The 48,314-nt window shown below is 39.8% G+C and carries 54 protein-coding genes, 1 tRNA gene and 3 pseudogenes; 26 read left to right on the top strand and 32 right to left on the bottom strand.

Annotation, left to right across the window (positions count from 1 at the left end):
• Positions 1–731 precede the first annotated feature (731 nt).
• From rsmA to RMY27_RS27065, 6 genes and pseudogenes are all read left to right on the top strand, one after another.
• Positions 732–1,574, top strand: a complete 843-nt coding sequence (rsmA, locus tag RMY27_RS27085) for a 16S rRNA (adenine(1518)-N(6)/adenine(1519)-N(6))-dimethyltransferase RsmA (RefSeq protein ID WP_322667951.1) — start codon at positions 732–734, stop codon at positions 1,572–1,574.
• 73 nt (positions 1,575–1,647) lie between these two features.
• A complete protein-coding gene (gene ispE / locus RMY27_RS27080) occupies positions 1,648–2,601 on the top strand; it encodes a 4-(cytidine 5'-diphospho)-2-C-methyl-D-erythritol kinase (protein WP_322667950.1) in 954 nt (317 codons plus the stop codon).
• A gap of 197 nt (positions 2,602–2,798) precedes the next feature.
• Positions 2,799–3,128: a DUF3082 domain-containing protein gene (locus RMY27_RS27075; RefSeq protein WP_292739837.1), complete on the top strand. Its 330-nt coding sequence runs from the start codon at positions 2,799–2,801 to the stop codon at positions 3,126–3,128.
• 55 nt (positions 3,129–3,183) lie between these two features.
• Positions 3,184–3,280: pseudogene (locus RMY27_RS35625) on the top strand (indole-3-glycerol-phosphate synthase TrpC); the annotation flags it as partial.
• Between the two features lie 243 nt (positions 3,281–3,523).
• On the top strand, positions 3,524–4,135 hold the full coding sequence (locus tag RMY27_RS27070; protein WP_322667949.1) for a sporulation/spore germination protein: 612 nt from the start codon (positions 3,524–3,526) through the stop codon (positions 4,133–4,135).
• A gap of 170 nt (positions 4,136–4,305) precedes the next feature.
• Positions 4,306–4,377 (top strand) — tRNA-Gly (locus RMY27_RS27065).
• Positions 4,378–4,535: 158 nt separating this feature from the next.
• Here the strand turns inward: RMY27_RS27065 and RMY27_RS27060 are convergent.
• Positions 4,536–6,284 (bottom strand): hypothetical protein, encoded by a 1,749-nt coding sequence (locus RMY27_RS27060; protein WP_322667948.1) that lies wholly within the window; start codon positions 6,282–6,284, stop codon positions 4,536–4,538.
• 649 nt (positions 6,285–6,933) lie between these two features.
• Here RMY27_RS27060 and RMY27_RS27055 point away from each other — a divergent pair.
• Positions 6,934–8,157, top strand: coding sequence for a succinate--CoA ligase subunit beta (locus RMY27_RS27055; protein ID WP_322667947.1), 1,224 nt, complete (start codon positions 6,934–6,936; stop codon positions 8,155–8,157).
• 398 nt (positions 8,158–8,555) lie between these two features.
• A complete protein-coding gene (locus RMY27_RS27050; protein WP_322667946.1) occupies positions 8,556–9,437 on the top strand; it encodes a CoA-binding protein in 882 nt (293 codons plus the stop codon).
• A 353-nt stretch (positions 9,438–9,790) separates the two neighbouring features.
• Here RMY27_RS27050 and RMY27_RS27045 read toward each other — a convergent pair whose 3' ends face one another.
• The 4 genes from RMY27_RS27045 to cysK all read right to left on the bottom strand — a co-directional run bounded on the left by RMY27_RS27045 (position 9,791) and on the right by cysK (position 13,930).
• Positions 9,791–10,879 (bottom strand): HAMP domain-containing sensor histidine kinase, encoded by a 1,089-nt coding sequence (locus tag RMY27_RS27045; RefSeq protein WP_322667945.1) that lies wholly within the window; start codon positions 10,877–10,879, stop codon positions 9,791–9,793.
• 5 nt (positions 10,880–10,884) lie between these two features.
• Entirely contained in the window at positions 10,885–11,595 is a 711-nt protein-coding gene (locus RMY27_RS27040; RefSeq protein ID WP_322667944.1) for a response regulator transcription factor, read from the bottom strand.
• A gap of 99 nt (positions 11,596–11,694) precedes the next feature.
• Complete coding sequence (locus RMY27_RS27035; protein ID WP_322667943.1) at positions 11,695–12,390, bottom strand: NYN domain-containing protein; 696 nt, start codon at positions 12,388–12,390, stop codon at positions 11,695–11,697.
• A gap of 580 nt (positions 12,391–12,970) precedes the next feature.
• A complete protein-coding gene (gene cysK / locus RMY27_RS27030) occupies positions 12,971–13,930 on the bottom strand; it encodes a cysteine synthase A (protein ID WP_322667942.1) in 960 nt (319 codons plus the stop codon).
• Between the two features lie 1,018 nt (positions 13,931–14,948).
• On the opposite strand from cysK, the gene RMY27_RS27025 reads away from it, so the two are divergent.
• The 7 genes from RMY27_RS27025 (at position 14,949) to RMY27_RS26995 (ending at position 19,910) form a co-directional block, all read left to right on the top strand.
• On the top strand, positions 14,949–15,371 hold the full coding sequence (locus tag RMY27_RS27025) for a hypothetical protein (protein ID WP_322667941.1): 423 nt from the start codon (positions 14,949–14,951) through the stop codon (positions 15,369–15,371).
• Positions 15,372–15,406: 35 nt separating this feature from the next.
• Positions 15,407–15,694 (top strand): hypothetical protein, encoded by a 288-nt coding sequence (locus RMY27_RS27020; RefSeq protein ID WP_322667940.1) that lies wholly within the window; start codon positions 15,407–15,409, stop codon positions 15,692–15,694.
• A 2-nt stretch (positions 15,695–15,696) separates the two neighbouring features.
• Entirely contained in the window at positions 15,697–16,008 is a 312-nt protein-coding gene (locus RMY27_RS27015) for a hypothetical protein (protein ID WP_292753940.1), read from the top strand.
• A gap of 405 nt (positions 16,009–16,413) precedes the next feature.
• Complete coding sequence (locus RMY27_RS27010; RefSeq protein ID WP_069068421.1) at positions 16,414–16,776, top strand: hypothetical protein; 363 nt, start codon at positions 16,414–16,416, stop codon at positions 16,774–16,776.
• Between the two features lie 148 nt (positions 16,777–16,924).
• Positions 16,925–17,932 carry an LLM class flavin-dependent oxidoreductase gene (locus tag RMY27_RS27005; protein ID WP_322667939.1) on the top strand — a complete coding sequence of 336 codons (1,008 nt, stop codon included), beginning with the start codon at positions 16,925–16,927 and terminating at the stop codon, positions 17,930–17,932.
• A complete protein-coding gene (locus RMY27_RS27000; RefSeq protein ID WP_322667938.1) occupies positions 17,922–18,296 on the top strand; it encodes a hypothetical protein in 375 nt (124 codons plus the stop codon). The genes RMY27_RS27005 and RMY27_RS27000 overlap by 11 nt, the downstream gene beginning before the upstream one ends.
• A gap of 147 nt (positions 18,297–18,443) precedes the next feature.
• On the top strand, positions 18,444–19,910 hold the full coding sequence (locus tag RMY27_RS26995) for a Fic family protein (RefSeq protein WP_322667937.1): 1,467 nt from the start codon (positions 18,444–18,446) through the stop codon (positions 19,908–19,910).
• 59 nt (positions 19,911–19,969) lie between these two features.
• Here the strand turns inward: RMY27_RS26995 and hypB are convergent, their stop codons facing one another.
• The 11 genes from hypB to RMY27_RS26940 all read right to left on the bottom strand — a co-directional run bounded on the left by hypB (position 19,970) and on the right by RMY27_RS26940 (position 30,581).
• The gene (hypB, locus tag RMY27_RS26990; RefSeq protein ID WP_322667936.1) at positions 19,970–20,809 is read right to left on the bottom strand and encodes a hydrogenase nickel incorporation protein HypB; all 840 of its coding nucleotides are present in this window, start codon (positions 20,807–20,809) and stop codon (positions 19,970–19,972) included.
• Positions 20,800–21,141, bottom strand: coding sequence for a hydrogenase maturation nickel metallochaperone HypA (gene hypA, locus RMY27_RS26985; protein ID WP_322667935.1), 342 nt, complete (start codon positions 21,139–21,141; stop codon positions 20,800–20,802). Before hypA ends, hypB begins: the two co-directional genes overlap by 10 nt.
• A gap of 19 nt (positions 21,142–21,160) precedes the next feature.
• Positions 21,161–22,264, bottom strand: a complete 1,104-nt coding sequence (gene hypE / locus RMY27_RS26980; RefSeq protein ID WP_322667934.1) for a hydrogenase expression/formation protein HypE — start codon at positions 22,262–22,264, stop codon at positions 21,161–21,163.
• A gap of 58 nt (positions 22,265–22,322) precedes the next feature.
• The gene (gene hypD, locus RMY27_RS26975) at positions 22,323–23,486 is read right to left on the bottom strand and encodes a hydrogenase formation protein HypD (protein WP_322667933.1); all 1,164 of its coding nucleotides are present in this window, start codon (positions 23,484–23,486) and stop codon (positions 22,323–22,325) included.
• Between the two features lie 129 nt (positions 23,487–23,615).
• The gene (locus tag RMY27_RS26970; RefSeq protein WP_322667932.1) at positions 23,616–23,876 is read right to left on the bottom strand and encodes a HypC/HybG/HupF family hydrogenase formation chaperone; all 261 of its coding nucleotides are present in this window, start codon (positions 23,874–23,876) and stop codon (positions 23,616–23,618) included.
• 80 nt (positions 23,877–23,956) lie between these two features.
• Positions 23,957–26,305, bottom strand: coding sequence for a carbamoyltransferase HypF (hypF, locus tag RMY27_RS26965; protein ID WP_322667931.1), 2,349 nt, complete (start codon positions 26,303–26,305; stop codon positions 23,957–23,959).
• Complete coding sequence (locus RMY27_RS26960) at positions 26,295–27,512, bottom strand: hypothetical protein (protein ID WP_322667930.1); 1,218 nt, start codon at positions 27,510–27,512, stop codon at positions 26,295–26,297. Before RMY27_RS26960 ends, hypF begins: the two co-directional genes overlap by 11 nt.
• 630 nt (positions 27,513–28,142) lie before the next feature.
• Positions 28,143–28,988, bottom strand: a complete 846-nt coding sequence (locus RMY27_RS26955) for a NifU family protein (RefSeq protein ID WP_322667929.1) — start codon at positions 28,986–28,988, stop codon at positions 28,143–28,145.
• Between the two features lie 56 nt (positions 28,989–29,044).
• The gene (locus tag RMY27_RS26950) at positions 29,045–29,269 is read right to left on the bottom strand and encodes a hypothetical protein (protein ID WP_322667928.1); all 225 of its coding nucleotides are present in this window, start codon (positions 29,267–29,269) and stop codon (positions 29,045–29,047) included.
• Between the two features lie 8 nt (positions 29,270–29,277).
• Complete coding sequence (locus RMY27_RS26945) at positions 29,278–29,544, bottom strand: hypothetical protein (RefSeq protein ID WP_322667927.1); 267 nt, start codon at positions 29,542–29,544, stop codon at positions 29,278–29,280.
• Between the two features lie 62 nt (positions 29,545–29,606).
• Positions 29,607–30,581 carry a hypothetical protein gene (locus RMY27_RS26940; protein ID WP_322667952.1) on the bottom strand — a complete coding sequence of 325 codons (975 nt, stop codon included), beginning with the start codon at positions 30,579–30,581 and terminating at the stop codon, positions 29,607–29,609.
• A gap of 436 nt (positions 30,582–31,017) precedes the next feature.
• On the opposite strand from RMY27_RS26940, the gene RMY27_RS26935 reads away from it, so the two are divergent.
• The 5 genes from RMY27_RS26935 (at position 31,018) to RMY27_RS26915 (ending at position 35,497) form a co-directional block, all read left to right on the top strand.
• Positions 31,018–31,857 (top strand): Rpn family recombination-promoting nuclease/putative transposase, encoded by an 840-nt coding sequence (locus RMY27_RS26935; protein WP_322667926.1) that lies wholly within the window; start codon positions 31,018–31,020, stop codon positions 31,855–31,857.
• Between the two features lie 20 nt (positions 31,858–31,877).
• Positions 31,878–32,075 carry a hypothetical protein gene (locus tag RMY27_RS26930; protein ID WP_322667925.1) on the top strand — a complete coding sequence of 66 codons (198 nt, stop codon included), beginning with the start codon at positions 31,878–31,880 and terminating at the stop codon, positions 32,073–32,075.
• 113 nt (positions 32,076–32,188) lie between these two features.
• Entirely contained in the window at positions 32,189–32,398 is a 210-nt protein-coding gene (locus RMY27_RS26925; RefSeq protein ID WP_322667924.1) for a hypothetical protein, read from the top strand.
• 418 nt (positions 32,399–32,816) lie between these two features.
• Positions 32,817–33,779, top strand: coding sequence for a hydrogenase small subunit (locus RMY27_RS26920; protein WP_322667923.1), 963 nt, complete (start codon positions 32,817–32,819; stop codon positions 33,777–33,779).
• Positions 33,780–33,901: 122 nt separating this feature from the next.
• Entirely contained in the window at positions 33,902–35,497 is a 1,596-nt protein-coding gene (locus RMY27_RS26915) for a nickel-dependent hydrogenase large subunit (RefSeq protein WP_322667922.1), read from the top strand.
• A gap of 45 nt (positions 35,498–35,542) precedes the next feature.
• Here the strand turns inward: RMY27_RS26915 and RMY27_RS26910 are convergent, their stop codons facing one another.
• Positions 35,543–36,271, bottom strand: coding sequence for a hypothetical protein (locus RMY27_RS26910; protein WP_322667921.1), 729 nt, complete (start codon positions 36,269–36,271; stop codon positions 35,543–35,545).
• Positions 36,272–36,274: 3 nt separating this feature from the next.
• Here RMY27_RS26910 and RMY27_RS26905 point away from each other — a divergent pair, with 3 nt between their 5' ends.
• The gene (locus RMY27_RS26905) at positions 36,275–36,505 is read left to right on the top strand and encodes a hypothetical protein (protein ID WP_322667920.1); all 231 of its coding nucleotides are present in this window, start codon (positions 36,275–36,277) and stop codon (positions 36,503–36,505) included.
• 97 nt (positions 36,506–36,602) lie between these two features.
• On the opposite strand, the gene RMY27_RS26900 is transcribed toward RMY27_RS26905, so the two are convergent.
• The 3 genes from RMY27_RS26900 to RMY27_RS26890 all read right to left on the bottom strand — a co-directional run bounded on the left by RMY27_RS26900 (position 36,603) and on the right by RMY27_RS26890 (position 38,172).
• Positions 36,603–37,109 carry a GNAT family N-acetyltransferase gene (locus RMY27_RS26900; RefSeq protein WP_322667919.1) on the bottom strand — a complete coding sequence of 169 codons (507 nt, stop codon included), beginning with the start codon at positions 37,107–37,109 and terminating at the stop codon, positions 36,603–36,605.
• Between the two features lie 63 nt (positions 37,110–37,172).
• Complete coding sequence (locus RMY27_RS26895) at positions 37,173–37,382, bottom strand: type II toxin-antitoxin system HicB family antitoxin (protein ID WP_322667918.1); 210 nt, start codon at positions 37,380–37,382, stop codon at positions 37,173–37,175.
• 121 nt (positions 37,383–37,503) lie between these two features.
• Positions 37,504–38,172, bottom strand: a complete 669-nt coding sequence (locus RMY27_RS26890) for a DUF1294 domain-containing protein (RefSeq protein WP_322667917.1) — start codon at positions 38,170–38,172, stop codon at positions 37,504–37,506.
• Between the two features lie 264 nt (positions 38,173–38,436).
• On the opposite strand from RMY27_RS26890, the gene RMY27_RS26885 reads away from it, so the two are divergent.
• From RMY27_RS26885 to RMY27_RS26870, 4 genes are all read left to right on the top strand, one after another.
• A complete protein-coding gene (locus RMY27_RS26885) occupies positions 38,437–38,859 on the top strand; it encodes a hypothetical protein (protein WP_322667916.1) in 423 nt (140 codons plus the stop codon).
• Positions 38,860–39,086: 227 nt separating this feature from the next.
• Positions 39,087–39,311: a DUF433 domain-containing protein gene (locus RMY27_RS26880; protein ID WP_099103701.1), complete on the top strand. Its 225-nt coding sequence runs from the start codon at positions 39,087–39,089 to the stop codon at positions 39,309–39,311.
• A gap of 2 nt (positions 39,312–39,313) precedes the next feature.
• Positions 39,314–39,673, top strand: a complete 360-nt coding sequence (locus tag RMY27_RS26875) for a DUF5615 family PIN-like protein (RefSeq protein ID WP_322667915.1) — start codon at positions 39,314–39,316, stop codon at positions 39,671–39,673.
• Positions 39,674–39,699: 26 nt separating this feature from the next.
• Positions 39,700–40,173, top strand: coding sequence for a hydrogenase maturation protease (locus RMY27_RS26870; RefSeq protein ID WP_322667914.1), 474 nt, complete (start codon positions 39,700–39,702; stop codon positions 40,171–40,173).
• 19 nt (positions 40,174–40,192) lie between these two features.
• Here RMY27_RS26870 and RMY27_RS26865 read toward each other — a convergent pair whose 3' ends face one another.
• The 5 genes and pseudogenes from RMY27_RS26865 to RMY27_RS26845 all read right to left on the bottom strand — a co-directional run bounded on the left by RMY27_RS26865 (position 40,193) and on the right by RMY27_RS26845 (position 43,770).
• Positions 40,193–40,567, bottom strand: a complete 375-nt coding sequence (locus RMY27_RS26865) for a hypothetical protein (protein ID WP_322667913.1) — start codon at positions 40,565–40,567, stop codon at positions 40,193–40,195.
• Positions 40,568–40,585: 18 nt separating this feature from the next.
• Positions 40,586–41,867 (bottom strand): annotated as a pseudogene (locus RMY27_RS26860) (nitroreductase family protein).
• 96 nt (positions 41,868–41,963) lie between these two features.
• Positions 41,964–42,251: pseudogene (locus RMY27_RS26855) on the bottom strand (ankyrin repeat domain-containing protein); the annotation flags it as partial.
• 5 nt (positions 42,252–42,256) lie between these two features.
• A complete protein-coding gene (locus RMY27_RS26850) occupies positions 42,257–43,396 on the bottom strand; it encodes a homocitrate synthase (RefSeq protein ID WP_322667912.1) in 1,140 nt (379 codons plus the stop codon).
• A 221-nt stretch (positions 43,397–43,617) separates the two neighbouring features.
• The gene (locus RMY27_RS26845) at positions 43,618–43,770 is read right to left on the bottom strand and encodes a hypothetical protein (RefSeq protein WP_322667911.1); all 153 of its coding nucleotides are present in this window, start codon (positions 43,768–43,770) and stop codon (positions 43,618–43,620) included.
• Between the two features lie 165 nt (positions 43,771–43,935).
• Between RMY27_RS26845 and RMY27_RS26840 the strand changes: the two genes are divergently transcribed.
• Positions 43,936–44,145, top strand: coding sequence for a molybdopterin-binding protein (locus RMY27_RS26840; protein WP_322667910.1), 210 nt, complete (start codon positions 43,936–43,938; stop codon positions 44,143–44,145).
• Positions 44,146–44,528: 383 nt separating this feature from the next.
• Here the strand turns inward: RMY27_RS26840 and RMY27_RS26835 are convergent, their stop codons facing one another.
• The 7 genes from RMY27_RS26835 to nifX all read right to left on the bottom strand — a co-directional run bounded on the left by RMY27_RS26835 (position 44,529) and on the right by nifX (position 47,995).
• The gene (locus RMY27_RS26835; protein ID WP_322667909.1) at positions 44,529–44,828 is read right to left on the bottom strand and encodes a 2Fe-2S iron-sulfur cluster-binding protein; all 300 of its coding nucleotides are present in this window, start codon (positions 44,826–44,828) and stop codon (positions 44,529–44,531) included.
• A gap of 231 nt (positions 44,829–45,059) precedes the next feature.
• Positions 45,060–45,437, bottom strand: coding sequence for an iron-sulfur cluster assembly accessory protein (locus tag RMY27_RS26830; RefSeq protein WP_322667908.1), 378 nt, complete (start codon positions 45,435–45,437; stop codon positions 45,060–45,062).
• A 97-nt stretch (positions 45,438–45,534) separates the two neighbouring features.
• Positions 45,535–46,344 carry a HesA/MoeB/ThiF family protein gene (locus tag RMY27_RS26825; protein WP_118163715.1) on the bottom strand — a complete coding sequence of 270 codons (810 nt, stop codon included), beginning with the start codon at positions 46,342–46,344 and terminating at the stop codon, positions 45,535–45,537.
• 10 nt (positions 46,345–46,354) lie between these two features.
• Positions 46,355–46,672 (bottom strand): nitrogenase-stabilizing/protective protein NifW, encoded by a 318-nt coding sequence (gene nifW, locus RMY27_RS26820; protein ID WP_322667907.1) that lies wholly within the window; start codon positions 46,670–46,672, stop codon positions 46,355–46,357.
• Positions 46,669–46,884, bottom strand: a complete 216-nt coding sequence (locus tag RMY27_RS26815) for a CCE_0567 family metalloprotein (RefSeq protein WP_322667906.1) — start codon at positions 46,882–46,884, stop codon at positions 46,669–46,671. Before RMY27_RS26815 ends, nifW begins: the two co-directional genes overlap by 4 nt.
• Before the next feature lie 224 nt (positions 46,885–47,108).
• Positions 47,109–47,585 carry a NifX-associated nitrogen fixation protein gene (locus RMY27_RS26810; protein WP_179071802.1) on the bottom strand — a complete coding sequence of 159 codons (477 nt, stop codon included), beginning with the start codon at positions 47,583–47,585 and terminating at the stop codon, positions 47,109–47,111.
• On the bottom strand, positions 47,582–47,995 hold the full coding sequence (gene nifX, locus RMY27_RS26805; RefSeq protein WP_109012236.1) for a nitrogen fixation protein NifX: 414 nt from the start codon (positions 47,993–47,995) through the stop codon (positions 47,582–47,584). Before nifX ends, RMY27_RS26810 begins: the two co-directional genes overlap by 4 nt.
• Positions 47,996–48,314: the final 319 nt, after the last annotated feature.

Here is a 48,314-nt window from a genome sequence, read left to right as displayed (position 1 = left end):
TGTTAAGCATACCGCCAGCGTTCATCCTGAGCCAGGATCAAACTCTCCGTTTTGTTGTGTTTCGAGTTTGTGGCTCCGAAAAAAATATTTCCCGGAATCCTATCTATAATTTCGATTAACTTTTTGGGGAATCCCAAAAATAAAATCTTTTGACGAGGATTGGTTTTTTCTTAAGCTTTCAAAGTATTATGTTTTTCAGGTTCAGCGGTGGTTGGCTTCTTTTGCCTTTCCACTTAACTAGAGTAACTAGTCATCCCCTAGTTTGTCAAGGGGTAAATTTATTTTTTTTCTAAAAGGGCAAATCGCTTGACTGGACTTGCTTTCAGGTTAATGGGTTAAGCAACAAAAGGAAGACGAGAACGAAGCGGCTAAACCTGACTGTGTGAATAATGAATATTGCTTGTCTCTAAATGGGATCTGATGCAGGTTGAGTGATTATAGTTAATGATTATAGAAAAAGGCACGAGGTAGTCTTGCTAGAGCGATTTGTCCTGAATCCAAATGCTCGAACGAACGATATATATATAGTTGTTGTGGAGCTTGCGGTTTAAGACTCCATCCTACAGGTAACGTTTATTATATGGACATTAACCCGATCGCCATCACTACGTTCGTGGAGGGTTTGAAAGAGAAGATAGGCGTTACAGTGAGTCTAACACTGAAAAGGGGCTTCAAAATTTATAATGAATTTTTGAGAAAAAGCTAAAAAATAGACTAGGCAAGAAATACAGATGATCCGACCGCGTAAGGTCTTTGCTCAACATTGGCTCAAAAGTGAAAAGGCACTCGACGCAATTATTAAAGCAGCAGAGTGTACAGAAAGCGCTCGCTCCCACAAAGGCGATCGCGTTCTGGAAATTGGCCCTGGAACTGGCATTCTGACTCGTCGTTTATTACCCTTAGTGCAATCTTTAGTTGCAGTTGAAATAGACCGCGACTTATGCCAACTGTTATCAAAGCAGCTTGGTAAGACTGAAAATTTTTTACTTTTACAAGGCGATTTTCTGACTCTAGATTTACCATCTTATCTGGCAGCCTTTCCCAATTTCCTAAAACCGAATAAGGTAGTAGCCAATATTCCCTACAACATTACAGGACCAATCATTGAGAAACTACTGGGTACGATCGCCAACCCTAACCCCGAACCATTTGACTCAATAGTGTTGCTAGTACAAAAAGAAGTAGCAGAAAGGTTCTATGCTAAATCAGGCTCAAAAGCTTTTGGGGCATTGAGTGTACGGGTACAGTATTTGGCTGAGTGTGAGTTAATCTGCACAGTCCCAGCGGCCGCATTCCATCCACCGCCAAAAGTCGATTCAGCAGTGGTGCGATTGCGTCCCCGAAAAATAGAAATACCAGCACTTAATCCCCGACAATTAGAGAATTTTTTAAAGTTGGGATTTGGTGCCAAGCGCAAAATGTTACGAAATAATTTGCAATCTGTTATAGAACGCGATCGCTTGAGCCACTTACTGGAACAATTAAAAATAAATCCCCAAGCCAGAGCCGAAGACCTCAGCGTTCAGCAATGGGTAATTTTAGCAAATGAATTGGGAGTAGGGAGTAGGGAGTAGGGAACAAGGTAAGTTTTTTCCATTCCCCTTTCTTTATTCCCCATTCCCCATTTTCCATTCCCCACTCCATAAAATGCGTTCTTACAGTCTAATTGCCCCTGCTAAAATCAACTTATATCTGGAAATCATTGGCGATCGCCCTGATGGTTATCACGAGTTAGCCATGATACTTCAAAGTATCGGGCTTGCAGACCAAATTGATGTGCGTTCCATTAGCACTGATACCATTCGGGTTCATTGCAACCACCCACAAGTACCGACAGATAAAAGTAATCTGGCATACCGAGCAGCAGAATTAATGGTAAGGCAATTTCCCGAAGCCTTTGCTAAATATGGGGGTGTTGAGATTACCGTCAACAAGCAGATTCCTGTAGCTGCTGGATTGGCTGGAGGTTCGACGAATGCAGCAGCTGTGTTGGTGGGGATAGATTTACTGTGGAAGTTGGGGCTAACTCAGTCAGAATTAGAGGAGTTGGGAGGTACACTCGGTTCAGATGTCCCATTCTGTGTAGCGGGTGGAACTGCGATCGCAACAGGTAGGGGTGAGCAACTTTCTCCTCTGCCGAGTTTAGATAACATATATATAGTATTGGGGAAATACCGCAGTCTGGAAGTTTCCACCCCTTGGGCATACAAAACCTATCGACACCAGTTTGGTAATTCTTATATTAGAGATAGCGGCAACTTGGCAGCGCGTGCTAATGCAGTTCATTCAGGAGCAATAGTAAAATCTATTCTGGATAAAAATACGAGAGAAATTGCCCAAAAATTGCATAATGATTTAGAGCGCGTGGTATTGCCAGCCTATCCGCAAGTCTTGCGGTTGCGAGAAGTATTTGCTAATCAGGAAGGCGTTTTAGGAACAATGATGTCTGGTTCTGGTCCAACGGTATTTGCTCTTTTTGAGTCACAACAGCAGGCAGAACTAGTTTTGCGGCAAGTCAAGGAAGCAATTGTTGATGAAGACTTAGAATTGTTTGTGACTCGGACAATTACACATGGTATTCAGGTGGCATCGTCAATTTAAATAAATCTTTATCGTTAATGGAGTATGGGGAATAAGCTGATGAGCTTTAAAGTTGCATAGTTCAAATCACTAAAAAAATGCAAAGATGCAATTTTAATAACGATTAGCTGAAACTAAGAATTGTTCCTAACGCTCCAATCCAAAATCTAAAATCGTTCAACTGAGCGCTCACAACGAAGTCTAAAATCTAAAATATTATGAATGACCAAAATCTAACGCCGCAAACAGATGCTAAAGAATCGGTGACAGCTAGCCCGTTACGCTGTTTTACTGGGGCGGTGATTTCCGGAGGAATGGGATTTGCAGCGTATTCGCTGATGATTGCGATCGCGACAAATTTTGCTAGTAAACCGATCCATTCAATCAATCCATTGGTGGTGAAGATTTCTTCTGCTGTCCGCACTCTGGTTGTTGGTGTAGTTGCTTTAGGTAGCGGGATTTTTGGTATAGTGGCAATTGGTTTATTGGCTTTGGGAGTACAATTATTAGTACAGCAATTGACTAAGCAAAAAAGTAGTGAAAACTAGTAATTTGCTTTGGATCAGTAATCTAAAAGCACAAGTTTTTCTAAGGCAGGACAACTTACCCATACTGTACAAGGAGTTGATTTTACTCTTGCCAAATTTATTTAGCACAAGCCGCAGGCGTAGATGCAGTGCTACTGGTTGCAGCAATTCTCTGGTTTACTGTATCCCTACTTGTTTTAGTCAAGCTTTTTGGAATTGACGTAGACACAAAGCGGCTTGTCGTCATACATCGCTCCTTGAATAGAAGATGTTGTAGTTTTGGTAAATAGTATAAAATTTGACTTTAAAAGATTTCGGGTTGACACTTTATAGACTGGCTCAATATTCACGAATTTATACGGAATTGATACCAAAGACACTGAAATCGATAACAACATCATTTATAAGCAAAATTTATGAACACAATCAAGAGATATTTTTTACCCCCTATTTTTGTGACAATGGTTTTGAGCCTCGGTAGTTGTAGCTCTAACCCGACCGCAGGTAATATTGACAGTGCAACGTCATACCCTACCACAGCACCAGCACCAACCAATAGCCTACCTTCTCAGTCTCCCAGCCAAATTCCTAGCGTAGCTCAGTTGAGAGAAAAATCTCCTAATCAAGAATCTTCTAAGGAAAATACGCCTTCCTCACCAACTTCTAAGGTTGCTACTGCCAAAACAACTAGCGTAACACTATATACAAGTGATACTCAGTGTCAAAAATTAATTCCAGAAAAGGTTTCAGTACCAGCTGAAGAACCAGTGACAAATGTAGTGAGTAAAATCTTAGAAAAACGAGATACAAGCGACTTTAGTTTGTCTGGGTATCGTGTCAACATTAAAAATGGCATTGCTACAGTTGATTTACGCATATCTCCTGAGTCGAAGCGGCAAATAACTTCTCTTTCTAGTTGTGAACAGTTTGCTCTGTTTGGCAGTCTCCGCAAAACCCTAACGAGCAATTCTCAATGGAATATTAAAGAGGTTCGCTTCACGGAGCGAGGCGAGGACATTGTTCTTTAGTTAAATATAGTAGTAAGTGCCGTCATCAGCTAGCTAAAAAGATTTTCCAATCTGAACAGCCGTATACTCATACATCAGTATTTGCTAAAGTGGTGTATGTTCTAGGTAATTGAAAACAGCTACAAATAGTGGTATATTTTATTTTACTACTAAGTTTATGTTAGCAATCTGCGGGTGTAATTCAGTGGTAGAATGTCACCTTCCCATGGTGAACGTCGTGGGTTCGAGTCCCATCGCCCGCTTTGAAAAATGTTGTACATCCTTAAATAAGAAAAAACCTGACATAATCCTTACTATGTCAGGGTTTTACCTATTTGAAATGCTGTGACAATATTTTGTTAAATTGACAAATAATTAGTTAATGTACAATTCATCCTTTATACTTCACTGGGGATACTACTTACCCGCCTAAAGTCCGCGTATAAATTACCTGACCTTGGGAATCATAAAGAAAAAGGGATAGATTGGCATTTTCACCAATTACGGCTAAGGCTTCGCGTAAGATTTGCAAGTGATTGGTAACATCAACAGCAGTATCCGAATTCTTAGAATAAGGATTGGCCAAGTTATTTTGCCTTATTTGGTCATACTCAGGGGTTAGTCTGACAATAATTTCTGCATTGTCCGTGCTAAAGGTGCAAATCTGAATTCCATTAGTACAGGTCTTATCCAAGTCAGTGCGAGTTTGTTGCAAACTACTAACAACTTGTAGTTTTTCTTGTGCTTGTTTGAGTGCAACTGAATAGGGTTCAATGAGAGACTGAGCCTGAGTGTAGTACAAGCTATCTTGGGGAACTTTTTTAACCGTTTGCAAAGCCTGCTCCCAATATATCGCCGCTGCTTGCCATTGGTTTTGTTGTTCATAAACTTTGGCTTGCTTGGCAGTGCTAAAGGCCTGTTGGTAGGTTTTAACAGCTAATTGTTCTTTAGTAGCGCGATCGCGTACTAATACTAATTTAGGCTTATAGTCTACCAACAACTTTTGGGCTTCTTGGTATCCAACGCTATTTCGGGGAATAGTATTCAAGGTATTAATTACTACCAGCCAAGTAGACTGCGCCTTTTGCCAATCATTTAAGGATTTAGCAGTAGCTTCCCGTTTCTCGGCTGCAACGGCTACACCTTTTGCCGCTGTTAGTTTTTTCAGCCATTTTTCCTCAATAAATATCTGTTGATTTACAGCGTGCAAACGAACACGATAATTCAGTAATTTACCCTGCACCAGCCCATAGAGTTCACTACTCGAACTTATACTTTCTAGTGGCGCTATAGCCTGTCGCCATAAGTGTTGCCTGGTTTGTAATTCCTCTAAGCTAGATGCTGGAGTTTGAACTTTTTGTGTCGCCAAAGATGCCGTCTGCAAAGCTTTGACCACCTGATTGATTTTTTCTGCTCGTCCAGACAAACTTGCTTTTAGTTCCTGTGACAGCTGGTAACGAGGCGACCAACTAGGAATTACATTCAGGTCTGTGCTGGCTGCTGCAAGTTGCTGTTGTACAGCAACTAATTCTTTTTCAGACTTAGCGCGGCGCATCAGTTGCGGAGATTTTGTTTTTAATTGCTTGGCGTTTTGTATTTCTTGACACTCAGACATCACACAAGGGCGAGTCAATAAGTAAGCACCACCACCTAAAACGATAATTCCCATCAACACTGCACCCAGGAGGATAGGTTTGACCTGGAATCCTGGCTTTGAAGCCGACAAATTCGACACATCTGCAAACGGGTCAAAGAGTTCTTCTTCTTCACTCTCATTGATTGATAAAGAATATGTCAGAGATGATGAGGGGGATATTACTTCCTCATCTTCTTGTGCTTCCTCATCTCCCTCTGCTACCCATCCCTCCGTCGGCTTCAACGCCAAGAAACACTTAGTATAAGGAAGTTGTTCGCCAAAAACTCTGAGGAAACATTGCACCCGCTGCTCTTTATGGGGTGCTAAAGACTGAAGTACCTCCTCAATGACTGCAAAAATTAGGTGAGCGTCAACGATTACATCTGACGCGTGTTGCGTTAAAATCATTAGCTCGCCTTTATTGACGACGCACTTAACCTCGAAGACTTCAGCCGTTGAGACTTCTACAAGTAATTGTTCTTGCAAAGTTTTGGCTAAAAGCTGTAAATCTTCCTGCTGGACTGCTACTTTCATAGAGCTTTCCCGCTGAACTTCTATATTGTTTTGATTATCTTTAAGGGGATAAAATGAACTTTTTAGGTTTGTTGAATGCAAATGCACAATTTAGCCAACCACAGCCTGAGAATCTGAACGACCAACTTTCTAACACAAATTCTGACTTTTCACCAAAAATTAAAAAAGAAAATATTGTTCGTAACGATACATTTTTACATCGCTAGATGCAAAATTAAATAATCTGTCCTCGGATATAAATTACAAATAAAAAATGGGAATAATAGAAGGTTTGAGTATTTTCACTGCATTACTTTGCGATAATTAAATTCACAAAAGCTGCTGCTTTGCGAAATTCTACTTGCAAAGCAATTTTTGCCAAATTATCTAAAGGTTAAGAAAAAGATGCTATGTCAGAGGGCTTTGACAAAAAAGCTAGTTATCTTCTATGCTGGGAAACTTGCTGAGGAGATTAATTATGTGTTGTGGCTCTGCCACAAACAAGTTAACTATCAAAATTAATATGCTTCATTTGCTCAATTCGATAAAATTGATCCGTGAAAAATAATTTTTTATAGCTGCAAAAAGGTTAATTCTGCAATAAAGGTGCTGCAAAATATCAAGACAGGAATAACCAAAATCTTGGAAAGTGTCAATATAAGGTGTATCAATGGATTTATTAGAGTACCAAGTTAAAGAATGGTTTGCGAAGATAGGCATTCCGGTATTGCCTTCACAACGAATTGACCATCCTACAGATTTAAAACGGTTAAAAATTCGCTTTCCAATTGTACTGAAATCTCAAGTCCACGGAGCAGAACGGGCAAAAGCGGGTGGAGTCAGGTTTGCCCAAACGACTATCGATGCGATCGCAGCAGCTCAAAATATCTTTAGTTTACCAATATGGGGCGAATTGCCGGAAGTTGTACTGGCAGAATCTAGATACGACGCCAACCAAGAATTTTATCTAGCAGTAGTTTTAGATACAGCTGTCTGCCGACCGGTACTTTTAGGTTGCAAAGAAGCAGACATCGATTGGGAATCAGCCGGGGAAAGAATGCACTACGTTGTTGTGGAACAAGAATTTTCGCCATTTTATGCGCGACGATTGGCTTTGAAAATGGGTTTGCAAGGGACGCTGATGCAGTCAGTAAGCAGCGTTGTGGAGAAGATGTACCACTTATTTGTCCAAAAAGACCTGGATTTAGTCGAAATTAATCCCTTGGCAGTCAGTACTACTAGTCAAGTTATGGCTCTTAATGGTAAAGTCAGGGTCAACGAACGGTCGATCAAGCGTCATCCGGATCTTGCCGAGATGGCAGCAAAAATTATCAGTCGTCATACCACTACTGAAATTAATGGTATTTTGGGCGACTGGGATGGTGTGCAAATGCATGGAAAAATCGGTATTTTAGGCAATGGTACTGGTTCAGTGATGGCAACTTTAGATCTAGTTGCGAATGCTGGTGGCAATCCAGGTGTTTGTTTGAATTTACGTCATGCTTTCCTTACAGATACTACACCAACTACCTTCCGCGATCGCCTAGAAACAGGTTTGAAAATGCTAGAGGCTGATAAAAGCATTCAAGTAATACTAATTAACTTTCTGGGTAGCATTCCACAAACTGAGGAAGTGGCTGAAGTTATAGCTAGAGTAGTGCAGCAAGACGACAGCGAACTTCAATCACAGGTTGTACGTTCTAATGGTAGTAAACGGCGACAGCTTAATTTTCCATCCTTAGTTGTCCGTCTTGCGGGTTCCGAATTTAACACTGCGAGAAAATATTTGACGACACTAAAAACCCACACCGATGCGCTTGTTGTGGTAGAAAATTTAGATGAGGCAGTGGCAGCAGCAGTTCTCCTTGCTAAACCAACGGTTAATAAAAGATAGTGAATGTCATTTTGTTCCAATCGAAAAATCAAAAATTATTAGTTTTTACCGTCTGGTATAAATTGTTTAATTTAATGCTCAAATTAAGTACAGCTTTGCTTTCTGGAACTAAATTCTATAAGCTGTTCCACATTTTAATTGCATAAGCTGGGCGGGCAAGATGCCCACCCCACAAGAGTTATATTTAATTCGATTATGCAAATTAGATGTTTTTTAGCTTAATACATTCAAACTGGATATTCCTATCTAGAGGCGCGTTTTCTCACTTTTGAAGCACTCAGCTTCCAGACTAATTTTTGGAATTTCAGTAAAAATTGAATCAATACGACACTGTAAATGTGTCGTTTTTATGCCCAGTGTTTTAAGGCGCTGGGTTGCCAAATTTACGGTAATTTTTTATGAACCTAACGCCAGAAAGTAAAGTTTTAATTCAAGGCTTTTGTGAATTTATATCAAGCACTCATGTCGCTCAAATGAAAGCTTATGGCACGAATTTAGTAGCTGGTGTTAATCCTGGATGCGGCGGGCAGGAATTGCATGGACTGCCAGTATTTGATTTAGTAGAGGAAGTAACAGAACAATTTGGGGCTATTGACACGACGATTATTTGTGTAGATCCTTACGACGTGTTAGATGCGGCATTAGAAGCGATCGCATCTAATATTCGCCAGATCATTATTATTACTGCTGGTGTGCCGCCTTTGGATATGGTGCAGTTACTCCGCAAAGCCGAAGCTTGTGAAACTTTGGTAATCGGGCCAAATAGTCCGGGGATCATCGTACCGGGAAAAATTCTCTTAGGGACTCAACCCAGCGAATTTTATACCCCTGGAAGAGTGGGTATCGTTAGTCGTAGCAGCACCCTCACCTATGAAATCGCCTATGAACTAACAAAAGCAGGTTTAGGGCAGTCGATTAGTGTCAGTATTGGTAGTGATGCGATCGTTGGTTCCTCGTTTTTGCAATGGCTGCAAATTCTCGATGAAGATGAAACCACAGAAGCAATCGTTTTAGTCGGTCAACCTGGCGGTGGTAGTGAAGAAGCAGCCGCGCGTTATATTGCTGAGGCAATTGATAAACCAGTAATTGCCTACATTGCAGGAAGACTTGCACCACCAGGAAAAAGTTGGCGTCAAACCGGGACTTTAGCAACAGTTATCGGCCGCGATCCGAACTTTGGTACAGCCCAAAGTAAATTAGCTGCTTTAAAAGAAGCAGAAGTGACAGTAGCAGAACGCCCTTCTCAAATTCCAGAATTATTGCGAAAGGAAATTAACTAATTACTAATAATTCTCTACGAGACGCTGCGCCAACGACTACGCTCAGGACAAGCTCAGGACAAGTTTGTAATTCAATTTTTAACTACGAATTACGAATTATTTTGATTGGTCAATCTTGGGAACGATTTTGAGGGAACAAGTAGGCGATCGCAGCATAACCCGAAGCACTAAGTAAACTAACCAAAAAAGCAGCCAAAATAAAAGTAGACATAATGTTACACTCTATGCATTTCTAAAATCCTGGCATTCATCAACAAGCTAGAATTTTGGATACTTTCAAATTAGCAATTGGGTATGACACAGCCATGACTACCTTGTGTCAATCCCTCAGACTCAAAGTTTTTTAGCTCAACTCAAGCCAAAGGCAGAAAAAACCGAAACGTACTGCCAACTCCCAATTCGCTTTCTACTTGAATTTGACCGCCTTGTAATTCAATCAAACGACGGGAAATAGTTAAGCCAATACCAGTGCCTCCCGAATGGCGATCGCGCGATTGGTCAGTTCGCCAGAAACGCTCAAACACATGAGGCAAATTTTCTGGAGCGATACCAATGCCTGTATCACTAACCGCAATGCAGAGTTGAGATGCTTCAGTCTCAACAGCAATAGTAATTGAACCTTCGTTAGTATAACGAACTGCATTACCTAGCAGATTAACTAATACCTGTTCCGTGCGGTCAATATCTGCCAATACAGGAGGTAGCACAGATGGACATTGCAAGAGCATAACTGGCCCATCTTCCAATAGTTGGTCGGTAAATTTCTCCACTAATGACTCTAACAATGGACGCAAATTTACCCTTTGGATATTAATTGGTAGATAACCTGCTTCTGCCTTAGATAGTTCTTGTAAATCGTTCACCAACCGCTCTAAGCGCCTAGTTTCTTTAGCTAAACGCCGATAGATTTCAGGAGACGCTTCAATTTCCCCATCAGCCAGTTCTTCCAAATAACCGCGCACCACAGTTAATGGTGTACGTAGTTCATGGGTCATGTCTCCAATTACTTCTCGCCGCCGCGCTTCTACCCCTTCTAAACTAGCAGCCATTCGGTTGAAACTAGCACTAAGTCCACTGAGTTCTGGAATGTCAGACACAGGTAGTCGTGCATCCATTTGACCAGCAGCAAATTTTTGGGTGATTTGTTCCATCTCGGTCAATCGCTGCATAATCCGTCTGGACACCCAGTAACTCAATCCTCCGGCGGCGGTACTACCGACTAAGACTGACCAAATAGTGCTGCGCTGCCAAGCAAGTTCAAATCCTGTAACCAATTCAGCACGGACATCGATTAAGTTGAACCCCTGATTTTCTAATCCTTCCAAATGCAAGACAAATAAGCGGGGAGAAGAGATTTTACTGATGCTCACCAGACTAGCTACCCCCACGATCATTACTACTAAATGGGAGAAAAATAGGCGCCCTCTCAGCCCCATCTTCATAACATTTACGCTACCAGAGGATCTTCAAATTTATAGCCCACGCCAACAACAGTTTTTATAAAAGTTGGATTTGCCGGATCGGGTTCAATCTTTTTTCGCAACCGAGCTACATGAGTATCTACAACTCGTTCATCGCCAAAAAAATTATCTCCCCAAAGTTTATCAATTAGTTGAGTGCGGTTCCAAACTCGACCAGGGTTACTGACAAAAGTGGTTAGCAAGTTAAATTCTAGAGTAGTTAAGTCCAAAATTTCAACTTCTTGAAAATTCATCTGGCGACTGGCAGTGCGCTGGTCTACATCGACAATAAAGTGTTGGGTACGATTGACTTGATGTTGTCCCCCTTGGCGGAGGCTACGCCGTAATAGTGCCCGCACCCTAGCTACCAACTCTCTGGGGCTAAAGGGTTTGACCATATAATCATCAGCACCAGTAGATAAACCAATGACGCGATCGATTTCTTCACCCTTAGCTGTGAGCATTAAAATATAAGGATCTTTTGTACCTGGTTTCTGGCGAATTCGGGCACAAACTTCCAATCCATCCAAACCAGGAATCATTAAATCTAAAATGATTAAATCCGGTGGTTGCTCTTGAAACATCCGCAAAGCATTTAGTCCATCGCGGCTAGTGCGACAAAAAAATCCTTCCTTTTCTAAAGAGAGTTCGATTAAACGAGCAATTTCTGGTTCATCTTCAACTATTAAAATATCCATCTGAAATATAGGGTCGAGCAAAATTGGCAGAGCGGGGACACGGGAACACAGGGATATCTTGACACTGCGTCCCCATGTCTCCCACTCTCCGTCTCTTCATTAGAGGTTTGAATTTGACGACGTGCGATAACTATAGCCAAGATTAGAATCTTTTTGAATGTGTGTTTTAATACTATCTAGATCAATGAAGCAGTCAGCAACATCAATCAAACTTTCACTAGTCGTTGTTTGCAAACTGACTACTTCCACCCGAACCCCCATTCTGCTGACAGCGTTCACAGCATAAGCTAAATCTCCATCGCCACTGACTAAAACCGCTGTATCATAGTAGGGAGCTAAAGTTATCATATCTACAGCAATTTCTACGTTCAGATTTGATTTTTTGAAATTCTCTGTTGGTACAACGAGTTCCTTTGCCACTACGCGATAGCCATTGCGACGCATCCATAAGAGAAAACCCTGTTGCTTTTCATTACTGATATCAACCCCAGTATAGAAGAAAGCACGCAATAGTCTGGAACCGCTAGTTAAATGACAAAGCAATTTAACGTAGTCAATTTCTATGCCGAGTTGTAAGGCTGTATGGAACAGGCTTAAGCCATCAATAAAAATCGCAACTCGACCACGATTTAAGTTATTCAAAATCAAACTATCAGGTGCAGGATCTCGCATCTTGGTATCTTTACCTTTGACAGCAGCATCGCTCAAATTTTGCCCTTGCCAATGTGGTTTCGCTTTGAGTACTTTAGATTCCTTAAATTCATTTCTTTGTTTGCTAAAATTAGTTATAATCATTGATACCTCTGATTTTAAAGCTGTAAAGAATTTTGACTAAATTTTCTATAGTATAGTCTGTACTGATTTATAACCTAGCAGGTAATGGTCTTAAGTCACTATATGCAGATAAGGTTAACTGGTGCTAAACAAGATTTAAAATAGACAGCACAAGGTTTTCACTATTGTTATGGTTGATTGAACGAGATATTGCTTCTGTCCACAGATATGTTAATCTTTACCCACGGAGACAGCAAGAGTTTCGATAAAATAAATCTTTTTGTCAGGGTAAGGGCTGTTTTTGTGAGGTCTGTATTGCACTCAACCTAGAAGCACTATATCTATATTTGGGTAGGCACGAACTGTAAGACCTGTAATAGGGGCAACCCGACATAAGCAAATTCCGCACAATAATCCCACTGTTTTTAAGGGGAATGAGCGTAGCAATATTTACGCAGTTGTGGGAGTGCCGAAGAGTTAAAAGCACTAATAACGTAATATGGGATGCGATCGCACTTCCAAAAGTAAGTTGTATTAATTTATATAAGAGCCAAATGAGAAGGACAGAGATGATTTGTTGTTCTCTTGTCCCCCTATTTGCTTAACGCACGCCAGCAGTTTCTAAAGACAAATCTTGAAACATGGGTGTGCTGAGATAACGTTCGCCAAAGGAAGGCTGAATCATCACAATTAAACGTCCGGCATTTTCTGGACGTTTACCGACTTGAATTGCAGCGCACAAAGCTGCACCAGAGGATATTCCAGACAATAAGCCTTCTTCTTTTGCCAAACGGCGCCCATAAGCGATCGCTTGTTCATCGCTGACTCGAATTACTTCATCAACCAATTCTAAACGAAGGACATCTGGGATAAATCCGGCGCCAATACCTTGAATTTTATGTGGCCCGGCTTCACCCCCAGAGAGGACTGGGCTATTGCTAGGTTCAACTGCGATCGCTTTAAAAGTCGGCTTGCGCTGTTTGAGTACTTCTGCAATCCCAGTAATCGTTCCACCAGTACCTACCCCAGCAATGACGATATCTACTTCCCCGTCTGTATCTGTCCAAATTTCTTCAGCGGTGGTTTCTTGGTGAACTTTGGGGTTAGCAGGGTTGCGGAACTGTTGCAACATAAAAGCATTGGGAGTATTAGCCACAATTTCTTCGGCTTTGCGAATTGCTCCCCGCATTCCCTCAGTTCCTGGTGTCAACTCCAAAGATGCACCATAAGCCCTAAGCATAGCCCGTCGTTCTTGGCTCATAGTCTCTGGCATCGTTAAAATTAACCGATAGCCACGCGCAGCTGCTACCATTGCTAGAGCAATTCCTGTATTACCAGAAGTAGGCTCAACTAAAATGGTTTTTCCTGGATAAATTGAGCCAGTGGCTTCTGCTGAGAGTACCATACTTAACCCAATGCGGTCTTTCACCGAAGCCGCTGGATTCATGCCTTCTAATTTAACAACTATTCTTGCAACTACTCCCTCAGCTTGAGGAATTTTGTTCAGTTGAACTAAAGGAGTTCGTCCAATCAGTTCTGTTACGTCTTGAGCAATCCGCATTATTTAACCCCTAAAATCCTAAATATTAGTACAGAGTATTTACTTATAACAATAAGCTTTGATGTATTTATTTTGCCGTTTAATGCCAATAAATCCATATCCTATATATTTTAACTAAACCACAAAACATTAAAGTTTAGAAAGAACTTTTATTAGATGTCCCCATTGATTGCGACTTCAACAGACGGCTAGCTTACCACCCTTCTATTTTACCATTTGAGATTGCTGATTATTATCTCTTCAGTTAAGATTACTGTTTTATTTCTGTATATATGAATAACTTTTTTCATTGTTTTCCATTTATTTTGAAAATAAATTAGATTTTCAAAATAATTAATTGCTTTTCCTCACTTGTTAGTCTATCTTTATCACAAGATATTAATATTTTCTTCTGAGTGCAGATTTTATCAGTTCAAAATTGCATCTAAAACAGTCTTTAACCATTGCCTACATTGCTTTGAGATTGAGTGCAAAAACCCCAGAACCCCACCTCGAAAATACTAGAACCCCATCCAAAAAACACTAGCACCCATACCCCAATGAATTTTTATAAGACTTATCAGGTAGGGATTATAGGCTGTGAGTACTATTCTAATCAATTTAATAATCTTAACAGGGCTGGGGTAAACTGTTTGGTGGAGAGCGGCTGATATAAATCGTATAGGATTTACGCAGAGATTCCCCTCTACCCCCCAACATTCCTGAGCGAAAGCTTAGTGAACTAGGGGGGACTTCTTAATCTCCCTTTTGAGAGTAGGATGAAACCAGATTCCCGAATCAAGTGCGTTTTTTCTGACTGAATAATCCTATGTTTTGCAAAAAGGGTGGTAACTTTTTATTAGTCGGTAGTCAGTAGTGACGAGAAAAATAACTGGCAACTAATGATTGTAAAAATTACCGATTACACATATTTTAATATCAAAACTGTTTGAGAGGTAGAAATTATATAACTACTTTAGATAAACAGCAAAAGATATTTTCTTACTGGGTGCATACTACCTAGCAAGGGAGAGCCAAGATGAAAGCTAAACTTTTAAATATTTTTACAGTTTGCGTCGTTACTTTAGTAATGCTTTCACCAGGACTAGTAGTATTTGGCATAATTTGGGAGCGACATCTGGAATTAGTAAAATCTCAGAATTTAGCTTACGAAGTTAACAACACAACTACAGATACTCCCGCCTTGGCTCCCCAGACAGAGGGTACACATTCCCCTCAGACTAGCATTCAATCCTCCGATCGTAATGTGGTTCATCAAATGCTTGCTGTTGCTGAACAATATAAATTTGCCACTATCCTGCAATGGTTCTTCTTGTTAACCCCGATTTGTGTTGGGTTAGGGATTCTTTTTTACGACAGATATCTAGTTCATCGTGCTGCTGTTTTAAGAGAACAAGTTGAAATGTTGGAAAGACTGTGGCACCAAAGTATCGAACAGTAACTTATTCACAATTTACTAAAATCAAGAAAATTACCATGACAGACCAAGAACAACGCCAAAGCTTGTATTTTAATCTGATTGATGAGTTACTTAGATGTCCTAATGGTCAAGAACCAGAGATTTTGGAATCTAAGCCCGAATTGATTGATTCCGGTTTAGTAGAAACAATGTTACAAGTAGCTACTATGTTTGCCCATGAAGGCAATCAAGATGGTGCAAAATTTTTATTTTTTGTGGCGCGTGAACTAGCTAAAGAATTAGGTTTATACCCGGAAGTTCCCAATACTGAAGTTGCAAATCCTGAAGTTGCAAATAAGGAGTAAAAATGTTGTTGACTTCAACGGATGCGGGACAAATAGCTTTAGAACTGCTCATGGCAGACTGGAATATTTCAGAAGAGAACAGAGAGTGGTTCACAATCTTTAGCTCTCGCCTGATTGGCGAGAGTTGGTACACTGTGGAACTAGGTATAGAAGGATTCCCTGATAGGTGGTTTATTCAAGTATATGACACTGGAGCGTGCGATCCAAACTATACATTTATTTCACCAATCCGGGGTTCTGAAGGATTTACGGACTTTGTAAATGTACCGGATATCATAGCAGAAGTCTTAGTTTGTGAACGCAATGCTCGCTAATAACAATTAATAATTCAATAGTTAGAATTCAATGTTGAGAGATGCTAGTTAAACGCATTCTATTTGAATTCATAATTTTCAATATCAGAGCAAATATACCTGAAAATTAGAAATTGTTGCTACACAAACTTTCGTCCATCTGTGCTGATTCAATAAATTTGAAATTCATGCAGGTAGGTTTTGTCTGTATAGCTGCGTTCGCCTTTGGCGTGCCGGAGGCATCATTCGATTCGCACTTGGTATTACTTTGATATTTCCTAGAATATAAAGATGCTTTACGCAAATTTGAGGTGATGCCAAATGAGGCACACCTCTTTTTTTATGTAATATTTAAGCTTTTATTTAAGCTTAATCAGCTATTTTGTCATATTTAATTGATAAAATTATGTTATATTAAATAGCGTGATGGACGCTACAGAAATATCAGTTCCAATGATTGCTGAAGATATCTTAGCCAAAGAATTCACAAGAGTCGTCAACCATTACTACCCGCAAGTTGGAGAATTGCTGGATGGGTGTTATGTGAAAGTCATCACCTGTTTTTGGGGACGACCTGCTAGACGTTTGCAATATATAGGAATTTATTGCTCTGACGAAATGATTTCCTGTGTGCAAGCTCAAAAAGAAATACTCAGAGAAGTGGCAGACAACATGGGTTTAATCCAGGTTGTTTGTATGAATGCCAAGCGATTGTTGCGCGATCCGATGTCGAAGGTCAAAGAGAACAACCCACGCCTATGGTTGGAGTTGCAGTGGGTTGCAACTTAGTGATTCATCGCATTAATTGAGAGGGGTAAATGCTTTTGTAGAGAGGACTTTATTCCTCAAATATTTAAGCACTAAAGTGCTTACTACAAACCTATCGACCACTAGAATAATCAGCACCTACGGTGAATATAAAGTATCAACGCAAGTAATGAAAACTGGAATTTTCTGCAATTACGATAATTTTCACCAAGATGCTCGTCGTGCCATCTTTGAGCAAGTTGCACTGGTAAAACAGGCAGAAAGCTTAGGTTTTGAGGAAGCGTGGGTGAGTGAACACCATTTTAGTGAATCTAATCTCAGCCCGTCCATGTTAGTGTTAATGGCACACTTGGCGGGATTGACTTCAACTATCCAATTAGGCACTGCGGCGGTGTTGCTGCCATTCCATAACCCCATTAGGGTGGCGGAAGATATTGCCACTTTGGATAACCTGTGTAATGGACGATTATTATTTGGAGTTGCCAAAGGCGGCCCCTTTCCTCAACAAAACAAGCATTTTGCGACACTCCCAAGTGAATCCCGTCCCAAGATGCTAGAGGCGATCGCACTGATTCAAAAGCTCTTATATGAAACTGATGTATCATTTAATGGGCGATATTATCAATGCGATCGCTTAACGATTTACCCAAAACCATTGCAAAGTCAAATACCAGTGTATGTTGCCACTGGGGGTGATGACGGTATCGAGCTTGCTGCTAAACATTCCTTCAGCTTGATGGGTGGGCCGCCATTTTCTTTAGAAAGATTGAAGGATACTGTTACCAAATATCGAGCCTTAAATTCTAGTGGTGCGGAAAAATTAGTGCTGGCACGCTTCTTTTTTATTGGCAAAACATTTGACGAGGCGGTGAGTGAAGCGTTACCTTTCGTTCGCAAATTTAGCCAAAAAATGAAAGCTAATTCGGCTGAATTATTGCAGAATAATTCGAATCCCAACCAAAAACCATTCGACCGCACAAATATTTGTTTCGATGAAGATTATTTGATTGAGAACTCAATTATCGGTGATGTGGAGACTTGTCGAGACAAAATCAAGAAATTTCAGGACGAATTAAATTTAGGTACGCTAGCACTCAAACCCTCGTCTGCGGATTTGCAAAAAAACCTAGAGAGTTTGACGCGCTACAACCAAGAGGTGCGAAATTATGTCTTCTAAACTATACCTGCTTCCTCCCGATGATTTACCTCCCACTGAGGTAACGAAACAGGATGGAATGCTGCAAATGGAGCTAGAACAATCTACTGGCAGATGCTTTTATCTAGCTTGCGATCGCATTACGCGAGTACTGTTATCTAATTGTCAATGGTATCTGACAACAAATGCTACTATCCTCACATTAATTATTGACTGCCCTGACTTAGTATCTTACTGGCATATCGTCAGCAATATTCCCCAGTTGGGTAATAGGTTAGAGCGGTTTGCTAGCAATGGTAAAATCCGCGTTTATCCGCCATTCGGCAAAGGAACGCCGTTTGAAATCAGCGTAAATGAAATATCAGCTTATCGAGATTGGCTTTGAGGTAAATAGGCACACACTAGGAATCCTACAAAATATAGCTGATTCATCCTTACTACACCCTGTACTTCTAAAGTGCAGGGTGTTGCAATTTTAGAAGAGTTACAATATTGTCTGTCTTTTCTTTTTATTTCAGATAACTCAGAGTGTATGCGCTGGCAACCTATAGATAATTTACCGCAAGATTGGCAAAATTTGGCTAGTTCAGAGCTACCACCATTAGTTACTGTCTGGAATGAACAAGCTGACCGTCTTCGTAACTCTGGTGCATTCAAAGTTTTTATGGAAAAGATGCGCCGGGAAATAGCAATTGAAACCGGAATTATAGAGCGACTTTACACAATTCCTCAAGGTATTACCCGATTACTTATTGAGCAGGGTATCAATGAGGCACTAATTCCACATGGAGTTACAGACCGACCTATTAAGCAAGTTATAGCCTTGATTCAGGATCAAGAAATGGCTATTGAGGGATTATTTGATTTTGTAGGTGGTCAACGTTCTCTTACGCCGTTTTATGTAAAGGAACTGCATCAGCTGCTTACTAGAAATCAGACTAATACAGAAGCTTTAGTTCCATCTACAGGACAAATTATTAGTATTCCTCTAATCCGAGGTGATTGGAAGAAGCAGCCTAATAATCCATTGAGAGCAGATGGTTCCATTTATGAATACTGTCCACCGGAACAGGTAGCATCTGAAATGGATAATCTCATTCAATGGCATCATCAGCATCAAGAAAACCAAGTTGCACCAGAAGTAGAAGCTGCATGGCTGCACCATCGATTTACTCAAATTCATCCGTTTCAAGATGGAAATGGGCGAGTTGCTCGTTGTCTTGCTAGCCTGGTTTTTATTCAAGCTAGATGGTTCCCTCTTGTACTTACGCGTGATGATCGTTCAGCTTATATTACATCTTTAGAACAAGCGGATCAAGGTGAATTGTCTGGCTTGATTAATTTGTTTGCTAAAAGTCAGAAACAGTCATTTATTCGCAGTCTTGGTTTGTCAGAGCAAATCCTGTCAGAGACAAGGCAGACTCGTACTATTCTCGCATCTGTTACTGATAAACTTAAACAGCGTCAGTTAGCATCAATTCAAGAACGATGTAAAGAAGCTGAGAGATTTGCCGAAAATTTATTTAATATAGCATCCAATCGTTTGCAAAATATTTCTGAAGAAATCAAGCTATCTGTACAAAATTTAGTACGAGATGCTCAAGTTTTTACAGTATCAGCTTCAGCAGGGGATGAGCGTTCATATTATCATCGCTATCAAATTGTGGAGACAGCAAAACAGCAAGGTTACTTTGCTAATCTCCGAAGCTATCACAGTTGGGTACAATTGATTATTAGAGTAGAGACACCTACAGTTATTTTGCTTTCATTTCATGTTCTAGGGCAGGAGTATTTAGGCTTACTTGTATGTTCTGTATGTGCTTATCACAGGGATGATACAGAAGAAGGCGATCGCAATATTAGTGATATTCAACCTTTAACAGAATCACCATTCCAATTTTCTTATGCAGATGAAGAAGATAACTTGGTGAAGCGCTTCAATGAGTGGCTAGAAGAAGCTATTATTACAGGACTAGAATACTGGAATAGAAGTCTCTAATATCTTCTAATCTTTGCTGTTCCTTAAAAAGAATTAGATATTCGTCAAGCGGTAAGAGATTAATGTTGACAAGTTTTTAACTTTTCAATTAGCCACGCATACCAATTTTCTAACCCAGCACCAGTAGTTGCAGAAACCTGAAAAATCTGAATTTGGGGATTTATTTGTTTAGCATAAGCTATGCACTTTTGAACATCAAAATCTACATAAGGTAGTAAATCAATTTTGGTGAGAATCATGATATCACTAGCACGGAATATATGCGGGTATTTTAGTGGCTTATCTTCTCCCTCCGTGACTGAGAGAATTACGACTTTTGCCTGTTCTCCTAAATCAAATAAGGCAGGACAAACCAAATTTCCGACATTTTCAATCATCACAACTGAATTTAGTGGCGGATTCAGTTGTTGTAAACCCCTGTCTATCATTGATGCATCTAAATGACAGCCTGTTCCGGTATTGATTTGGATGACTTTAGAACCTGTTTCTTTAATTTTTTTGGCATCGTTAGCAGTTTCTTGGTCGCCTTCAATGACACTAATAGATAATTGATGTTTTAAATCATTGATAGTTCGCGTTAAAAGAGTTGTTTTTCCAGCACCGGGAGAACTCATTAAATTTAAAGCGAGAATATTACGACCTTTAAACCATCCCCGATTTTGGGCAGCTATTAGGTTATTTTTTGCTAATATATCCTGTTCTAAAGATATTGTTGTGTTGTGTATTTTGGCATGAATTTCAGGTGCTTCTATATGAGTGTCATGACTGTGGGAGTGAGCGATCGCAGTACCATCTGGTAAAGTATGAGTATGATGATGGTGGTGATGTTCAGCTTCACCTGTTTCTAGATTGGTAATTTTAGTTTTGCCATCATCAGAACAACCACAAGTTACACACATAATTCCTCTATTTCTATTTCTTTAATTTTAAGTTCTTCGCCAGTAATTAAATCTAATTCCACGCTACCACAGTTACAGATTCCGAACGGTTTATCCAAATTAACTTCTGCACCGCATTGGCGACATTTTGCTAAACCGGGAATTTCTAAAATTTCTAATGTCGCCCCTTCTAAAACTGTGCCTTGAGTGCAAATATCAAAACAAAATCGGATAGCATCAGGCATAATGGCTGAAAGTTTGCCAATTTCTAATAAAACTCGCTGCACTTTTGCGCCTTTGGCGTGTTCAGTCACAATTGCCACAATATTTTGGGTAATTCCAAATTCGTGCATATTATAAATTTATTAAAGATTAACAAATTCGTGGCAATTGGTCGCCTACTAACATATCAACAATCCTTTCAGCACCAAAAGCTGTTTTTAATAATACGATACCTGGAGGTGAAGTAATAACTTCGCCAATAATACAAGCATCTTTGCCTGCTGGGTGGGATTTCATAGCTGATAAAACATTTTCAGCATTCTTTTTTGGAACCACCACAACTAACTTACCTTCATTAGCTAAATACAATGGGTCTAAACCGAGAATTTCGCAAACTCCGTTGACTTCTTCACGCACTGGGATAGATTCTTCAAAAAGACGAATTCCCACATCCGAACTGAGGGCGAATTCATTTAGGACTGTAGCTAAACCACCGCGTGTAGCATCTCGCATAGCATGAATTTGGGGACATACACGGAGAATATTTTCTACTAATCTATGTAAGGGCTGACAATCACTTTCAATATTAGTTTCTAAAGCTAATTCCCCACGGGCAATTAAAATTGCTGTCCCATGATTGCCTATTTCACCATTAATTATTATTGCATCTCCAGGTTTAATGTTATGAGCAGAAATGTTAACTCCTCGCTGGATGACACCAATGCCAGCAGTATTAATAAAGAGTTTATCGACTGCACCACGATGTACAACTTTTGTGTCACCAGTGACAATTTGAATACTCGCTTTTTCTGCGGCTATTTTCATGCTGGCTACAACACGGCGCAAGGTTTCAACGGGTAATCCTTCTTCTAAAATTACGCTACAAGTTAGGTATAAAGGTTTAGCACCGCTGACAGCTAAATCATTAACTGTGCCGTTTATGGCTAATTCTCCTATATCACTACCGGGAAAAAATAAAGGGTCTACTACATAAGAATCTGTTGTAAATGCAAGTCTGTCTCCTTGTTGTAGGAGAGGGGCTAAGTTGAAGCTGGCTTGGTCTTCTAGTTGTGAGAGAATTGGGTTATCAAAATTGCTGATAAAGATATCGTCGATTAAATCACGCATGGCTTTACCACCGCTGCCATGTGCGAGAGTTATATGAGTGTCTTGCACTTTAGTTTGGCGACGGCGGACTTTTTCTATTTTCTGAAATAGGAGATTTTGTATTGGGTTTGTGGGGAAAATATTCATATTAAAATTTTTTTTAACGCAAAGGGACGCCGAGGAAAGCGCAGAGGGACGCTGAGTATTATTCTGAGGAGAAGCCGCAGGCGGGGAGAGGTTCTTGAGTTATTTTTGGTTTTTGGACAATTGTGGAGAGTCGCCCATATTTGTAATAGGCTGCACAAGCGCCTTCGGAAGATACCATGCAAGTACCGATTGGTGTTTCTGGTGTGCAAGCTGTACCGAAGACTTTACACTCCCAAGGTTTTAAGACTCCTTTGAGAATTTCTCCACATTTACAAGCTTTATGGTCGGCTACTTTGAGATTAGGAATGGTAAATTTAAGTTCGGCATCAAATTGGGCATATTCAGGTTGAATTTGTAATCCTGAATAGGGGATGTCACCTAAGCCACGCCAATCAAAACTATCTCGCACTGCGAAAACTTTGTTTATGGCTTGTAGTGCTACTGTGTTCCCAGTTTTTTCTACAATTCGGTTATATTGATTTTCAACTTCACAACGATTTTCTACTAGTTGTTGCAATAGCATCCAAATTGATTGGAGAATATCTAAGGGTTCAAATCCTGAAACGACTATCGGCTTATTATATTGTTGGGAAATAAATTGGTATGGGTCACTGCCAATTACCATGCTGACATGTCCAGGGCCAACAAATCCATCTAGTTGTAAGTCGGGATTATCTAATAGTGCTTTGAGGGCGGGAATCACGAGAACGTGATTGGAAAACATACTAAAGTTATGAATTTTTTCGGCTGCTGCTTGCAGAATGGTGAAGGCGGTGCTGGGGGCTGTGGTTTCAAAGCCTAATGCGAAGAAGACTACTTCTTTGTCGGGGTTATCTCTGGCAATTTGCAGGCTGTCTAGGGGAGAGTACACCATACGGATGTCTGCACCTTGTGCCCTGGCTTGCAGTAAAGTGGTTTTGGAACCGGGAACTCGCATGGCGTCGCCAAAGGTGGCAAAAATGACGTTATGATTTTGAGATATGGCGATCGCATCATCTAATCTCCCCTTTGGCATAACGCATACTGGGCAACCAGGCCCATGAATTAGTTCGATGGTTTGGGGTAAAATTTCTTCGATACCGTATTTAAATATGGAATGGGTATGTCCGCCGCATACTTCCATGATTTTGATGGGTTTTTCTAGCTGGCGACATAATTTGGCGATTTCGCGGAGTATGGCTTCAGCTTTTTCCGGTTCGCGGAATTCGTCAACATATTTCATAGGAAGTGAGGTGTAATGAGTTTTATGTATCTGTTAATTTCGCTTTTGTGGTAGAAAGTTTTTTAACGAACCGCGTTTGTGCAACGTCTTTTAGAGAAGCCTCATCTAGATTTAAACCTACTGCCTTCTTCACGTACTAATCCCTGCTTGTGCTGCTGCTAATTCTTGGAATAGTTGTAATGTCTCTGCCGCTTCTTGTTCGTTAATTCGATTCATAGCAAAGCCAACATGTACTAATACCCAATCCCCAATACAAGCTTCAGGGGAATGTTGTTCATCTACGATACAAGCAATATTTACCTCGCGCTTAACACCACCAATGTTAACTATGGCTAATTTATGGTTAACGTTGGTAATTTCTATAATTTGTCCGGGGATTCCTAAGCACATTTTTCTATTTTTTAGGATAAATTAACCGAAGAGGCGCGGAGAACACAGAAAAAATTATTTGTGAGAAAAATTTTCAAATCTCAATGCTCATGTATTAATTGAGCGGCTGCTATCACTGCTTGTCCTAAAGATAAGCCGCCGTCATTAGCTGGAACTAAGCTGTGAGTAAGTACTTTTATTCCCAATGTTTGTAATCTTTTGGTAACTTGTTCTAACAATATACAATTTTGAAATACTCCTCCTGTTAAAGCTACCTGATTAATCAGATTCTCTTGACTAAGATGCTTAACCATTTCCACAATTGCATTAGCTAAACCTTGGTGAAATTTGGCAGCTATAACTGCTTGGGGAATCTGCTGCTGTAAGTCATTTAGCAAGGCTTGCCACATTGGACGCGGGTCTATACAGTAAATACTATCTAAAAAGCCAAAATTAAAAGGGTAGATTAGCGTTTCTTTATCATTATTTAAGCTGCTAACATCTACTATAGCTTCCATTGCGATCGCAGCTTGTCCTTCATAGCTACATTCTTCTCTATAAATACCGATAGCCGCCGCCACTGCATCGAACAATCGCCCCACTGATGAAGTTGGAGGAGAGTTAATCCTTTTTTCTATAAGTTGATTTAGTAGCTTAAGTGGCTTGTTTCTGAAAAAATTAAATATTTCTAAGTCAGTATACTTTTGTTCGCAATCATTCCAAAGATTAGCAGCTAATAATTGAGCATAAGTATTACGCCAAGGCTGATAAATAGCTTGTTCCCCACCAATCATTGCTACTGGTTTCAATGTTGCTAATCGTTGAAATTTTCGGTAATTTGCTAAAATAAATTCTCCACCCCAAAGTGTGCCATCATTGCCGTAACCCAAACCATCTAAAGCAATACCTAATATTGGAGGTGAATCTAAAGGAATCCCATTTTCCGCCATGCAAGCGGCGATATGGGCGTGATGATGTTGAACTGGATAAAGTTTGATTTGATTTATGCCTGCAAGTTCTTTACCAAGTTTGCTTGAGAGATATTCAGGATGTTTATCAATGGCAATTATTTCTGGTTGATGCTCAAATAGATTTAAGTATAAATTTAAATTTTCTTGGTAAGCATTAAAAGCCGCAGCATTTTCTAAATCTCCTAGATGTTGAGAGAGAATTGCTTTTCCTTCACGCAATAAGCAAAAGGTATTTTTTAACTCACTGCCCATTGCTAAAATTTGCGGTACTTTCTGAAATCCCAGTGGTAAACTAATTGATGCTGGTGCATATCCTCTGGCACGGCGAATTGTTTGAACTTTATCACCAAGAACACGCACAACCGAATCATCTACCCGATTAATAATCTCTCGATTGTGAAAGAGAAAATAATCAGCAATTTTCCCTAATTTTTCCCTTGCTTCTTCATTATTAAGACATTGTGGTTCATCAGTCAGATTGCCACTTGTTAAAACAATTGGGCGATTCATCCGCCGCATAATTAAATGATGCAACGGCGTATAAGGTAGCATAAAACCAAGGGTATTTTGCCCTGATGCTACTGACGATGCTAATTGTTTTGTACCTGAAGCTTGTAATAAAACAATTGGTGCAGCAGAACTTGTTAATAATTCTTTTTCTTTGGCGTTGACAATACAATATTGTTTAATTATTTCAACATCCCGCGCCATTAAAGCAAAGGGTTTATAATAGCGCTTTTTTCGCTGACGCAGTTTTTGTACAATGCTTTCCTGTGTTGCATCGCAAGCTAGATGAATACCACCTAACCCCTTAATTGCCACAATCTCACCTTTTTGTAACAAGGTACAAACAGCATCGACATCATCCAACATCGAAAACATGGAAGCAGTAACCGATTTCCCATCGGCGCGTTCTAACCAAGCTGCGGGGCCGCAAACATGACAAGCTATAGGTTGGGCGTGAAAACGGCGATTTTCGACATCATGATACTCCTTTCCACATTCCGAACACATGGCAAACGCAGACATACTGGTATTGCATCTGTCATAAGGAATCGCACGAATAATACTCAGGCGGGGGCCACAATGAGTACAGTTAGTAAAGGGGTAGCGATAAAAGCGGCTAAAGGGGTCGAATATTTCTTGTTGGCATTGCAAACAAGTGGCGGCATCAGGAGTAATTTCTGTTTTAATGGCATTATTGACACTACTAGAAATCACAAAATGATCAAATTTCAATTCACTTTCATAAAGAGTTCTAGTTAGTTGATTAATTCTTGCCAATGGTGGACATTCTGTTTGTAATCTGGCAACAAATTTTGTGATTGCTTCTTCACTACCAGATACCCTAATTAATACACCTTCGCCATCATTACAAACATCTCCACCCAAACCGCAGGCTTTCGCCAGACGATAGACAGTAGGTCGAAATCCTACTCCTTGAACAGTACCACGAACTCTAATTTCTTCAGTCGGCATAGTTAAAGTGCCACAGCAAAATTCGGTTATTTCCAGAATCAGCTATCACTGCTGTATTGCCACAAATTTTTATCCCGTAACACCAATTTAAGCTATCTCGTTTAGGTAGTCCGAAATTACGATTTTCACCTTTACTTTGAAAATTTATTTGTCCTCCTAACCCATCTGCCACCGCACCTTGCAGTGATAAAGTTGATTTTGACTTTCTCCAACCTAACAACCGGGAATTAGCAGTATCTGCAACTACTAACCAATCTCCAGCCACCCCCACACCATAAGGCATACTCAAACTACTAGCAGTAGGATAATAAACTCCTTGATTCATTTCCACAAAATCAAAGCTTTTTTGTCCTAAAACTACTGCACAAGGGACATTGTTTTCTGTTGGGATTCCCTGCCAAATCATCACTCGGTGATTACCTGCATCGCTGACAACCAAATTTTTTCCCCAAAGGGTGATATCGTGACACCAACGCATACTCGCTGCGGTTGCAGAAGCACCGCCGTTTTCATTGCGAGATATCATATCTGGTTGCCCCAAAACTAAATCAGCAGGTTGACCATTTTCTGTTGGTAATTGATGCCAAATTAATACCCTTCGATTACCAGTATCGGCAATAAATAGCTGCCCTTGATGATAAAAAACACCATAGGGCCAGTGCATTGTACTAGCAGATGCTGCTTGATTTCCTTGATTTGGTTCATTATCGGTAAAATTAACTTGCCCTAACACCAAATCTGCTGGAACATTATTATCTTCTGGTAAGTTCTTCCAAATCAAAACCCGATGATTCCAAGCATCTGCTACAGCTAACCCTTCGCCACAAGGACAAATCCCTGTTGGTACACTTAAGGTTGCCCTTCCCGGTTTAGTTTTAGCATTTTGTCCTTCATGATAAAAGTCAGGTTGTCCAATTACCCAATCAGCCGATTCACCATCTCTGGTGGGTAAATTCTGCCATCCTAATAATCGATGATGTCCTGTATCTGATACCCATAATGGGCCAGTTTCTGATAACAAACAAGCAGCACGAGGCCCAAACATTGTTGTGGCATTGGGTGCTACAGGTATAACTAATTGCTCTGGTTCAATAATGTTGCCTAAAATTACCTCCGCACCTTGAGATGATAGAGGTAAATATTGATGATTTTCTGTTGCTTCTAGCGGTAATTGTGATATGGAACTAATTATGTTTGGGATATCCATGAACCGCAGATAGAGGCTGATAATTATTTAAAAACATTAATGTTGATTAGCATGTAACAATAGTAACGGTTTTGCATTATGCTTTTTTCAAATTCAGTTAAAACCTCTAATCAACTTCTGTATTAATCAAGCTTAAAAAAATTAATATGGCTTTTAGTAAGTTTTGCTACATAGCGAATCTTTGGCATGAGTGCGCGATTTACTGAAATGAGAAAGCAAACTGGGGTTTGAGAAAGTAAAAGCTTATTTTACTTGCGGAAAACACTAAAATGAGTAAGTCAAATGACCTTTTACTTGCGGAAAACACCAAAATGAGTAAGCAAACTGGAGTTTGAATAAGTAAAAGCTACTTTTGCTTGCGGAAAACACTAAAATGAATAAGCAAACTGGGGTTTGAGTAAGTCAAATGACCTTTTGAGAAAGTAATATGCCTTTTTACTTTCTCAAAACACTAAAATCAATACCTGAATTACACAAATGAGAATGAATTTAGAGATATTGAGAAAGCATTCGGACATTTTGCTTGCACAAAACACTAAAACGAATGCGCGAACTACTGAAATGAAAAAGCAAATTAGCCGTGATTGACTAATTGCCAAGTGTATTTGCTGAAATATCATCTTCGCATGATCATTTTTGTAGTTTCACAAAAACCTTATCGTCTTTAACTTTGACTGGATATGACTGAAGCGAAACATCAGGAACGGTTAAACATTTACCTGTCTCCAATTTGTACTGGAATCCGTGGGCAGGACAGGTAATAACACCATTTTCAACTTTACCCTTTTCTAAGGGAGATCCTAGATGGGTACAAGCATTACGATAAGATTTAACTGTAACGCCTTGACGATGTAAAATTAGTGAAGTACCAGCAAGTTGTACTGCAATTACGCTAAACTCAGGAACTTCATCAATAGTTGCTACTTTGATCCAAGTACAAGTTATTTTTGAAGAGAATGGACTGATTAAACCAGAATTCGCATTTTTAACAGCAGCGCTATTATTGACTGCAACAACTTTAGTAATTTCAGGACAATGGTTTTTTATTGCCTGTTCTACTCCCTGAGATAAAGTCAAAGTAGAAGTCGGACAACTGCTGCAAGTTCCGATTAATCTAACTTCTACTGTATCTGGTGACTTAATTGCCACTAATTCTACATCCCCATTGTGGCTTTTTAAACCTGGGCGAACTTCTTCCAGGGCTGTTTCAATTCGCTGTGCTAGTGATGGTTTTGGTGGTTTTACTAACTCGTGATATAGTAGCACTGCATACACTAATTCATCTGCAACAGCATGACGCAAAGCTGGCATTGATTCTTGTTTTAGGCTTTTAATCAAATTAGTCAATGCAGCTTTATGCAAAGCTTCGATTGCTCTTTTTAGACCTACTGCTACACACCGTTGGCTTTCATCCCACTCGGATATAATTGCCTCAAAACGATTAATTTCCTGAACTAATTCTTCAAGATTTGTCATTTGTCATTGGTCATTTGTCATTTGTCTTTTGTCATTGGCTATTCATCAATGACCAATCACTTCATTTTGAAGTCCTTAAGGAGAAATGGCATAATCATGCCCGTCACTAAGCTAGATAAAATTATTGGGTAGTAGAAAGGAATTGGAGCTTGTGCAAGTAACACTAGCAGTAAGAAACCTATAGCAATACCAGTAGTAGTTTGCTTGGCAAAATACATTGGGTCGCGTATTAGCTTTCCTTTAAAAAATAACTTGGCAGAAAGCCACCCTATCTCTAACATGTTTTCTCCTAATAAGTTGTCAATAAACTTAAAGTAGCAAGCCCTAAAAGAATGGCAGGAATTACACCCGCCGGGGCCAATAATGCACCAAGCATTGCTGAAAATTGATAGCCTATATCTTTACCAGCTAACAGCATTCCACCAATTGCACCGCCGACCATAGACAAGATTAATGCTATGATTAGCCACGAAACTTCTGTTGCTATGTTCAATTCACCATCTGCTAAACTTGTGATAAAATTTATCACGTTTGAGTGGGTAAAAATATCTCTCATACTGTTTTGTCCTGATTGTTAGTAATTCGGGGAGTAGGGAGTGGGGAGAAAGAAAAACTAACCTATTTCCTATTCCCTATTTCTGCTTCTACATCTTGTAGCGCTTGGACTACTACCTCTGCTTGTGCAATTTGTTGGTATTCTGTAAATATTTCTAAAGCATCTTGGTAGTAGATACGCGCTTGCAAAAGATTTTGAGGATTACCAGCTTCTGGTTTTTCAGGGTCGTCTGGTAAGTTGAATAGGGCGTTGGCTTTGTTGGAAATTGTGTTAGCGTACTCTAAAGGTGTATCTTTGGCATTACGCACTTTTAACGCTTCGTCATAAGCTGCGATCGCTCTTAAATTATTCTCTACAGGATGGGAACTCACTAAATATTGCAAAGCGTTACCTAAATTGTTTTGCAGCATTGCATATTCTTTAGGATGATCAATCAGATTAATATGCTTTAGTGCTACCTCAAATGACTGCACAGCTAACCCTTGACGCAAGTATTCCCGTTCCGATGCTAGGGGCATAGAAAGGTAAGCGATCGCAATATTGTTATATAAAATCGCATATTCTTGGGGGTAATCTTCCCAAGTAAACACCCGCAACGCCTCATGATAAGCCTGGATGCTGTCAGTTATCCGCGCCAAATTGAATGGTACTAGTGACTGCAACACCAGCCCAAAATTCATCTGCGTCTCTGCTACTTCCTCTGGTGAAGCTAATTCCTGTAAAATTGGCAGTGCTTCTTCATAACCTGCTTTCGCTTGCATCAGCAGTTGGTAATCAGCGTCCGGTATTGCCTGTAATGTCCCCGCCATGCCCACTTTGGCCCTAGCTTTCAGTAGGGGATACTCCTCACCACACATCTCGTAGGCCCGGTAATATAAGCCAACTGCATTCCGCAAGTCTTGGGCAGCTTTGGGCTTTTTTTGAAAACCCTGTGCGATCTCAATCAGCATTTGGATTTTTTCCTCTGCTGAAGCTGACTCCGATGCAACAGCTGCTACCGCAGCCTTCACCGCTGAATCTGTAATGCTGGGGGTCATAACTCTGCCGTACTCTAGCCAATTGGGAATTGAGTCCAACACCCATAAATGATCCAGACACGCATTTGTATCTGATCACGGGCAATACTGATTTACGCAGGCTTCGAGTCCTTTAGGCGGAATTCCCCTTTTTTGTCTGAAACTAAGATTAGGGACTAAGGAAATAGTTGACCCCATGCCTAATCAATTTTTTTACTATAAAACACCCTATTTCTAAAATTCTAGGGGGAAATTGCTAATATTAATGTCAGCTTTAAACACCTAATATTTTTAAAATACTTTTTGTATCATCATCTGACACAAAGAAAATATTTTTTATTGAATTGTTGACATATATATATCTAGTATCTTCCCAACCAATTTTTGTATACTCCAAAGAGTCTCTACGGGATCGTCAAAGTGTAAAATATTTTCATCAACTGTAAAACAAGCTACCTTGAAAACAGACAGTATCTTCTATCGCATCTTCCAAAGTATCCCCAGCACTTTTTTTGAACTGATTAACCAACCGCCCCAGCTAGCTAGTGCTTACCAATTTTCTTCAGTCGAAGTCAAACAACTAGCCTTTAGAATCGATGGCGTCTTTCTGCCAAATGCAGCAGAACTACCCATCTATTTTGCCGAAGTGCAATTTCAACCAGACAAAAAGTTCTACTCACGTTTATTTACCGAAATTTTTAACTATCTTGACAAAACTGAATTAACCAACAATTGGCGTGGTGTTGTCATCTTCCCCAACCGCAACGTTGATACTGGAGATACGGAAAGATATACAGAATTACTCAACTCACAACGCGTAACTCGCGTCTATCTTGACGAATTAAGCTCAATTGAGGCATCATCAATCGGCATAGAGACAGTTAAACTCATCATCGAACCCGAATCAACTGCGACAACAAGAGCTATCGAAATAGTCAACAGTGCTAGAGAGCAAATTCCAGATGTCGCTACTATTAGGGAAATTATACAATTAATAGAGACGATATTAATCTACAAGTTGCCGCGATTGAGCCAGGAGGAGATCGGAAAAATGTTTGGATCAAATGAATTAAAGCAAACTAGATTTTACCAAGATGTTTTTGCAGAAGGTGAGCAAAAGGGGAAACAAGAAGGTAGGCAGGAAGGCAGGCAGGAAGGCAGACAAGAAGGTAGACAAGAAGGTAAGTTAGAAACGATACCTCATTTATTAGCGTTGGGTTTAAGTATTGAGCAGATAGCTCAAGCGTTAGGTTTGGATGAACAACTTGTTAGGCAAGCTGCACAATCAAAACCCTAAAACAGGAAGAGATTAAAACAATGTTTGGAGCAAATGAGTTAAAGCAAACTAAATTTTACCAAGATGTTTTTGCAGAAGGCAAACAAGAAGGTAGACAAGAAGCTAAGTTAGAAGCAATACCTCATTTATTAGCGTTGGGTTTAAGTATTGAGCAGATACCTCAAGGCTTAGGCTTGGACTACCAAATTATTAGGCAAGCTGCACAACCAAAATCTTAAAATAATAGGGTGCGCGAAGGCTTAACAGTACGTTTAATAGAGACGATATTAATCTAAAATTTGCCGCATTAATCTAAAATTTGCCGCGATTTAGCCAGGAGGAGATCGGAAAAATGTTTGAATTAAATGACTTGAGGCAAACTAGATTTTTCCAAGATGTTTTTGAAGAAGGTAAAAAAGAAGGTAAGCGAGAAGTTTTTGAAGAAGCTAAGTTAGAAGCGATACCACACTTGTTAACGTTTGGGTTGAGTATTGAGCAGATAGCTCAAGGCTTAGGCTTGGACGAACAACTTATTAGGCAAGCTGCACAACCAAAATCTTAAAAAAAACTGATATATAGCTGACGGGGTGCAAGACTTTGCACCCCAATATTTTGCTGATTTTGAATCGGTTATTAAATTAAAATCTGACTGCTGAAAATACTCATCCTTTCGCACGAATTAACAGCTAGCAGGAATGAATTCAGTACACTAGGTTATTTAACGCCAGTAAGTAAAAAATAATAATTTTGTTTTTACTGTCTTTTATTTATTACATCTGTTACGAGTATAACAAACAGAATAATTGAAAATAATCTTGTAAAACTGTTAGCTATTGTTAATGATTAATTCTTTTTTAATGAAAGTGAATTAAACCAAAAAATATCTTAAGATTGAAAAATAAATATTGATAAGCAGGTGAGACTTTACAAGCATTATCACCTACATCATGCATGGGAAACAATAGAAAAACGCATAGCCGATGACTAACGTACTATGGCTACAGGGTGGTGCTTGTTCAGGTAACACCATGTCATTTCTCAACGCCGAAGAACCGACAGTCTGCGATTTGATTGCTGATTTTGGCATCAAGTTACTTTGGCATCCATCTTTGGGATTGGAACTAGGCAATAACTTACAAACACTGCTACGGGATTGTATTTCTGGCACAATTCCTTTAGATATCCTGGTATTTGAAGGCAGCGTTGTTAACGCCCCCAACGGCACAGGTGAATGGAATCGGTTTGCCGATCGCGCCATGAAAGATTGGTTAGCAGACCTCGCCAAAGTTGCTCAATTTATCGTCGCCGTGGGAGACTGTGCTACATGGGGAGGAATTCCCGCCATGTCACCCAATCCCAGCGAGTCGGAAGGTTTGCAATTTCTCAAACGTCAAGAAGGCGGCTTTTTAGGTAAAGACTTTCTCTCACAAGCCGGATTACCTGTAATTAATATACCTGGATGTCCCGCCCATCCCGACTGGATTACGCAGATATTAGTTGCGATCGCTACTGGACGCATAGCAGACATTGTTTTTGATGAACTAAATCGTCCTCAAACCTTCTTCAACACTTATACCCAAACAGGTTGTACCCGTAACGTCCACTTTGCCTACAAAGCCTCGACTGCCGAATTTGGTCAGCGCAAAGGCTGCCTATTTTATGACTTGGGTTGTCGTGGGCCCATGACTCATTCTTCCTGCAACCGCATCTTATGGAACCGCGTCTCTTCCAAAACCCGCGCTGGAATGCCTTGTTTAGGTTGCACCGAACCAGAATTTCCTTTCTTTGACCTTAAACCAGGAACCGTATTCAAAACCCAAACAGTAATGGGAGTTCCCAAAGAATTACCGCCAGGAGTGAACAAAAAAGACTACGCCTTACTCACAATGGTTGCCAAAGACGCAGCACCACCTTGGGCAGAAGAAGACTTTTTTACAGTTTAGTCATTGGTCATCAGTCATTGGTCATTGGTCATTAGTCATTAGTTTTTCACAAATGACAAAGGACAAATGACAAAGGACAAAGAACAAATGACAAATAACAAATGACAAAGGACAAATGACAAATGACAATTCAATCATTAGACATTTCGCCTGTCGGTAGAGTTGAAGGCGATTTGGATGTTCGAGTTGATATTGAACATGGCAGAGTAGTCAACGCCTGGACACACGCGGAACTATTTCGCGGATTTGAAGTTATCCTACGCGGTAAAGATCCGCAAGCCGGATTAATTGTCACACCTCGCATTTGCGGTATTTGTGGCGGTTCTCACCTAACCTGTGCATCTTGGGCATTAGATACAGCTTGGGAAACAGAAGTTCCTCGCAATGCGATTTTGGCGAGAAATCTCGGTCAAATTGTCGAAACCATTCAAAGCATCCCCCGCTACTTTTATGGACTCTTTGCTATTGATTTAACCAATAAAAAATACCGCCATAGTCGCTTTTATGAAGAAGCTGTAAGACGCTTTGCTGCTTTCACAGGCAAATCTTATGAACTAGGCATAACAATTTCCGCTAAACCTGTAGAAATTTATGCACTCTTAGGCGGACAATGGCCTCATTCTAGCTATATGGTTCCTGGTGGTGTAATGTGCGCCCCTACCCTTACAGATATTACCCGTGCTTGGGCGCTTCTCGAATACTTCCGTACCAATTGGTTAGAACCAGTGTGGTTAGGTTGTTCTTTAGAACGCTACGAACAAATCCAAACTTATGATGACTTTAGAGACTGGTTAGATGAAAACCGCAATCATCGAGATTCCGACTTAGGTTTTTATTGGCGCATGGGTTTAGATATCGGTTTAGATAGATATGGCGCTGGTGTTGGTAAATATGTCACTTGGGGATATTTAGCCCATGAAGATAAATACCAAAAGCCGACTATTGAAGGGCGAAATGCGGCGATGATTATGAAAAGTGGAGTGTACGACAGCTTCGCAGACACTCACACCTTAATGGATCAGTCATTTACCCGCGAGAATACAACTCACTCTTGGTACGATGAAGGGACAGAAGATATTCATCCTAGCGATCGCACTACTAAACCCACTGCAATTAATACCAAAGACTTCGATAACGCCTACTCTTGGTCGAGTGCAGTCCTTCACAAAGACTTCGGACGTTTGGAAACTGGCCCCTTAGCGCGTCAATTAGTAGCTGGTGGCAAACATGGCGAATCTTGGCAACACTACGACCCCTTCATCCTCGATGTTTTCAAACGAATGGGTGGTGCTAGTATTCATGTGCGTCAATTAGCACGAGTTCACGAAATTGTCAAGTTATATCGGCAAGCTGAACACTGTTTGCGCGAATTCAAATTAAACGATCCCTGGTATATCAAACCCACAGAAAAAGATGGACGCGGTTGGGGTGCAACGGAAGCAGCACGCGGTTCTTTATCTCACTGGGTAGAAGTGGAGGGCGGTAAAATTAAGAATTACCAAGTTATTGCCCCAGGTACTTGGAATATTGGCCCTCGTGATGGTGAAGGAATCCGCGGGCCGATTGAAGAAGCTTTAATTGGCACACCCATTTACGATTCTAGCGATCCGGTGGAAGTTGGTCATGTGGCGCGATCGTTTGATTCATGCTTGGTGTGTACAGTTCACGCCCATGATGCTAAAACTGGTGAAGAACTAGCACGTTTTCGGACTGCTTAATGTTTATCGGGTGCATTAGTCGTACTAAAGGCTAGTCCATCCGCTCTAATCTTCTTGTAGAGCGAGAGTAACACTTATGCGATCTGTGCTATCGGAGTGATTATGATTCTTTGATAAATCAGCTTGTGTTCGCGATCCTTTTGCATACAAGTGGACTTGCTCTTGTGAGTGCATCTGATTGGAATCGTAGAAATAGCCCGTAGAAGTTTCTTGCTCTCGTTCAACTTTCCAAACGTGTGTATTGGTTATGTAATCTGGTTTCTCTTTGAAAGGTGTAACGAAGGCAGGACAAAACCATTGCAGCCTATTATTAGGTTGAGCGCCAAAGTTTCCATTATCCAAAGCAATAATGTGAGCGCATTTATGCCCACCTTCGCCCGCTTCTTCAGAATCTTCATTGCCATACCAGTCGAGTGTAAACATATACTGTCCACCTTCCCAAGCTCCATCCTTCAGATGAACTCTAACTCTACTTTCAGCCAGTCGATCAAATTTGGTACAAGTGACTTCATAACTAAAGCAGTCCCAAAACTGCAAATAATCAACTGGCATTGAAGGTGCGTTTATCTTATGGCATAGAGCATTTATTGGTAAACGCCAGATCACAGCACCATTATCAGTCAGGACATGAAAACCAAGTGCCCTGCCAGAAATGGAGGCAACTCCAAAAACGCACACTTGAATGAACTCATTGTGATGTGCGGTGCCATCGTAGAGAAACTCTTTGCGAAGGTAGCAGTAAAACCGAGGAATATTAAGATTTAGAGTTGCCATAGATTGCAATTTTTCTCAGATGTTAACTTTGCAATTGTTCCCACCTTTGAATTCAGTCTAACGGTAAGCATTATTGGCAGCAGAAAAAAACGCAATGAACAAGAGTTGCCAAACTGTGCCGCAGTTACGCTCATCTTTGTTACTTTAGCAACTACATTTCCTCTTTCGGTAGCTACATTTGCTACTTCAGCGATCGCTGCTGCTTATTGCGTTTATCCCCAAACAACGGACTGATCTAGACAATCTAGATTGCTGTCGGCTGCAACGCTGTGTTATGCCGCACTGACTATGATAACTAGGCGATCGCCTTCAACAGTCACAATATCTTTACCTACGATTTCTCAATTCTGAAAAATACTAGGGGGTTGCCATTTACGATTTTTTCCTCCACCTTTGTCATACCTATTCTTTCTGTTACTTTTTGTGATTCCAGGTTTGGGCGATCGCAGCTTGCTAAAAGATACTGATAGTTAAGTTCATTAAAACAATACTCCAGTATCTTGGTTGCGGCTTCGGTAGCATAGCCTTTTTTGGTTGCTTCAGGCAGTAAAGCATAAACTAATTGGGGCTGTTCTTCATCAAAGAAATCCCATAAACCAACAAAGCCAATGGTTTCTTGCTCATTTTTAGTCTCAATAAACCATAAACCAAATTTTTTTTCTTCAAAACTATTCTGGCTCTGTATCACCATTTCTTCAACCTGTTGCAATGGAAAAATTTTGTCATCGCACAGATACTTTCTCACGTATGAGTCAATGAGAATAGTGTGTAGTGTGTTCAGCCCACTCTCCAAAATTGGTTTTAACAACAGCCTCTGAGTTTCAAGTATTAGAGTCATTAGTTAAGACCTCACTGCAACTCCAGCATTTTTGAGAATAGAAACATTACTCATAGTCCAAGTCTAGTAAACCACAATCTGTTGTGTACTTACAAACTCAGTCTCGAACACCAAATCCTCATCTTTTAGAAGCATCTTAATCACTTCACGCAAATTTTCCTGCAATTCATCTAAGGTTTCACATTGAGAATGCGCTCCAGAAAAGCCAGGGATATAGCCGACATAGAACTTAGTATCAGAATCTCTTTCAGCGATCGCAGTAAAAGTTTTCATATCATAATCATCGACAAGGCTTACTTTACAGCTTACTGGAGTAGACATCTAACTGAGCGACGCCGAATAGTCTGTCGTAGACATCGCCTTTGTATCATTATGACAATCAGACTAAACTTACTTATCCCCTAGAAACAATACCCAAAAACAGATTTATCAACGCTTTACCAAAAAATAGCCAATCCAACCAAAATACAATGTGAAGAGTTGCTATCAACCAAAATACAATTTGATAAGAAACTTTGCTGCTTTTGTGACGTAACTTCTGTTGGGCAAAAAATGCACCTAACCAACCACCCATAAATTCGCACAGATGTAAAGTCTTTTCTTGCCTTCTCCATCCTCCTTGTTGTGCACGAGATTTATCGTCGGCATATAGCAAAAAGGTAATTAAACTCATGACAGGATAAAGAATTAGCGGAATTGGGTTGCCAGTTGTTAGTGCAAGATGAATTGAACCTAGCCCAGGTAGTAAAGATAGAAGCAATGTCTGTAATGCTAATGATAAAGATTTGTCTACAGTTTTGGATATAGACTTCTTTGGTGCGGTAGAAGATAAGGATTTTGATTGAACTTCTTCGATATAAGCATTACAAGCGCGTACTTTGCCATCTTTACTAGCTGTTAACTGATAACAAATGAAATCATCAACTTGGGGACGACGGTTAACGTCTTTCAATGCCGTAATGTGTAAAAAAACTTTTTGACTACCATCATGTGGTTGTATGAAATCAAACCCACGATTGTCATTCCATCTAATTAATTGGCCTTTATGTAAAGCAGGTTTCATAAAAAAATTATATATTTATACCTGTCTTATAGTGTGCCCTTATCTACACAAATAGACAACACCAAAAATGTGATCGCCTCACCAACTCTTTTAACCGAGAAGTGAGGAGTGGGGAAAATGAGGGATAACTAACCTATGCCTAATGCCATATTCCCAATGTCTTATATTCAAAACTCGTAGCGTAACACACTAAAACTTATAGAAACAGTGGGTTAGGCTTGCGTTAATGCATTTGCATAAAACAGCAATTTACACGGTAAGCTTGTGTCTGATTTAGCGCTACATAATTATCTTCCTCGCGTTCCCGATGCAGCATTGCAAGAATACATAGAATGGTGTGTTTTAGAGCAAGCTCAAGCCGCAGAATGTAACTTTACTCCTGATAGAAGTAAGTTAGATAATTTGCCACCAGAAGACTACGTTCCTAAACTGGTCGAGCAGTTCATGAAAGTTAAACCAGACCCAATTAAAGCCGGTTTGGTAGCTGCGATCGCTGGTAAGGAAGCTGACAAACACGCTTTATCCGGTTTAGCGATCGCTGCTGATTTTGTATCTCTTTATGTCAAGTATTTAATTCCTAAAGAAGGAAGTACTAAAGAACAGGCTGAAGAGATATTAACTCAAGCATCACAACATCAGTATGAGAAACTGACTGAAGTTGCCAAGAAACATGGTGTAGAGTTATAGTTGACTGCTGATAATTTATTCTCAGAGGCTTTGTCTGTCCTATCAGTCAAAGCCTCATATTTTGCAGATTATGACAATAACTCGAAATAATCACAATAAACAGAAGCTTGATAATGAGTTATTTTTAACTATGACCTTAAGCTTTAAAGTATCTTTCACTGCATTTATAGATACAGTGTGACTTTTTATTTTATAATTTAGTAAACATATTATTAGTTTATAGTTAAATGGACAGAATTGTAGTTAACTCTCAGATTCATTTCGGTAAACCTTGCATCGCAGGAACACGCATCACTGTACAAAGCATTCTTGAACTGCTCAATGACGGACTTTCATTTGAAGAAATTATCCGAGACTACTATCCAGACCTACAAATTGAAGATATTCGTGCCTGCTTAGGATACGCGATTGCTTTAGTGGCGGCTGAAGACATTCGCTTAGTATCTATTTGAGCATGAGATTCTTACTGGATCAAGATGTGTATGCTGTGACAGCAAGGTTTCTAGTTGATACCGGACATGATGTAGTTCTTGTTGCTCAGATTGGTCTTTCGCAAGCAAGTGATGAAGAAATACTTAGAACAGCACAGGAACAGAATCGTATTCTCATTACGCGAGATAGAGACTACGGAAATCTTGTTTTTGTGAGAGCAATGGGATCTGGAGTAATCTATCTCCGAATCCTACCTACAACTGTGAATAAAGTTCATAACGAACTGGTACGAGTTATAGAAACTTACTCTGAAGTCGAATTAGTAGGGGCATTTGTAGTTGTACAACCAGATGGACACAGGTTTAGAAAAGTATCTTTGTAAAAGCTTAAACAATTAAATCTCATTCCATGCTAACTATTATTGGTTGCGGCAACCTCAATCGCAGTGACGACGCAGTAGGCGTAATTATCGCCCAACGCTTACAAAAATATCTAGCTGAAAACCCTCATCCTAAAGTGCAAGTTTATGACTGTGGCACCGCAGGGATGGAAGTAATGTTCCAAGCTAGAGGTAGTAAAGAATTAATAATTATTGATGCAAGTTCAACTGGTTCTGAACCGGGTGCTGTGTTTAAAGTTCCAGGAAAAGAACTGGAAGCAATGCCCGAACCAAGTTATAACTTGCACGATTTTCGTTGGGATAATGCTTTAGCCGCCGGACGGAAAATCTTTCAAAATGATTTTCCTGAAGATGTGACAGTTTATTTAATTGAAGCGGCAAATCTTGGTTTTGGACTAGAGTTAAGTCCTGTTGTCAAACATTCTGCTGATTTGGTTTTTGAAGAGGTAGCTGCACTTATCAGCCAGAATATCAACTTTTAATTAACAATCCAAAATCGAATCAAGCCCAATCCCGATAAACAGAGAGTTCGTCTACCCTCATTTCAAAAGGTACGCCTTGGCCCTCTGGCGGACAAACGCGGATTTTAGCACTGCTAACAATTCCATATAGTAATGTCCCCATTGGCACGATTTTTTGAAGAACACGCCAATTGGTAACTTGATCAGGACATTCAATGACCAATGTTAGAGCATTGGCATGGGTTGTGACATACCACCGACAATTAGATAGAAGATTTTGAATCGTGCGATCGCAAGCGTCATAAAAGTATCTGCTAATAGAATACTCTAGTTGTTGCCGCAGTATAATATCCGCAGATGTCGGTTGCATAGGATGTGAGTCATCACCATTTAAGTAATACATTTTTCTAGCCATCTTTCTTTAGCTTCCTGCTTATATTCCAATCATCATTCCATAAAGTACATCTTTATTTGTTTCTAATAATTCTTGGGTTTCGTCATCATAATAAGCACCAATCCCACTACATTGAATTCCCAAATAATTACTAGTTAAATAAAGTCTTTGTCCTAGAAAACCAGCTATTTGCATAGCAGTTTGATAGTTTAAATAATCTGACACAAAAAATAAAGTTACAGTGCTATCTCTAGCAATAGCTTGATTAATACATAAGTAACCTGTCTTTTCACTAAAGTTACCCGCTTTAATCAAATACGTACCTTTATATAACCCAGGTGTCATTCCCTCTACTCAATGCACCACTGAGTAAATTTCTATTTCCTCATAGTTTTCTGTCGGTATTGACTGCTGAAGTTGTTGCACTACATATAAATAATCTTCTTGAGAAATAGCCTCTTTCCGGAAACGTCTAATAGAACGTCTATTCCAAACAGTTTGAGAAAATTTATCCCGATCGAAATCAAATTGAGGATACTTTAATCTCTGCTGACGACTCTTTTGTAAAGCAGTTGCTTGATAGGCATCTTCAATAAATTGATTGAATTCAAAATAATCACTACCAGAGACAAAAGGAATTTTCAGCCTTAAGCTTCTGATTTTCTTGTCTTGTATTTCTCCTGACACCGCACAAGCAGTGATAAACTCTTTATTATCAAATCCCCAATCAGAATTGAGGGTAAGTTTATCAAAGTCAAAAATTAGTTGTATATCTCGGTTGTGGAGAAAAGCTGAAGCTGCGAGAGGCTTCGCCACGCCAGAGGCGAACGCACCTAAATGGTGTCCGCTATCTAAGAAGCAATATCTTATGCTTCCATTTTGATATTTCCAGCTAGACCTATAATAAACACAACTAATTAAAAAGATGAATCCGTTGATACATTTACCCTGTATAATATAACTCTCTAACCCATCATCAATTAATTCATAGATGAAAGTTAGACAATTATTCTCAACTGCTAGATGGTATATACCATTTACTATTCTCTCAATACCACGAACCTGTACGTAAACTTCTGTAGGATACAGAACGCCTGCTGATGGATTTACTCGCAGTTGATAAGGGCCATTTATATGCTTTTTCTAGTGTTATCGCACTAGTTAATGAGATAAAAGCATGAACAGGATTATTGAGATTTAATTTCACTCTCCAATAAAACTTAGGATAAACTTTAAATGAAGATGGCTGTGTTGAAGCATCTACATAATTTGGATCGAGTTGTACCGATAAGTAAGAATGCTTGGTAGCGTCATGATACAGCGGTTCTCAGTTGAGTGAGGTACAAGAACCCCACCCCCAACCCCATCCCCGCAAGCGAGGAGGGGAATATGATGTACCTCATGTGATTAGTAAACGCTATAAGCTTTGCCCGATATCTGGCTTGATGGCATTTTTAAGTATCCTCAAAACTTCTACGTTGCTAGAAAAATCTCTCGCTTTATAATTGTCTAAATTTTTTAAATATAAATTAAGATGATGTTCTAAAAGTAACTTGACGACTTCTGTTCTTCCGGCTGAAGCTGCGTACATTAAAACAGTTGTATCGTTATCATTTTGGTTGTTAATGTCAATGTTGTAATCTAACAGTAAATTAATTAAATCGTAGTGATCACCAAAACAAGCAAACCACAAAGTATTGTTGCGTAGATTTACTGGCAATGATAAGAATATAAAATCTTGTCTACATCTTCGATAGTAAGACTTTGTTTGTCAGCTAAAGTTTTCAGCAGGTTGGTAATATCTTTAAGCTGGGATAAATTAAATGAAAGTCCTAATTCATTAGCTCGGTGATTAACCGCCTGTTTTCCAGCTAATTTATGATTGATTAAAATTGAGCGCGTTACACCAAAACTCCGGGGATTAATAGCTTCATAAGTCTCAGAATTATTAAGCATAGCTTTAGTATGAATGCCAGCTTTATGACTAAAAGCACTTTCCCCAAAAACACAGTGGTTAAAAGGAATAGAAATTCCAACTTTTCTCGCAACTAATTGATGCAAGTAACCAAGTTGATCTAAGTGATATTTAGACTTAATCTGCTCTGGATTTGTAGCATATAACCTAGCGATGAATCCAGCTAGTGAGGTGATACCATTGCGTTCGCCAATGCCCAGAACACAAGTGTCAATATGAGTTGCTCCCGCTTCTAGTGCTGTATAACTGTTAGCATTTGCACATTCTGTATCATTATGACCGTGAAACTCAATATCTAAATTGGTGAATTGGCGTAAAGTCTTCACTAATTCAAATATTTGCATTGGGGTACTAATTCCTACCGTATCGGCAATTCCTATGCGTTTGACAATTCCTAATTTTTCAATCTCAGAATAAATTGTAATTAAATCTTCTATGGAAGTACGTGACGAATCTTCAGCCGAAAACCGTAACTCAATATCGGGAGCTTGTTGATGAATAAAAGTTAAAACTTCAGATGCTAAATCAATAATTTGATTAATATTTTTACCATGACTGAACTGACGCATCAAAGAAGAACTACCAATAGTTAAATTAATCCCGGCTACGCCTGTTGCTAAAGCAACTTTAGCATCTTCTAAGTGACAACGAATGTGAGTTAATATTTTGGATGGCAAGCCTAACCGAACCAAACTTTCACAGTCTCGTCTAGACTGAGGTGAAGCAATTGGTGACGTTAACTCTATATATTCCACTCCAAATGCAGCAAGAGCCTCAGCGATTTCGACTTTATCATCTGAAGAAAAATTAGCTTTGATGAATTGTTCACCTTCACGGAGAGTACTTTCTACAATTGCAAATTCAGATAGCGACATCGGCCAATCCTTATGCTAATTCTTATTAATGATATCTACTTATTAGTTTTTATATTAACAGATTTGCATAATTGAGAAATAATTGCTTTGTCTGAGTCTTGGGGACTAGTTACAGTATCAATTATAAAAGAGCGATCGCTTGTATCCATCGCTTCTAAAACCTGTTTCGTAGGAACCGAATCATAGTTCTGACTTTCTTCAACAAATATTTTTAGTTTGTCTCACAATTCTACACCTGTGACAACTTGTTTACCTACAAGTTCTAATATTTCTTGTTCTTCTTGAAGAGTAAAATAATCAGAAACCTCTGCTACGCCCAAACTAACATAGAATTGACTTTTTGTGGATTGATGTGTAGCGAAGCTTTGGAGCAAATTACCGTCCCATCAATTTGTGTAATGCTCGTCAAGTAGAGATACTACTTTAAAGTAAATGAGATTATTTCAAAATTATTAAGATATTTTAAAAAAAAGCTATTTTAAAACTAAAACTTGCTAATTTACTAAAGTATAAATAGTTCAACTTAGTAAATTAAAAACATGGAAATTAGCGCTCGTAATTCTCTGAAGGGTACTGTCAAAAAAGTTGTACATGGTTCAGTTAATACTGAGATAACTTTAGAACTAGCGCCAGGAGTAGAGCTAGTGTCAATCATCACAAAATCATCAGCAGAAAAGCTATCACTTGCAGAAGGTAAGCAAGCTTATGCTGTGATTAAATCATCAGATGTGATAGTTGCTGTTGATTAAAAAATAGAGTTGGCTTCCTTTGCAAGCCGCTCTACTTTTCATATAAAATTGCACTTATATAATTTAGCGACTAACTCCTAAAAATGGTTATAAAAAGTGTGCAGTAGTTTAATTAAGAGTAATTGCAGCAATCATATTAGATTTTCAAAGTTTGGAAATTATATATACCCAACTTATTTAAAAAATCGGGTATTTGATTTTTCAGAAATAATTAAGTAAAGCTATACATAAAGGTTAATTAATAGAATTATCAATAATAATACTAAAATTGGTAAGCATTTTAATTAGAAATTAGAAATTGTGAAAGGAAGAAGGAAGTATATTTTCATCCTTCATCCTTTATGTTTTATTTGGTCGCCAAAAGCAGCAACCAAAGTAATAGTTTAAACTAAATACGCTTCTTGATGTGTCTTAATTGTGCAATTAGAACGAGGATAAGTTACACAAAGTAGAGCGTATCCTTTAGAAACCTGATCGTCATCTAGAAAGTTTTGATCTTCTTGATTAACTTCACCTTCTACAACTTTACCAACACAGCTAGAGCAAGATCCTGCATGACAGGAAAAAGGCAATTCAATACCATTTTCTTCTGCTGCTTCTAAGATGGTGGTGTCTTCTTCAACTTCAATTGTGGTGTCGAGGTCTTCTTTTTTGTTGATTAATCTAACTTGGTAGGTAGCCATTTTCAGATTCTCCTCAAACGTTATACAGTTGGTCTAATTTCCGAGTTTTTTGAGCAACCTATCTTACTTTCTGCTTCCCTTCTTCTTACAGAGATGCTAATTTTAGTCAGCTTCTCTTTTATAGGTGTAAGGGATGCAAAGCGAACTAGAAGCTACCTCAAGAGCATTGAAACTCTGTGGAGTGTGTCTATGGGAAATCTCTACAATTGACTTAGCACTAACGAAATGATGTTAGCTTTGGCTGCAAGGTACACCAGTAGGCGTACCGTCGTCTGTTTTAAAAGACTTTCCGCAGCCACAGGTATCAGTTGCATTGGGGTTGATGAATTTAAAACCGCTTTCCATCACTCCCTCAACGAAGTCAACGATAACTCCGTCTAATAACGGCGCACTTTTGGCATCAACGTAAACTACCACTTTGCCTTGGTGACTTACTAAATCATCTGGTTGGGGCTTGCTGGTGATGTCTATTGCATATTCATAACCACTGCAACCACCATCTTTTACAGAGATGCGGACACCTTTAGTTGCGCCATCAGCATCGGGTGCGGAACCTTTGAGGAATGCCCGCAGATGAAATTCTGCTTTTTCTGATAAAATAACGGCCATTAAGTCTCCTGATTTGTAGCGATTAGTTATCTGATTTCAGGTGTAGGTTGTCATTTGTCAGTTGTCTTTTGTTATTTACTAATGACTAATGACAAAATTAAGTGTTTTGTGCAATACCTGTGGCTGTGGGTTCCATTGAATTGGATTGCGCGTGTCTCCAAGGCGCACTATTACCGCATACTGGACAAGAGCGATCGCGGTGAGAACGGCGTTTAGCAAATTCCATCCGATTTAAGTCGATTGTCAGCAATTGCGATAATAGAGGTTGACTAAACCCGGTGATCAGCTTGATAGCTTCCAACGCCGTTAAACAAGCGAGTGTCCCAGAAACAGCGCCTATAACTGAAAAGCCGCGCTGATCCCAATCAGGCTTTTCTGGAAACAGACAAGACAAGCAAGGAGTCACACCAGGAATAATCGTTGTCAGGTAAGCCTCCATCCCATTCATTGCGGCTTCCACCATTGGCTTACGCGATCGCACACAAGCCTCATTTAACAAATTGCGCTCTGTAAAGTTGTGGGCGCAATCAAGAGCCATATCGGCAGATTGCACTAACGAGTCTACATTTTCCGGGGTGATGTAATCATGAACAGCTTCCACTTGGACATCAGGATTAATCGCATCCAGAGTTTCTTTAGCTTTGAATACCCTTGGCTTACCTACCCAATCGTCAGTCATAAGAACCTGACGATTCATATCATCCAGCCGCAAGTCACCACCCCGGACTAGGATTAGCCGCCCAACGCCCGCTACTGCTAAGTAAAGCGCCGCCGTACCGCCTAATCCCCCCACACCTGTAACCAAAACTGTCGCTGACTTCAGGCGTTTCTGTGCTGTTTCGCCAAAGTTCGGAAGCATCATTTGGCGACGATAGCGTTCTAATTCGGTAGGCGTTAGGTTAACCAATTTATACCTCCTAATCAGAAGTGATTTCTGTCAGTGTGACTACATTTTTCGGCTTATCGTTAAACACTTTGAACAGCTTTTGTTCGTGAGCTGTCGATTCGATAAATACCTGATAGGCTTTTTGCAAAGCCAAAGAATATTGATTTAGTCTCTCTTCTTCGCTCAAGTCAGGAGAATTATCATCAATTTCCTGCATATATTGAGAAAACTTTTTCAGAATATGTAAACGATTTACATTCACAACTTCTAAATCGTAAGGCATATTAAAGAATTGAAAAAATTCTTCTGCGTCTACGAGCTTCTTGAATTCATCAATTGTTCCAGTCATTTCGCATTCTCCAATTGTTTCAGATGTTGCTTAAGTTCATCTAACTGGCGATAGATTTCATAAGTTGCGGCGGCAACATCCATAAGTTGGTTGTAATCTGTTGGCAGACCTTCAGCTAAATCATGCAGATCCATTTTCATTTGACCTGCTTTGCTGTTCAGCCGTCTGATTTGTCCTTGTAGTTCCTCAATACTCGTTTCTTCTGCTTGCACAATCAGCCACTCCTTTTTCAGTGCTGTTAGCGGTAGCGGGGCGTTTAGCCCGTGCTGAGTGCTGAGTTATGAGTTATAAGTTATGAGTTATGAATCCTGAATTAGAAGTTATGAGTTATGAGTTAGAAGTTATGAATTATATAATTTTCAATTTCTAATTCTTCACTATTTACTCTTAACTCTTAACTCTTAACTCAGCACTCAGCACTCAGCACTCAGCACTCTTAAAGTTTGCCAACTTCAGGAAAGCGCTTCGCCAAATCAAGACCTTTTTTGACGTAGTTTTCTCCCTCTTCTGCTAATTTCTCTAGCGAGTCAAAGCCAAACCGATGAGCATCTCGCAAGGTTTTCACAGTTAGTAAAAGACGACCAGAAAAAACTAGCGCCCAGCCAAATCCTTCATGGCTCAAATCAACTACAACCTGGGATATCAAACCTGTTTCTTGCTCAATCCCAGCCGCTACAGCTCGAAAAAATGCCATAATTCGGGCTTGAGTTACTGCATCAACTTCGCCCTCAACGGAGATTTCCCGTTTCTTTTGTTTGGTAACAATAAAGGGTTTGAGAATCAACTCATCCGACCAAGTACGATAAACTCCATAACTGTCTTGACCACGGATTTGTTTGATTAATACCTTAAGAAAAGGTGAGTTCAAGACTTCAGTTGTAGCGGTTCCGTTAACACTATTATTTGCGGTCATACTGTTGCTTCGTCTTCGATTTCATCAGCAAAGTTTGTGGTTTTTGGCTGTAAAGCTTTACGCAACCAAGGTGGAGGATTACCTTTGAGGGTTTTCACTAGCTTATTTAGCACTTCACTAATTTCTTCTTCTTCCGATCGCGCCTTCACTGGGGTGACACCTTTCTTGATTAACCGAGCGGCGGCACTACCACCAATTGCTGTTACGTAAATAATCGTACAGTCGCCTATTGCCTCAAGTTTTGGGGTGATTTTATCTTCATTCCCATCTTCTTTGAGTTCGCCTTCAAAAGTGAGGGTTTCTACGAAGTGATATCCCTCATCGGTAATTTCGTAAACATCAATCATTTTTGCCCATCCGAAGTGGGCATTAATATGAACTCGGTCACTCGTCGTGAAGGCTATTTTCATTGTAATTCTCCTCTCTAAAGTTTTGAATTTTGAAGCAATACGGTTCAGTTAGTAATATTTAGCCTCGAAATATCCCCCCACCCTTAAAAAGCTACCGTGTACACACAAGTCTTTTAGAGTGGAGCCGCTCCACAGACTTTTAATCTCCACCACCCCTCTTGAAAAGCAAAGCTGTTTTATTTCCTCAATGGCTCAAAAAAGACTTGTGTTGTGAACGAAAGTCCTTGTGTTCTGAACGAAAGTCCTCGTGTTCTGAACGAAAGCCCTCGTGTTCTGAACGAAAGCCCTCGTGTTCTGAACGAAAGTCCTCGTGTTCTGA

Origin of the sequence: Nostoc sp. DedQUE09 (assembly GCF_034530915.1) — a bacterium.
In the GTDB taxonomy this organism is placed as follows: Bacteria; Cyanobacteriota; Cyanobacteriia; order Cyanobacteriales; family Nostocaceae; genus Nostoc.
The sequence above is the reverse complement of the archived record's forward strand: the minus strand, read 5'-3'. Positions and strand labels throughout refer to the sequence as shown.

Excerpts from the sequence above, each read along its gene's own strand:
- rsmA (WP_322667951.1), top strand. The coding sequence starts at position 732 with ATGATCCGACCGCGTAAGGTCTTTGCTCAACATTGGCTCAAAAGTGAA.
- ispE (WP_322667950.1), top strand. The coding sequence starts at position 1,648 with ATGCGTTCTTACAGTCTAATTGCCCCTGCTAAAATCAACTTATATCTG.
- RMY27_RS27075 (WP_292739837.1), top strand. The coding sequence starts at position 2,799 with ATGAATGACCAAAATCTAACGCCGCAAACAGATGCTAAAGAATCGGTG.
- RMY27_RS27070 (WP_322667949.1), top strand. The coding sequence starts at position 3,524 with ATGAACACAATCAAGAGATATTTTTTACCCCCTATTTTTGTGACAATG.
- RMY27_RS27060 (WP_322667948.1), bottom strand. The coding sequence starts at position 6,284 with ATGAAAGTAGCAGTCCAGCAGGAAGATTTACAGCTTTTAGCCAAAACT.
- RMY27_RS27055 (WP_322667947.1), top strand. The coding sequence starts at position 6,934 with ATGGATTTATTAGAGTACCAAGTTAAAGAATGGTTTGCGAAGATAGGC.
- RMY27_RS27050 (WP_322667946.1), top strand. The coding sequence starts at position 8,556 with ATGAACCTAACGCCAGAAAGTAAAGTTTTAATTCAAGGCTTTTGTGAA.
- RMY27_RS27045 (WP_322667945.1), bottom strand. The coding sequence starts at position 10,879 with ATGAAGATGGGGCTGAGAGGGCGCCTATTTTTCTCCCATTTAGTAGTA.
- RMY27_RS27040 (WP_322667944.1), bottom strand. The coding sequence starts at position 11,595 with ATGGATATTTTAATAGTTGAAGATGAACCAGAAATTGCTCGTTTAATC.
- RMY27_RS27035 (WP_322667943.1), bottom strand. The coding sequence starts at position 12,390 with ATGATTATAACTAATTTTAGCAAACAAAGAAATGAATTTAAGGAATCT.
- cysK (WP_322667942.1), bottom strand. The coding sequence starts at position 13,930 with ATGCGGATTGCTCAAGACGTAACAGAACTGATTGGACGAACTCCTTTA.
- RMY27_RS27025 (WP_322667941.1), top strand. The coding sequence starts at position 14,949 with ATGAAAGCTAAACTTTTAAATATTTTTACAGTTTGCGTCGTTACTTTA.
- RMY27_RS27020 (WP_322667940.1), top strand. The coding sequence starts at position 15,407 with ATGACAGACCAAGAACAACGCCAAAGCTTGTATTTTAATCTGATTGAT.
- RMY27_RS27015 (WP_292753940.1), top strand. The coding sequence starts at position 15,697 with ATGTTGTTGACTTCAACGGATGCGGGACAAATAGCTTTAGAACTGCTC.
- RMY27_RS27010 (WP_069068421.1), top strand. The coding sequence starts at position 16,414 with ATGGACGCTACAGAAATATCAGTTCCAATGATTGCTGAAGATATCTTA.
- RMY27_RS27005 (WP_322667939.1), top strand. The coding sequence starts at position 16,925 with ATGAAAACTGGAATTTTCTGCAATTACGATAATTTTCACCAAGATGCT.
- RMY27_RS27000 (WP_322667938.1), top strand. The coding sequence starts at position 17,922 with ATGTCTTCTAAACTATACCTGCTTCCTCCCGATGATTTACCTCCCACT.
- RMY27_RS26995 (WP_322667937.1), top strand. The coding sequence starts at position 18,444 with ATGCGCTGGCAACCTATAGATAATTTACCGCAAGATTGGCAAAATTTG.
- hypB (WP_322667936.1), bottom strand. The coding sequence starts at position 20,809 with ATGTGTGTAACTTGTGGTTGTTCTGATGATGGCAAAACTAAAATTACC.
- hypA (WP_322667935.1), bottom strand. The coding sequence starts at position 21,141 with ATGCACGAATTTGGAATTACCCAAAATATTGTGGCAATTGTGACTGAA.
- hypE (WP_322667934.1), bottom strand. The coding sequence starts at position 22,264 with ATGAATATTTTCCCCACAAACCCAATACAAAATCTCCTATTTCAGAAA.
- hypD (WP_322667933.1), bottom strand. The coding sequence starts at position 23,486 with ATGAAATATGTTGACGAATTCCGCGAACCGGAAAAAGCTGAAGCCATA.
- RMY27_RS26970 (WP_322667932.1), bottom strand. The coding sequence starts at position 23,876 with ATGTGCTTAGGAATCCCCGGACAAATTATAGAAATTACCAACGTTAAC.
- hypF (WP_322667931.1), bottom strand. The coding sequence starts at position 26,305 with ATGCCGACTGAAGAAATTAGAGTTCGTGGTACTGTTCAAGGAGTAGGA.
- RMY27_RS26960 (WP_322667930.1), bottom strand. The coding sequence starts at position 27,512 with ATGGATATCCCAAACATAATTAGTTCCATATCACAATTACCGCTAGAA.
- RMY27_RS26955 (WP_322667929.1), bottom strand. The coding sequence starts at position 28,988 with ATGACAAATCTTGAAGAATTAGTTCAGGAAATTAATCGTTTTGAGGCA.
- RMY27_RS26950 (WP_322667928.1), bottom strand. The coding sequence starts at position 29,269 with ATGTTAGAGATAGGGTGGCTTTCTGCCAAGTTATTTTTTAAAGGAAAG.
- RMY27_RS26945 (WP_322667927.1), bottom strand. The coding sequence starts at position 29,544 with ATGAGAGATATTTTTACCCACTCAAACGTGATAAATTTTATCACAAGT.
- RMY27_RS26940 (WP_322667952.1), bottom strand. The coding sequence starts at position 30,581 with ATGACCCCCAGCATTACAGATTCAGCGGTGAAGGCTGCGGTAGCAGCT.
- RMY27_RS26930 (WP_322667925.1), top strand. The coding sequence starts at position 31,878 with ATGTTTGGAGCAAATGAGTTAAAGCAAACTAAATTTTACCAAGATGTT.
- RMY27_RS26925 (WP_322667924.1), top strand. The coding sequence starts at position 32,189 with ATGTTTGAATTAAATGACTTGAGGCAAACTAGATTTTTCCAAGATGTT.
- RMY27_RS26920 (WP_322667923.1), top strand. The coding sequence starts at position 32,817 with ATGACTAACGTACTATGGCTACAGGGTGGTGCTTGTTCAGGTAACACC.
- RMY27_RS26915 (WP_322667922.1), top strand. The coding sequence starts at position 33,902 with ATGACAATTCAATCATTAGACATTTCGCCTGTCGGTAGAGTTGAAGGC.
- RMY27_RS26910 (WP_322667921.1), bottom strand. The coding sequence starts at position 36,271 with ATGGCAACTCTAAATCTTAATATTCCTCGGTTTTACTGCTACCTTCGC.
- RMY27_RS26900 (WP_322667919.1), bottom strand. The coding sequence starts at position 37,109 with ATGACTCTAATACTTGAAACTCAGAGGCTGTTGTTAAAACCAATTTTG.
- RMY27_RS26895 (WP_322667918.1), bottom strand. The coding sequence starts at position 37,382 with ATGAAAACTTTTACTGCGATCGCTGAAAGAGATTCTGATACTAAGTTC.
- RMY27_RS26890 (WP_322667917.1), bottom strand. The coding sequence starts at position 38,172 with ATGAAACCTGCTTTACATAAAGGCCAATTAATTAGATGGAATGACAAT.
- RMY27_RS26880 (WP_099103701.1), top strand. The coding sequence starts at position 39,087 with ATGGACAGAATTGTAGTTAACTCTCAGATTCATTTCGGTAAACCTTGC.
- RMY27_RS26875 (WP_322667915.1), top strand. The coding sequence starts at position 39,314 with ATGAGATTCTTACTGGATCAAGATGTGTATGCTGTGACAGCAAGGTTT.
- RMY27_RS26870 (WP_322667914.1), top strand. The coding sequence starts at position 39,700 with ATGCTAACTATTATTGGTTGCGGCAACCTCAATCGCAGTGACGACGCA.
- RMY27_RS26865 (WP_322667913.1), bottom strand. The coding sequence starts at position 40,567 with ATGGCTAGAAAAATGTATTACTTAAATGGTGATGACTCACATCCTATG.
- RMY27_RS26850 (WP_322667912.1), bottom strand. The coding sequence starts at position 43,396 with ATGTCGCTATCTGAATTTGCAATTGTAGAAAGTACTCTCCGTGAAGGT.
- RMY27_RS26840 (WP_322667910.1), top strand. The coding sequence starts at position 43,936 with ATGGAAATTAGCGCTCGTAATTCTCTGAAGGGTACTGTCAAAAAAGTT.
- RMY27_RS26835 (WP_322667909.1), bottom strand. The coding sequence starts at position 44,828 with ATGGCTACCTACCAAGTTAGATTAATCAACAAAAAAGAAGACCTCGAC.
- RMY27_RS26830 (WP_322667908.1), bottom strand. The coding sequence starts at position 45,437 with ATGGCCGTTATTTTATCAGAAAAAGCAGAATTTCATCTGCGGGCATTC.
- nifW (WP_322667907.1), bottom strand. The coding sequence starts at position 46,672 with ATGACTGGAACAATTGATGAATTCAAGAAGCTCGTAGACGCAGAAGAA.
- RMY27_RS26810 (WP_179071802.1), bottom strand. The coding sequence starts at position 47,585 with ATGACCGCAAATAATAGTGTTAACGGAACCGCTACAACTGAAGTCTTG.
- nifX (WP_109012236.1), bottom strand. The coding sequence starts at position 47,995 with ATGAAAATAGCCTTCACGACGAGTGACCGAGTTCATATTAATGCCCAC.